Annotated in this window: 49 protein-coding genes and 1 tRNA gene (1 of these 50 only partly in view); 12 read left to right on the top strand and 38 right to left on the bottom strand. The window is 71.7% G+C overall.

The window, feature by feature from the left end; translation table 11 throughout:
- Window positions 1-353: 353 nt before the first annotated feature.
- Both OHT74_RS24230 and clpS read right to left on the bottom strand, forming a co-directional pair.
- Entirely contained in the window at window positions 354-971 is a 618-nt protein-coding gene (locus OHT74_RS24230; RefSeq protein WP_266666664.1) for a DUF2017 domain-containing protein, read from the bottom strand.
- Entirely contained in the window at window positions 971-1,285 is a 315-nt protein-coding gene (clpS, locus tag OHT74_RS24225; protein WP_030866534.1) for an ATP-dependent Clp protease adapter ClpS, read from the bottom strand. The genes OHT74_RS24230 and clpS overlap by 1 nt, the downstream gene beginning before the upstream one ends.
- A gap of 81 nt (window positions 1,286-1,366) precedes the next feature.
- Here clpS and OHT74_RS24220 point away from each other — a divergent pair, with 81 nt between their 5' ends.
- Together OHT74_RS24220 and OHT74_RS24215 are read left to right on the top strand one after the other, a co-directional pair.
- Window positions 1,367-2,695, top strand: a complete 1,329-nt coding sequence (locus tag OHT74_RS24220; protein ID WP_328621365.1) for a nicotinate phosphoribosyltransferase — start codon at window positions 1,367-1,369, stop codon at window positions 2,693-2,695.
- Window positions 2,696-2,803: 108 nt separating this feature from the next.
- Window positions 2,804-3,406 (top strand): nicotinamidase, encoded by a 603-nt coding sequence (locus OHT74_RS24215; protein ID WP_266666660.1) that lies wholly within the window; start codon window positions 2,804-2,806, stop codon window positions 3,404-3,406.
- A gap of 81 nt (window positions 3,407-3,487) precedes the next feature.
- Here OHT74_RS24215 and OHT74_RS24210 read toward each other — a convergent pair whose 3' ends face one another.
- Both OHT74_RS24210 and OHT74_RS24205 read right to left on the bottom strand, forming a co-directional pair.
- Window positions 3,488-3,790 (bottom strand): hypothetical protein, encoded by a 303-nt coding sequence (locus tag OHT74_RS24210; protein ID WP_030158646.1) that lies wholly within the window; start codon window positions 3,788-3,790, stop codon window positions 3,488-3,490.
- Between the two features lie 112 nt (window positions 3,791-3,902).
- Window positions 3,903-6,314, bottom strand: a complete 2,412-nt coding sequence (locus OHT74_RS24205; RefSeq protein WP_266666658.1) for an immune inhibitor A domain-containing protein — start codon at window positions 6,312-6,314, stop codon at window positions 3,903-3,905.
- 384 nt (window positions 6,315-6,698) lie between these two features.
- On the opposite strand from OHT74_RS24205, the gene OHT74_RS24200 reads away from it, so the two are divergent.
- A complete protein-coding gene (locus tag OHT74_RS24200) occupies window positions 6,699-7,046 on the top strand; it encodes a hypothetical protein (protein WP_328621364.1) in 348 nt (115 codons plus the stop codon).
- A gap of 43 nt (window positions 7,047-7,089) precedes the next feature.
- Here OHT74_RS24200 and OHT74_RS24195 read toward each other — a convergent pair whose 3' ends face one another.
- Both OHT74_RS24195 and OHT74_RS24190 read right to left on the bottom strand, forming a co-directional pair.
- Window positions 7,090-7,593: an RDD family protein gene (locus OHT74_RS24195; protein ID WP_328621363.1), complete on the bottom strand. Its 504-nt coding sequence runs from the start codon at window positions 7,591-7,593 to the stop codon at window positions 7,090-7,092.
- Between the two features lie 357 nt (window positions 7,594-7,950).
- Window positions 7,951-9,540 carry an RDD family protein gene (locus OHT74_RS24190; protein WP_328621362.1) on the bottom strand — a complete coding sequence of 530 codons (1,590 nt, stop codon included), beginning with the start codon at window positions 9,538-9,540 and terminating at the stop codon, window positions 7,951-7,953.
- A 268-nt stretch (window positions 9,541-9,808) separates the two neighbouring features.
- On the opposite strand from OHT74_RS24190, the gene OHT74_RS24185 reads away from it, so the two are divergent.
- The gene (locus tag OHT74_RS24185; RefSeq protein ID WP_266994735.1) at window positions 9,809-10,288 is read left to right on the top strand and encodes an SsgA family sporulation/cell division regulator; all 480 of its coding nucleotides are present in this window, start codon (window positions 9,809-9,811) and stop codon (window positions 10,286-10,288) included.
- A gap of 47 nt (window positions 10,289-10,335) precedes the next feature.
- On the opposite strand, the gene OHT74_RS24180 is transcribed toward OHT74_RS24185, so the two are convergent.
- Window positions 10,336-11,718: an FAD-binding oxidoreductase gene (locus tag OHT74_RS24180; RefSeq protein ID WP_328623381.1), complete on the bottom strand. Its 1,383-nt coding sequence runs from the start codon at window positions 11,716-11,718 to the stop codon at window positions 10,336-10,338.
- A 105-nt stretch (window positions 11,719-11,823) separates the two neighbouring features.
- On the opposite strand from OHT74_RS24180, the gene OHT74_RS24175 reads away from it, so the two are divergent.
- The gene (locus tag OHT74_RS24175) at window positions 11,824-13,383 is read left to right on the top strand and encodes a tetratricopeptide repeat protein (RefSeq protein ID WP_328621361.1); all 1,560 of its coding nucleotides are present in this window, start codon (window positions 11,824-11,826) and stop codon (window positions 13,381-13,383) included.
- Window positions 13,384-13,518: 135 nt separating this feature from the next.
- On the opposite strand, the gene hppD is transcribed toward OHT74_RS24175, so the two are convergent.
- Window positions 13,519-14,664, bottom strand: coding sequence for a 4-hydroxyphenylpyruvate dioxygenase (gene hppD / locus OHT74_RS24170; protein WP_328621360.1), 1,146 nt, complete (start codon window positions 14,662-14,664; stop codon window positions 13,519-13,521).
- Between the two features lie 134 nt (window positions 14,665-14,798).
- Between hppD and OHT74_RS24165 the strand changes: the two genes are divergently transcribed.
- The 4 genes from OHT74_RS24165 (at window position 14,799) to OHT74_RS24150 (ending at window position 17,546) form a co-directional block, all read left to right on the top strand.
- Entirely contained in the window at window positions 14,799-15,269 is a 471-nt protein-coding gene (locus tag OHT74_RS24165) for an Lrp/AsnC family transcriptional regulator (RefSeq protein ID WP_030299924.1), read from the top strand.
- Between the two features lie 79 nt (window positions 15,270-15,348).
- The gene (locus OHT74_RS24160) at window positions 15,349-15,954 is read left to right on the top strand and encodes an ArsR/SmtB family transcription factor (RefSeq protein WP_266666644.1); all 606 of its coding nucleotides are present in this window, start codon (window positions 15,349-15,351) and stop codon (window positions 15,952-15,954) included.
- A 57-nt stretch (window positions 15,955-16,011) separates the two neighbouring features.
- Entirely contained in the window at window positions 16,012-16,221 is a 210-nt protein-coding gene (locus OHT74_RS24155) for a hypothetical protein (protein ID WP_328621359.1), read from the top strand.
- A complete protein-coding gene (locus OHT74_RS24150) occupies window positions 16,218-17,546 on the top strand; it encodes an MFS transporter (protein WP_328621358.1) in 1,329 nt (442 codons plus the stop codon). The genes OHT74_RS24155 and OHT74_RS24150 overlap by 4 nt, the downstream gene beginning before the upstream one ends.
- Here the strand turns inward: OHT74_RS24150 and OHT74_RS24145 are convergent.
- The 6 genes from OHT74_RS24145 to OHT74_RS24120 all read right to left on the bottom strand — a co-directional run bounded on the left by OHT74_RS24145 (window position 17,476) and on the right by OHT74_RS24120 (window position 23,654).
- Complete coding sequence (locus OHT74_RS24145) at window positions 17,476-18,273, bottom strand: YlbL family protein (RefSeq protein WP_266994747.1); 798 nt, start codon at window positions 18,271-18,273, stop codon at window positions 17,476-17,478. The genes OHT74_RS24150 and OHT74_RS24145 overlap by 71 nt on opposite strands.
- 81 nt (window positions 18,274-18,354) lie before the next feature.
- Window positions 18,355-18,996 carry an IclR family transcriptional regulator gene (locus OHT74_RS24140; protein WP_053784856.1) on the bottom strand — a complete coding sequence of 214 codons (642 nt, stop codon included), beginning with the start codon at window positions 18,994-18,996 and terminating at the stop codon, window positions 18,355-18,357.
- Between the two features lie 499 nt (window positions 18,997-19,495).
- Entirely contained in the window at window positions 19,496-21,280 is a 1,785-nt protein-coding gene (locus OHT74_RS24135) for a DEAD/DEAH box helicase (RefSeq protein ID WP_266666635.1), read from the bottom strand.
- A gap of 132 nt (window positions 21,281-21,412) precedes the next feature.
- Window positions 21,413-21,811: a type II toxin-antitoxin system death-on-curing family toxin gene (locus tag OHT74_RS24130; protein WP_328621357.1), complete on the bottom strand. Its 399-nt coding sequence runs from the start codon at window positions 21,809-21,811 to the stop codon at window positions 21,413-21,415.
- Complete coding sequence (locus OHT74_RS24125) at window positions 21,808-22,008, bottom strand: hypothetical protein (RefSeq protein WP_328621356.1); 201 nt, start codon at window positions 22,006-22,008, stop codon at window positions 21,808-21,810. Before OHT74_RS24125 ends, OHT74_RS24130 begins: the two co-directional genes overlap by 4 nt.
- Window positions 22,009-22,163: 155 nt before the next feature.
- Window positions 22,164-23,654 (bottom strand): MFS transporter, encoded by a 1,491-nt coding sequence (locus OHT74_RS24120; RefSeq protein ID WP_328621355.1) that lies wholly within the window; start codon window positions 23,652-23,654, stop codon window positions 22,164-22,166.
- Window positions 23,655-23,836: 182 nt separating this feature from the next.
- Here OHT74_RS24120 and OHT74_RS24115 point away from each other — a divergent pair.
- Window positions 23,837-23,908 (top strand) — tRNA-Cys (locus OHT74_RS24115).
- 60 nt (window positions 23,909-23,968) lie between these two features.
- Here OHT74_RS24115 and OHT74_RS24110 read toward each other — a convergent pair.
- The 16 genes from OHT74_RS24110 to OHT74_RS24035 all read right to left on the bottom strand — a co-directional run bounded on the left by OHT74_RS24110 (window position 23,969) and on the right by OHT74_RS24035 (window position 43,910).
- Window positions 23,969-24,517, bottom strand: coding sequence for a hypothetical protein (locus tag OHT74_RS24110; RefSeq protein WP_328621354.1), 549 nt, complete (start codon window positions 24,515-24,517; stop codon window positions 23,969-23,971).
- Window positions 24,517-26,829, bottom strand: a complete 2,313-nt coding sequence (locus OHT74_RS24105; protein WP_328621353.1) for a hypothetical protein — start codon at window positions 26,827-26,829, stop codon at window positions 24,517-24,519. Before OHT74_RS24105 ends, OHT74_RS24110 begins: the two co-directional genes overlap by 1 nt.
- Before the next feature lie 11 nt (window positions 26,830-26,840).
- Entirely contained in the window at window positions 26,841-27,272 is a 432-nt protein-coding gene (locus OHT74_RS24100; RefSeq protein ID WP_328621352.1) for a hypothetical protein, read from the bottom strand.
- A 188-nt stretch (window positions 27,273-27,460) separates the two neighbouring features.
- Window positions 27,461-28,156, bottom strand: a complete 696-nt coding sequence (locus tag OHT74_RS24095; protein ID WP_328621351.1) for a hypothetical protein — start codon at window positions 28,154-28,156, stop codon at window positions 27,461-27,463.
- Between the two features lie 18 nt (window positions 28,157-28,174).
- On the bottom strand, window positions 28,175-30,535 hold the full coding sequence (locus OHT74_RS24090) for a hypothetical protein (RefSeq protein ID WP_328621350.1): 2,361 nt from the start codon (window positions 30,533-30,535) through the stop codon (window positions 28,175-28,177).
- Between the two features lie 7 nt (window positions 30,536-30,542).
- Complete coding sequence (locus OHT74_RS24085; protein WP_266666613.1) at window positions 30,543-30,971, bottom strand: hypothetical protein; 429 nt, start codon at window positions 30,969-30,971, stop codon at window positions 30,543-30,545.
- 594 nt (window positions 30,972-31,565) lie between these two features.
- Entirely contained in the window at window positions 31,566-31,754 is a 189-nt protein-coding gene (locus OHT74_RS24080; protein ID WP_328621349.1) for a hypothetical protein, read from the bottom strand.
- A gap of 116 nt (window positions 31,755-31,870) precedes the next feature.
- Window positions 31,871-33,028 (bottom strand): type VII secretion-associated serine protease mycosin, encoded by a 1,158-nt coding sequence (gene mycP / locus OHT74_RS24075; RefSeq protein WP_328621348.1) that lies wholly within the window; start codon window positions 33,026-33,028, stop codon window positions 31,871-31,873.
- Window positions 33,029-33,056: 28 nt separating this feature from the next.
- A complete protein-coding gene (locus OHT74_RS24070; RefSeq protein ID WP_328621347.1) occupies window positions 33,057-34,505 on the bottom strand; it encodes a WXG100 family type VII secretion target in 1,449 nt (482 codons plus the stop codon).
- Entirely contained in the window at window positions 34,505-35,011 is a 507-nt protein-coding gene (locus tag OHT74_RS24065) for a hypothetical protein (RefSeq protein WP_266666600.1), read from the bottom strand. The genes OHT74_RS24070 and OHT74_RS24065 overlap by 1 nt, the downstream gene beginning before the upstream one ends.
- 168 nt (window positions 35,012-35,179) lie before the next feature.
- A complete protein-coding gene (locus OHT74_RS24060; RefSeq protein WP_443047497.1) occupies window positions 35,180-37,531 on the bottom strand; it encodes a xanthine dehydrogenase family protein molybdopterin-binding subunit in 2,352 nt (783 codons plus the stop codon).
- Window positions 37,528-39,786: a (2Fe-2S)-binding protein gene (locus OHT74_RS24055; protein WP_328621346.1), complete on the bottom strand. Its 2,259-nt coding sequence runs from the start codon at window positions 39,784-39,786 to the stop codon at window positions 37,528-37,530. The genes OHT74_RS24060 and OHT74_RS24055 overlap by 4 nt, the downstream gene beginning before the upstream one ends.
- Complete coding sequence (locus tag OHT74_RS24050; RefSeq protein WP_443047496.1) at window positions 39,783-40,694, bottom strand: FAD binding domain-containing protein; 912 nt, start codon at window positions 40,692-40,694, stop codon at window positions 39,783-39,785. Before OHT74_RS24050 ends, OHT74_RS24055 begins: the two co-directional genes overlap by 4 nt.
- A 479-nt stretch (window positions 40,695-41,173) precedes the next feature.
- Window positions 41,174-42,826 carry a beta-N-acetylhexosaminidase gene (locus OHT74_RS24045; protein WP_328621345.1) on the bottom strand — a complete coding sequence of 551 codons (1,653 nt, stop codon included), beginning with the start codon at window positions 42,824-42,826 and terminating at the stop codon, window positions 41,174-41,176.
- A 206-nt stretch (window positions 42,827-43,032) separates the two neighbouring features.
- Window positions 43,033-43,320 (bottom strand): DUF3039 domain-containing protein, encoded by a 288-nt coding sequence (locus OHT74_RS24040; protein ID WP_266666594.1) that lies wholly within the window; start codon window positions 43,318-43,320, stop codon window positions 43,033-43,035.
- A gap of 29 nt (window positions 43,321-43,349) precedes the next feature.
- Window positions 43,350-43,910 (bottom strand): YqgE/AlgH family protein, encoded by a 561-nt coding sequence (locus tag OHT74_RS24035; protein WP_053784881.1) that lies wholly within the window; start codon window positions 43,908-43,910, stop codon window positions 43,350-43,352.
- 288 nt (window positions 43,911-44,198) lie between these two features.
- Here OHT74_RS24035 and murA point away from each other — a divergent pair, with 288 nt between their 5' ends.
- A complete protein-coding gene (gene murA / locus OHT74_RS24030) occupies window positions 44,199-45,545 on the top strand; it encodes a UDP-N-acetylglucosamine 1-carboxyvinyltransferase (protein ID WP_053691036.1) in 1,347 nt (448 codons plus the stop codon).
- 206 nt (window positions 45,546-45,751) lie between these two features.
- On the opposite strand, the gene OHT74_RS24025 is transcribed toward murA, so the two are convergent.
- The 8 genes from OHT74_RS24025 to OHT74_RS23990 form a co-directional block, all read right to left on the bottom strand.
- A complete protein-coding gene (locus tag OHT74_RS24025) occupies window positions 45,752-46,033 on the bottom strand; it encodes an HU family DNA-binding protein (RefSeq protein ID WP_030161324.1) in 282 nt (93 codons plus the stop codon).
- Window positions 46,034-46,388: 355 nt separating this feature from the next.
- On the bottom strand, window positions 46,389-47,792 hold the full coding sequence (locus tag OHT74_RS24020; RefSeq protein ID WP_266666590.1) for an NAD-dependent malic enzyme: 1,404 nt from the start codon (window positions 47,790-47,792) through the stop codon (window positions 46,389-46,391).
- A 450-nt stretch (window positions 47,793-48,242) separates the two neighbouring features.
- Entirely contained in the window at window positions 48,243-50,549 is a 2,307-nt protein-coding gene (locus OHT74_RS24015; protein ID WP_328621344.1) for a HelD family protein, read from the bottom strand.
- A gap of 104 nt (window positions 50,550-50,653) precedes the next feature.
- Window positions 50,654-51,223, bottom strand: coding sequence for a CGNR zinc finger domain-containing protein (locus OHT74_RS24010; protein WP_266666586.1), 570 nt, complete (start codon window positions 51,221-51,223; stop codon window positions 50,654-50,656).
- 182 nt (window positions 51,224-51,405) lie between these two features.
- Window positions 51,406-51,930 (bottom strand): GNAT family N-acetyltransferase, encoded by a 525-nt coding sequence (locus tag OHT74_RS24005; RefSeq protein WP_328623379.1) that lies wholly within the window; start codon window positions 51,928-51,930, stop codon window positions 51,406-51,408.
- A 152-nt stretch (window positions 51,931-52,082) separates the two neighbouring features.
- A complete protein-coding gene (locus tag OHT74_RS24000) occupies window positions 52,083-53,240 on the bottom strand; it encodes a uroporphyrinogen-III synthase (protein ID WP_266666584.1) in 1,158 nt (385 codons plus the stop codon).
- Window positions 53,241-53,365: 125 nt separating this feature from the next.
- Complete coding sequence (locus tag OHT74_RS23995) at window positions 53,366-54,736, bottom strand: nitrate/nitrite transporter (protein WP_266994781.1); 1,371 nt, start codon at window positions 54,734-54,736, stop codon at window positions 53,366-53,368.
- A 97-nt stretch (window positions 54,737-54,833) separates the two neighbouring features.
- Window positions 54,834-55,805 carry a LysR family transcriptional regulator gene (locus OHT74_RS23990; protein WP_328621343.1) on the bottom strand — a complete coding sequence of 324 codons (972 nt, stop codon included), beginning with the start codon at window positions 55,803-55,805 and terminating at the stop codon, window positions 54,834-54,836.
- Between the two features lie 84 nt (window positions 55,806-55,889).
- On the opposite strand from OHT74_RS23990, the gene OHT74_RS23985 reads away from it, so the two are divergent.
- Window positions 55,890-56,976, top strand: the 5' portion of a protein-coding gene (locus OHT74_RS23985) for an MFS transporter (RefSeq protein WP_328621342.1). The gene runs 170 nt beyond the window's last position; the window shows 1,087 of its 1,257 coding nt (coding positions 1-1,087); the start codon lies at window positions 55,890-55,892; its stop codon lies beyond the right edge, outside the window.

The raw sequence follows: 56,976 nt of genomic DNA, 5'->3' as shown, positions 1-56,976 counted from the left end.
GTGCGCCTTTCTCCACGCCGACCCGCGCCTTCAAGGCAGCGGATCGGGTCCTCGATCCCCCCGGATACGGATGGAGTTGCACCCGGCGGTCAGCCGGTTCAAGCAGGCCGGGGGACATGGGTGGCGCCCCGTCGGCGGTCGTGAAGATTTATCACGGGCTTACGGGTGGCCGCGGCGCGGAGAAGTGACCTGGGGCACATGAAATTCAGGACAAAGATCATGAAAAGAATCAGATCACCGCATCGCGGTGATCTGATCGTTATCCGGATTTGAGCGTCCGCTGAGCGAACGCGGCACGAACGCGGCGCGAACAGTGTTCGGACTTGAGGCTTTCCTGAGGGTTCCGAGGGGTCTCAGAGGGTTTCGATGAGTGTTTCCTGGAGGCCGCCGAGCCACAGGTAGGCCATCACCATCGGCTTGCGCGGGTCGTCGTCCGGCAGCCGGAAGAGCATCGCGCTCTCGTCGTCCTCGGTGATGTCGAGGCGGGCCGCGATGGTCAGGCGCAGGTCGTTGAGCGCCCCCAGCCAGCGCAGCGGGAGTTCCCCGGTGAGCTCGAGCACGGCCGCCCCGTCCCCGCCGGGGGTGAGCGCGTCCAGGCTGCGTACGACGGCCAGCGCGTCCTCCCGCTTGCGGCTGCGCAGGTCGTTCTCGGTGAACCGGCGGAATTCCGCCGACCGGGCGGCGAGCTCCTCCGGGTCCACCTTCTGATCCTCGGGGCCGGGGCCGCCGTAGGCGTCGGGGAAGAGCCGGATCAGCGCGGGGTCGGAGGGGCGCTCGGTGGGTCCCTCGTTGCCCTCGGCGAACAGCACGGCGAGCGGGTCGGCGTCCTCGTCGGGCTCGGGCGCGCCCGGGCCGATGAGCTCCAGCAGCTGGGCGGCGAGGGAGCGCAGGATGGAGATCTCGATCTCGTCCAGCGTGACGGTGGCGCCGCCGCCCTTGAGGGCTTCGAACATTCCGGCGGTCCGCCCCATCAGATGCGGTCCTGGGAGAGGGTCGCCCACAGGCCGTAGCCGTGCATGGCCTGCACGTCGCGCTCCATTTCCTCGCGGGTGCCGCTGGACACGATCGCCCGCCCCTTGTGGTGGACGTCGAGCATCAGCTTGTGCGCCTTGTCCTTGGAGTAGCCGAAGTACGCCTGGAACACGTACGTCACGTAGCTCATGAGGTTGACCGGGTCGTTGTGCACCAGGGTCACCCAGGGAACGTCGGGTTCGGGGACCGCGAAGGTCTCTTCGGCCGACTCGGTGCGTTCGATCTCAATGGGAGCAACACTCACTTGTCCCATGCTGCCACTGCGACCGGCCGGTCGCACAAACGGGTCCCGAGATCTCGTCACTCTGACGAAATGTGCGCTAGCATCCGTGCCATGAACCCTGCGGACCTGGGCCTGCCGGTGGACGTGCCGTCGACAGCGCTCTTCACTGATCACTACGAGCTCACGATGCTGCAGGCCGCCCTGGCGAACGGCACCGCCGATCGCCGCTCGGTCTTCGAGGTCTTCACCCGGCGGCTGCCCGAGGGGCGCCGCTACGGCGTGGTGGCCGGCACCGGCCGCGTCCTGGACGCGGTGGAGAACTTCCGCTTCGACAGCGCGGTGCTGGAGTTCCTGCGCGAGCGGGCCGTCGTCGACATGCGGACCCTGGACTGGCTGTCCTCGTACCGCTTCTCGGGAGACATCTGGGGCTACCCGGAGGGCGAGGTCTACTTCCCCGGGTCGCCGATCCTGCGCGTCGAGGGCAGCTTCGCCGAGTGCGTGCTGCTCGAGACGGTCATCCTGTCGATCCTCAACCACGACTCGGCGATCGCGGCCGCGGCCTCGCGGATGGCCTCGGCGGCCGGTGACCGGCCGCTGATCGAGATGGGTGCACGGCGCACCCACGAGCTGGGGGCGGTGGCGGCCTCGCGCGCCGCGTACGTCGGCGGCTTCACCTCCACCTCGGACCTGGCGGCCGGCTTCCGGTACGGGATCCCGACGGTCGGGACCTCGGCGCACGCCTTCACGCTGGTGCACGACACCGAGCGGGACGCCTTCCAGGCCCAGGTGGCCTCGCTGGGCAGCGGGACGACCCTGCTGGTGGACACGTACGACGTGGCGGAGGCCGTGCGGACGGCCGTCGAGCTCGCCGGTACGGGGCTGGGGGCGGTCCGGATCGACTCCGGCGACCTGCTGCTGGTCGCGCACCGGGTGCGGCAGCAGCTGGACGAGCTGGGCGCGACGGCGACGAAGATCGTGGTCACCTCCGACCTGGACGAGTACGCCATCGCCTCGCTGGCAGCGGCTCCGGTGGACGCGTACGGGGTCGGCACGCAGCTGGTGACGGGCAGCGGGCACCCGACGTGCTCGATGGTCTACAAGCTGGTGGCGCGGGCCGCGTCGGCGGACCCCAAGGCTCCGCTGGTGCCGGTGGCGAAGAAGTCCACGGGCGGGAAGACCTCGATCGGCGGCCGCAAGTGGGCTGCGCGGCGGGTGGACACGGAGGGCGTCGCCGAGGCGGAGGTGGTCGGCACGGGGCCCGTCCCGTCCGCGCTCGTGGACCGGCAGCTGCTGGTCGAGCTGGTCAAGGCCGGCGAGGTGGTCGCCCGGGAGTCCCTGGAGGCGCCGCGTGAGCGCCACCGGCAGGCCCGCGCCGGCCTCCCGCTCTCCGCGACGCAGCTCTCGCGCGGCGAGCCGGTGCTCCCGACCGAGTACGCGTAGCCCGGTGCGGGGACCCGGCGCCGGGGGTGGCGCCCCCGGTTTCGGGGAGGGGCGGGGTGGGGGAAGAGCCCGCGCAGCGTCACATACGACAACCGAAGGACACGCGACATGCACCGCGCACTGATCGTCGTCGACGTACAGAACGACTTCTGCGAAGGCGGCAGCCTCGCGGTCACCGGAGGGGCCGACGTCGCCGCCGCGATCACCGAGCTGATCGGCCAGGCCACGGCCGGCTACCGGCACGTCGTCGCCACCCGCGACCACCACGTCGACCCCGGGTCGCACTTCGCGCACCCCCCGGCCGAGCCGGACTTCGAGACCTCCTGGCCGGTGCACTGCGTCGCCGGTACCGAGGGCGTCGGGTTCCACCCGAACTTCGCGCCCGCGGTCGCCTCCGGGGCCGTCGCCGCCGTCTTCGACAAGGGGGCGTACGAGGCCGCGTACAGCGGGTTCGAGGGCGCCGACGAGAACGGCACCCCGCTCGCCCGGTGGCTGCGCGACCGGCAGGTCACCGAGGTGGACGTCGTCGGGATCGCCACCGACCACTGCGTGCGCGCCACGGCCCTCGACGCGGCCCGTGCCGGCTTCGCCACCCGCGTGCTGCTCGACCTGACGGCCGCCGTGGCCCCCCACACCGCCGCGCGGGCGGTCGAGGAGCTCCGGTCGGCCGGGGTCGGGCTCGTCGGCGAGAGCCCCCGCCAGAGCCCGTGACGGGCGAGGCGGGCCGCGGCGGCGGCTGGCGGCTGGCGGCTGGCGGCTGGCGGCTGGCGGCTGGCGGCTGGTGGCTAGTGGCTAGTGGCCCAGCAGGGCGCGGATCGGGTGCCAGAGCTCCTGGGCCCGGTCCGGGGCTCCGCGCCACAGCAGCCCGTCCGGGTGGTGCAGGACGGCCGTGACCTCGTCCGGGGTCGGCGGCTGCGCGTTGCCGCGCAGGTACACCGCCCGCATCCCGAGGTTCCGCAGCCTGGTCAGGGCGCGGGCCCGGTTCGCGGCATGTACCAGCACACGGACGTTTCCGCCCTCGCCGCACGGCCTCGGCAGCGTGAGCGCGACCACCACGCTGCCGCCTGGCAATCTGACGAAACCTCCACCGGGCATGATCTTCAGCTCCCCCGTCAATAAGAAAACTCGCACCCGCATCTAAACGCGATCGGCCGCCGCCCGCTAGAGGGCGACGGCCGATCATGCTTTGACCTGTGGGTTTGCCGTTTTACTTGGCGGCGGGCCCGACCTCGATCGTCATCTGGAGACCGTCGTACGTCTCCTTCGCGATCTTGATCTTGGTGTTGGTGTCAGTGACCTTCACCGAACCGGTCGGGTTCTCGTCGTAGAAGTACTTGCCCTTGTGGTCGTCGAAGACCATGTTCGCGGGCTTCGGCTTCAGGAACAGCGACTCACCGTTCTTGTGCAGGGTGAACGCGTCCGTCGAGTACGCGCTGAACGTCGCGTCGTACGGCTGGATCTTGTTCCGCAGCAGGGTGCCGTCCGCCCACTTCATCGGCTTGGCGTTGGCGTCGATCGGAAGGATCAGACCCTGGCCCGCGTGCTGGCTGGTGTTGTTGTCCTTCTGGGACTTGTCCCACAGCCAGATCAGCAGGCCGTCCTGGTACGGGTAGTGCTCGACCCAGCCCGGCTTGGTGTTGGCGTAGCCGAAGTTGTACGGGCCCACCTTGAGGGTGGAGTCGTACGACACGTAGCGGCGGTTCTCCGCGATGTAGTACTGCGGGTATTCCTTGGTGAAGCCGGCGCCGATGCGCGAGAAGCCCTTGCCGGTCCAGCCGTTGTCGCCGTTCTCGGCGCCGTCGGTGAACAGGTTCTGGCCGTCCGCGGTGATGGTGAAGGCGTCACCGGTGAAGCCCTTGCCGCCCGCGCCGCCGTCCGTGGCGTAGCGGAAGCGGAGGTCGATCTTCTTGCCGGCGTAGGCGTCGAGCGGGAACTTCAGGTCCTGCCAGCCGCCGGAGGCGTCGGTCAGACCGGCGTTGCCCGCGGCGTCGGCCGGGATGGCCTTGCCGTTGGCGGTGCCGTTCACGACGGTCCAGGTGGCGCCGCCGTCGGTGGACACCTCGGTGTAGAGGTAGTCGTAGTCCTTCTCGATGTCCCACCAGCCCTTGAGGGACACTGCGGCGGAGGACTTGCCGGTCAGGTCGACCGAGCGCGACAGGGTGTTCTTGAGGTCGTCACCCATGTTGCTCCACCACTGCGAGGAGCCCTCGGCGGGAGCGACGATGTCGGTCTTGACCTGCTTCTTCGGCAGCTCGACGACCAGCGCCTGCTTGTCCTTGGTGTTGTACTCCGAGACGCCCAGCTTGTGGGTGGACTTCGTCGCGGCCTTGGCCGTGTCGTAGTTCAGCCAGCCCAGCTGGAGCTTGTCCCAGGCGGTCATGTCGCCCGGGAGGTCGCCTATGGAGTCCTTGCCGTTGCCGAGCCAGGAGCCGGCGGACATCAGGGACCAGAAGCCGACCGAGTTCTCGCCGCCACCGGAGGTGTCGTAGAGGTCCGGGAGGCCGAGGTCGTGGCCGTACTCGTGCGCGAAGACGCCGAGGCCGCCGTTCTCCGGCTGCATCGTGTAGTCGCCGACCCAGATGCCGGTGTTGCCGATCTGGGTGCCGCCGGCCTTGTTGTCGGCCGGGCCGGTCTTGCCCGCGTCGGTGCCGTAGGCGTACCAGCGGTGCGCCCACAGCGCGTTGGTGCCCTGGACACCGCCGCCGGCCGACTCGTCCTCGCCCGCGTGGACGATCTGGAAGTGGTCGATGTAGCCGTCGGGCTCGTTGAAGTTGCCGTCGCCGTCGAAGTCGTTGCGGTCCCACTGGTCGTACTGGGCCAGCGTGGCCTTGATCTCGGCGTCGGTCTTGCCGGCCTTCTTCTGGGCGTCGACCCACGCGTTGACACCGTCGCGGACGGTGTCCCACACGTTGGCGCAGTTGGTCTGACCGCAGTAGTTCGAGCCGTAACGGGCCTCGTTGTACGGGATCTTGACCCAGTCGGCGACCTCGCCCTCGACCGAGTAGCGGCCCGAGGAGGTCTTCTCGTAGTAGGTCTTCAGCGAGTTCTTGCCCTGGCCGGTACCGAAGTACAGGTCCTGGAAGTACTCGCGGCTGAAGTCCTTGCGCCAGGCGGTGCTGTTGTTCGTGGCGCGGTCCGGCTGGGCGATCTGGTTGCGCGCCGGACCGGGGTTGCCCCCGTACTTCGGGGCGGCCGGCTTCGGGCCGTCCGGACCGTCCGGGTCGAACATGGTCGTGCTGTCGACCTGGTCCCCGAACTCGACGAGGATCGTGAAGATCTTGTCGGTCTTCTCGCGGCCGAGCTCGACGTACTTCTTGTCGTCGAGCTTGACGACCTTGGAGGCGCCCCGCTGTTCGACGGTCTTCTTGCCCGACAGCACCTGGTCGAGCGCGGCTTCCCGCGCCTGGGCCTGCTGGTCGCTGAACGGGCCCTTCAGGTTGTGCTGGACCTGCTCCTTCGCGGGAGCGGTCGGGTCCTGGCGGTCCGCGGCGGGCGCGGTCGACGGCGCCTCGGAAGCCTGGGCAGTGACGAGGAAGGCGCCGGAAGCCGCAGTCGCGGCCAGGGTCACACCGATGGCTGCGGTACGCAGTGCTCGTCGACGGCTGGAATTGCTGGTCACTTGATGTCGTTCCCCTCCCGCGGCCGCGACACAGGTCGGAACGTCTCCATAGGAGCGGGGGGTTCCGCGCGGCGCGCGTCTCAAGTGACGACATTTGACCGGAGAGTCTAAAGAAAAGACAGACCTTGACTTCTTCCTTACAACTGCACTATGCGGTCAGGGAGTTCCGGTATGCGGACGTTCCTCTGCCATATAGGACGAAGGGCGCGTCCTGACCACACCGTGGGACGGGTGGGTGAACCCGTGCGCCCCCCATGCTCCGGGCACCGTGGGTTAGGTCACGCTTACTGGCGGTTCCGCTCGGGAATCCCCCGACGTAGAGTCACTTGACGCGCGACCTTGTTGAGCAGACTCCCCCTCCCCGCCTTGAGGACGGATATCGCCATGCCGCGTCCGACTGCCGCCCAGCTGTTCTACGGGTCCGCCACCGTCGTCGTCTCGACGATCGCCATGCTGCTGCTCTCGCAGACGGGCACGGGGCGCGGGATCGCCGTCATCGCCACCGCCGCACTGGCCCTCGGACTGCTCGTCGCGCTCACCGCCGCGAGCCCCCGTCGCCGCGGCCGGCACGCCGCCCCCGCCGGAGCCCCCGCCCGTACCCCTGTCGCTTCCCCCGGTGTTGCCGAAATCACGCCCGAACCGGCCCTCGTGGACTCCGTCCCCGCAGACGCGGCGGCCGCCCGGGTGCCTGAGCCCCGGGCGGCCGCCGTCGAACAGCCGGTGCACCACTGAGCCGTACCGAGCCGTACGCCCCCACGGCTCGGCGGAACGTGAGCTACGTCGTTCTGACCACCACGGTCTTGGCGGCCTTGTCGTGCAGACCCTGCTGGTACGGCTTGTCGACAAGCACCGAGATGAACAGCACGATCGGCCAGAGGCAGCCACAGAGGCAGCAGACCAGCCACGGCAGCCAGAGAGCGGCGGCGCGCGCCAGAGAGGCATTGGACGTCGGAACGCTGCCGTCGTTGAGCATCGCGACACGCATGCGCATCCACTTCTTGCCGGGAGTCCGACCGCTGCTCTTGGTGAACCACCAGTCGTAGCCGACGTACGCAACGATCGAGATCAGCAGGAAGACCAGGCCGCTGCCGGCGTACCACCTGTTCACGACGTCGCTGGCGTCCTCACCCTTCTCCGTGTCCACACGGTAGAAATTCCAGTCGAACGCCCACCGGATGAGGGCGAGGGGCACGGACACGATGATCAAGTCGATGAGGCGTGCAACGAGCCTCCTGCCCGTGTCGGCGAGGGGGGGCATCCCGGCCAGCGGATCCGGCATGCCTCCGCCGCTGCCGTACGAGTCACCGCCTCCGCCGTAAGGGGGCGGCGGTGGCGGGTACCCACCGGCGCCGCCCCCTGCACCTCCGGCGCCGCCTGCACCGCCGCCGTACGGGCCGCCCGGCGGCGGAGGCGGGGTCGGGCCTCCCGGCGGCGGGCCGTACGGCGAGCCGCCCGACGGAGGCGTCGGTTCCTGGGGCTTCTTGAGGAACGGGTCGTCCTCGGGCGGCTGGCCCGGCGGCGGCTGATCGGTACTCATGGCCCGAGTCGAACCCGGCTCCGTGAACCCCGCAACGGGACGGCGTCCGTTCGGGGGAAGGCACCCCCCAAGGCCCTGTCCGGGCCCCGGACAGGAGCCCTAGCGGGCCACGTACGTCCTGGCCGCCCGGTCGTGCCAGCTCCGGCGGCGGGGCCGGTCCACCAGGCACCAGAGGCTGCCGGGGAGCCCGAGGAGCGCGTACACCAGCCAGCGGCGCAGGGCCGCGCCGAACGTGGGCGGGCGGAGCGTGGCGGCGGACAGCACCCGGATCCCGAGGAGCTTCTTGCCCGGGGTGCGGCCCCAGCGGGCGGTGGGCAGCGCCTCGTAGAACACCCCGAAGAGCAGTACGGCGCCCAGGACGAGGCCCAGGTATCCGGCCATGGTGGTGTCGAACAGCCACACGGTGGTGGTCCGGCCGCTGCCCTTCGCGGCGTCGACCTTGGCCTCGAGGTGGGCGGTGGCCGCGGGGACGAGGGGCCGGGCGGTGCCCACCGCGACCGCGCCGAGTACAAGGGTGTCCAGCACGCGGGCCAGGGCCCGGCGCACGAGCCCGGCGGGGCGGACGGCCCGCTCCGCCATCCGCTCGAAGACGGCCCGCTCGGTGGGCCGGGGGGCCGTACGGCCGGCCGCCGGTGCCGATCCCGCCGACGCCTCGAGGCCGTGGTCCGCCTCGGCGGGGGTGGCCACCCGGCGGGGGGCAGGGGCAGCAGCCGGGGCGGACCCTGCGGCGGGCCGGGACCCGGACGCGGGCCGGCGGGCCGCCGGGGACTGCGCAGCCGGCGACGACGGCGCATCTACGGGCCGGGCTGCCGAAGCGGCGGCAGCCGGTTCGCGCCACACCGGCGTCTCGGGCTCGGGGCCCGCCACCGGGTCGCGGCGCATCGGGGCCTCCGGCTCGGGCCGGGCAGCCGGGTCCCAGGCCGCCGGGGCCTCGGGCTCTGGCCGGGCCGCCACCGGATCGCGCCGCGGTGCCGGGTCGCGCCGTAGCGGGGTCTGGGGCCATGAGGAGGTGAGCCCGGACGACCCGGCACTGCCCCCGGGGGCGGCGGGCCACTCGGTCTCGACGGGAGCCGGAGCCGGAGCGGGCGCGGGCGCCGGGGCCTGGGCCTGGGCCTGGGCGGCCGGGGAGCGCGCGGACAGGATCCCCACGCCCTCGGCGGAGCCCCGCGCCGCGGCCTGCGCCGGGAACCGCTCCGCGGTCGCCGCCGCGGCGGCGGACGGCGTACGGGCGAAGGACACCCCCGGCCCACGCTCCGGCCGCTCGGCCGCGTCCAGCGGCTCCGGACGCGGCCCGCGCCCCAGCGAGACCCCCGCCGAACGGGCGGGCGCGTGCCCCGGGTCGGGCTCCGGCGGCGGCGGGCTGCCCCAGGACACCAGGTGGTCGCGGGGCCCGCCGAAGCCGGACTGGTGCAGCGGGTCGGCCTGCCAGGCGGGCGCCGCCGCGGGCGCCGGTACGGTCGGCCCGGCGACGGGTTCGGGCTCGGGCTCGGGCTCGGGCTCGGGCAGTGCCTCGGTCACGCCGGTCTCGTCCAGGAACACCGGGCCCGTCTCGTCGGACCGGGCGGCAGGGCGGCTCGTACCCGGAACCCAGTTGAGGCCGTTCCAGTACCGGACGAAGCCGGGGATGGACGGATCGGGGTAGTAGCCCTCGCGGGCCGCGTGCTCGCCGTCACCAGGGGAGGCCGTCAATGTCCCCAACTCCGATCGTGGCTTGAGGCTTGTGCAAGGGGAGGACCATAGCCAAGAACCGTGCCCCGACAGGTCCGGTAACGGGAGAATCCAAGCCTTTGAGCGAACGTCGCACCATACGGCTGTTTTCGGTCACCCGACAGGATCAAGCCAATCCCCGATTCGGTGCGCGAAGTCGCGTCATACCCGGGCACACCGGCGCTCTCTCCGGGTGTGGGGCGCGAACCGGCCCCGCATCGCGATCCGGAGATCCCGAAGTGAGGCCGTCATGCACCACCCCGTCATCGAGCGCGAGCTGGAACTCAAGCTGGTCCTGTCCCCCGAGCGCAGCGTCGCCGTCCCCGCCCGGCTGGTCTACCTGACGGACGACCCGTACGCCGTGCACGTCACCTTCCACACCGGCTCCAGCACCCCGGTCAACTGGACCTTCGCCCGTGAGCTGCTGGTCGAGGGGGTGTTCCGTCCGTGCGGCCACGGAGACGTCCGGATCTGGCCCACGAAGGTCGACAACAGGGCCGTCCTCTGCATGGCCCTGTCCTCCCCCGACGGCGACGCGCTGCTGGAGGCCCCGGCCGGCTCGGTATCGGCCTGGCTGGAGCGCACGCTGCGCGTGGTCCCGCCCGGCACCGAGGCCGAGCGGCTGGGCCTGGACGACGCGCTGGCGGAGCTGCTCGCGCCGACCCCGGCCGACGACCTGTGGATGCGGGACCCGTGGCCGTCGGACGAGTCGGCGGACGGCGACCTGTGATGCGGATCCGTCATCTCAGCCTCGTACGTTCCATACCCGCCGTGCGGTCAGAAGAGCTTGCCGGGGTTGAGCAGGCCGAGTGGATCGAAGGCGTGCTTGACCGCGCGCTGCATCTCCAGCCCCACCGGCCCCAGTTCCCTCGCGAGCCACTCCTTCTTCAGGACCCCGACCCCGTGCTCGCCGGTGATGGTCCCGCCGAGGGCCAGTCCCAGCGCCATGATCTCGTCGAAGGACTCGCGGGCCCGGCGCGTCTCGTCCTCGTCGGCCGGGTCGAAGCAGACCACCGGGTGGGTGTTGCCGTCGCCGGCGTGCGCGCAGACCCCGATGAGCAGGTCGTACGTGCGGGCGATGGCGGCCGTTCCGTCGAGCATCTCGGCGAGCCGCGAGCGCGGTACGCAGACGTCGTCGATCATCGTCGCCGGGCGCAGGGTGTCCAGGGCGGTCAGCGACATCCGGCGGGCCTGGAGCAGCAGTTCGGACTCGGCCTCGTCCTCGGCGGGGACGACGGCGGTGGCTCCGGCGGCCGTGCACAGCTTGCCCACGGCCGCGAGGTCGTCGGGCGCGTGCGGAGTGTCGAAGGCGGCGAGGAGGAGGGCCTCGGTGGTGTCCGGCAGGCCCATGCTGCCGAGTGCGTTGACGGCGCGAACGGTCGTACGGTCCATCAGTTCCAGCAGCGAGGGCGTGAGTCCGGCCTCCATGACGGCGCAGACGGCCGCGCAGGCGGCCGCGGCCGAGGGGAACTCGGCGGCCAGCGCGAGCTGCCGGGGCGGCGCCGGGCGCAGGGCGAGGACGGCCTGGACGACGACGCCGAGGCTGCCCTCGGAGCCGACGAAGAGCCGGGTGAGGTCGTACCCGGCGACGCCCTTGGCGGTACGCCGGCCCGTACGCAGGAGCCGCCCGTCGGCGAGGACCACGTCGAGGCCGAGCACGTACTCGGCGGTGACCCCGTACTTGACGCAGCACAGGCCGCCGGACGCGGTGCCGATGTTGCCGCCGATCGTGCACTGCTCCCAGCTGGAGGGGTCGGGCGGGTAGTACAGGCCCTGCGCGGCGACGGCCCGTGAGAGCACCGCGTTCACGACGCCGGGTTCGACGACGGCGATGCGGTCGACGGTGTTGATCTCGAGGATCCGGTCCATCTTGACGAGGGAGAGCAGGATGCAGCCGTCGGAGGCGTTGGCGGCGCCCGACAGACCCGTGCGGGCGCCCTGCGGGACGACCGGGACCCGTAGGGCGGTGGCGGTGCGCAGCACGTGCTGCACCTGTTCGACGGTGCGGGGCAGGACCACGGCCGCCGGGGTGCCGGCGGCGCAGAAGTTGGCCATGTCGGTGGCGTAGGAGGCGGTCACCTCGGGATCGGTGAGGAGGGCCTCGGCGGGGAGCCCCTCCAGGAGGCTCGCGCGCAGACGTACGGAGAGATCGTCGTCCATGACATCCATGAGCCCAGCGTGACACCGGGGGCCATCGGTGTGAACACGGCCGCGACGGGCTTCGGACACCTCAACTAACTCATCATATTGACGCACAGTGACCCCATGGACCGTATCGACCGAATCGCCCGAATCGACGAGGAAGCGCAGCAGCCCGCGCCACCCGTGACCTTCACCGGCCGCAAGACGCTCGTGGCGGCCGCGGTCGCGGTGGTCCTGATCGCCGGGGCCCTGCTGATCCGGCCGGCCCGCCAGGGCGACGACGCGCGCCCGCCGGGGCCCACCGAGCGGGCCGCCTCGGCGGTCGGCATGGGTGCGCCGGCGGCGGCGGTGGACCTGACGGCGCTGGTCGCGGACCGGGAGAAGTGGGTCGCGGGGCACGAGAAGGACGACGCGTCCTGGGCGGTGCTCGGGGCGGCGTACCTGGAGCAGGCGCGCCGGACGGCGGAGCCCGGCTGGTATCCGAAGGCGGAGAAGGCGCTGAAGCGGTCGCTGGAGATCCGCCCGGCCGAGAAGGGCAACTTCGACGCGATGACGGGCATGGGCACGCTGGCCAACGCCCGGGGCGACTTCGGGACCGGGAAGAAGTGGGGCGAGCTCGTACGGGCGCAGGCGCCGAAGCGGTGGACGGCGTACCCGGTGCTGGTGGACGCGTACACGGGCCTGGGCGACTACAAGGCCGCCGAGCGGTCGATGGAGCGGCTGGTCGACCTGCGGCCGGGGCTGGCGGCGTTCATCCGGGCCTCGCAGGTGTACCGGGACCGCGGCTGGCGCGAGGACGCGACGATGGCGATGGAGCACGCGGGGGGTGCGGCGAAGTCGCCGACGGAGAAGGCGTACGTACTGTTCCGGCTCGGGGAGCTGGCCTGGGAGCGGGGGGACGCGAAGGAGGCGCTGCGCCAGTACGAGGGCGCGCTGCGGGCGGACCCGGCGCAGGCGGAGGCGCTGGGCGGCCGGGGCCGGGCACTGGCCGGGCTGGGCCGGGGCGGGGAGGCCGTCCGGGACTACCGGCTGGCGCTGGGCCGGGCGCAGGAGCCGCGGCTGGCGCTGGAGCTGGGCGAGCTGCTGGATGCGCTGGGGCGCGGCGACGAGGCGAAGGCGCCGTACGAGATGCTGCGCGCGGCGGCTGCGCGGGGCGCGGCGGAGGGGGTGAACGAGGCGGTGGTCCTCGGCCTGTTCGAGGCGGACCACGGGGATCCGGCGGTGGCCGTGCGGCGGCTGACGCAGGAGTGGGCGCGGCACAAGAACATGCAGGTGGCGGATGCGCTGGGGTGGGCGCTGCACAAGACGGGCGACGACGCGGGGGCGCTGGAGTACGCGAAGAAGTCGACGGAGCGGGGGGCGCGGAGCGCGGACTTCGCGTACCACCGGGCGATGATCGAGCGGAGTCTGGGCGACGATGCGGGGGCCCGGCGGCACCTGCAGGAGGCGCTGCGGACGAACCCGCGGTTCTCCCCCGCCCGGGTCCCGCCGGCGAAGGAGGCCCTCGCCTCGATCGGCCAGCCGCCGGCGGGCGGCCCGGAGAACATGCAGCCGGTCAAACCGTGGGTGGCCCCGGACCTCCCCAAGGCGGCCAAACCCACGCCCCCGGCCTCGGCGGCGAAACCGAAGCCGAAGCCGAGCCCGTCACCCGGGCCCGGCAAACCCGGCCCCGCCCGCGTCTGAGGCGCGCGGGCCCGGGGGCGGCGGCCCGGGGCGGAGCCCCCGGCAACGGCGCCGCACCGGAACCAGGTGCCCCCGGCGGGCGACGGCAGGGCCCCCGGCGCCGACCGACAGCGCCAGGGGCCCGGGATCCGCGGCCTAGAGGTTGCCGCGCTTCTCCTGCTCCCGCTCGATCGCCTCGAACAGCGCCTTGAAGTTGCCCTTGCCGAAGCCCATCGAGCCGTGCCGCTCGATGATCTCGAAGAACACCGTCGGGCGGTCCTGCACCGGCTTGGTGAAGATCTGCAGCAGGTAGCCGTCCTCGTCCCGGTCGGCCAGGATCTTCAGCTCGCGCAGCTCGTCGATCGGCACCCGCGTGTCACCGACCCACTCGCCGAGCGTGTCGTAGTACGAGTCCGGGACCGAAAGGAACTGCACGCCCGCCGCGCGCATCGTGCGCACGGTGGCCACGATGTCGTTCGAGGCCAGCGCGATGTGCTGGACGCCGGGGCCGCCGTAGAACTCCAGGTACTCGTCGATCTGCGACTTCTTCTTCGCGATCGCCGGCTCGTTGATCGGGAACTTGACCTTCTTCGTCCCGTCAGCGACCACCTTCGACATCAGCGCCGAGTACTCGGTCGCGATGTCGTCGCCCACGAACTCCTTCATGTTCGTGAAGCCCATGACCTTGTTGTAGAACGCGACCCACTCGTTCATCCGGCCGAGCTCGACGTTGCCCACGCAGTGGTCGATCGCCTGGAAGGTCCGCTTGGCCGGCGCTGCCACCATCGGCTCGACGGCGACGTAACCCGGCAGGTACGGCCCGGTGTAGTCGACGCGCTCGACCAGCGTGTGGCGGGTCTGCCCGTACGTCGCGATGGCGGCCAGCACGACCGTGCCGTGCTCGTCCTTCATCTCGTACGGCTCGTCGAGCCCGCGCGCGCCCTGCTCGACGGCGTACGCGTACGCCGCCCGCGCGTCCGGGACCTCGATCGCGAGGTCGATGACACCGTCGCCGTGCTCGGTGACGTGCTCGGCGAGGAAACGGCCGTGGTCCGTCGTCGGCTTGATCACCGAGGTCAGGACGAAGCGCGCGGAGCCGTTGGTCAGGACGTAGCTGGCCGTCTCGCGGACGCCGTTCTCCGGTCCGGAGTAGGCGACGAGCTTCATGCCGAAGGCGGTGGAGTAGTAGTGCGCGGCCTGCTTGGCGTTGCCTACGGCGAAGACGACCGCGTCCATGCCCTTCACCGGGAAGGGGTCTGCCTCACGCGCGGTGTGCGGGGTGGTTTCGAGGGTCTCAGTCATGAGCGCAGAGTCCCGCCGATCCACAAGCTGCGCAATAGTTTCCTATTTGGCTGTACAGACTGACCAGCTGGGACGGAGGATTGTTGAATGATCTGTGCAGTATGACCACCCATCGCACCCACCCCGGAGGAATCATGGGCATCGATGAACTCGACGGGCGACTCATCGTCCTGCTCGCCCGCGAGCCCCGGATCGGCGTCCTGGAGGCATCGCGCCGGCTCGGTGTGGCCCGCGGCACCGTGCAGGCCCGGCTCGACCGGCTCCAGTCGAACGGGGTCATCCGCGGCTTCGGGCCGCAGGTGGATCCGGCGGCCCTCGGGTACCCGGTGACCGCGTTCGCGACGCTGGAGATCAAGCAGGGCCAAGGGGCCGACGTGCGGGCGCACTTGAACGGCGTGCCGGAGGTGCTGGAGCTGCACACCACGACCGGGCACGGGGACATGCTGTGCCGGCTCGTGGCCCGGTCCAACGCCGATCTGCAGCGGGTGATCGACCGGGTCGTCGGGTTCGAGGGGATCGTGCGGGCCTCGACGGCGATCGTCATGGAGAACCCGGTACCACTACGGGTCATCCCCCTGGTGGAGCAGGCGGCACACGAAGGCTGAGAGTCGACGCCCGACGCTCCAAAGAAAGGCTTGCAAAGAAACCCTTGCACAGAAGTCTTTGCAACCCTAGAGTTGAGGCATGCCCGAAAAGCCGGAAGCCCCGGACACCCCAGCGGACGAGGAACCCCTGGTCCGCACGCTCGATGCCCGCTCCCTGCGCGGCCTCGCCCACCCGCTGCGCATCCGCATGCTTGCCGCCCTGCGCCATGACGGCCCGGCCACCGCTTCGCAGCTGGCGGAGAAGTTCGGGGAGTCCAGCGGGGCCACCAGCTACCACCTGCGCCAGCTCGCCGCGCACGGGTTCGTCGAGGACGCGCCCGGGCACGGCAAGGGACGCGAGCGGTGGTGGAAGGCCGCCCACGACGGCACGCAGTTCGACGAGTCCCTGATGTACGCCACCGACCCGGAGACGCGCAGCGCCGCCGAGACCTTCCTGCACTCGATCACGGCGATCCACGCGCAGGAGATGAGCACCTGGCTCGGCAGCGCCCACACCTGGCCCCAGGAGTGGCGGGCCGCGTCGGACCTCAGCGACTTCACGCTGCGCCTGTCGCCCGCCCAGAGCCATGAACTCGTCCACAAGATGCACGAGTTGGTCAACAGCTACCGCGACCTGCCGGCGGCCGACGACGCGGAGACGGTCCGCATCCACACGCACGCCTTCCCGCGCCACAACGGCGACTAGCGGCCAGCCGCCCCGCCGATTTCCCTTTTCCCGCTCGCCAGAAGGAGTCGCCCTGCCATGAACACCTTCACCCACGCCGAGATGCACGCCGAGACCCATACCGCCCGCACCGCCGAACTGGCCCTCGAAGCCGCCGCCCGGCACCTGGCCCGGTCGGCGGACACCACCCCCGCCCTGCGCGACCGACTCGGCGAGGCCCTCGTCAGCGCTGGGATACGGCTGATGCAGCCCTCCCACGTCCAGGCCCGCTTCCAGCACGCCGCATGAGCCGGCGCCGGCCCTTCGCGGCCGTGCTGGCCGCCAACACCATTTCCATCGCGGGCAGTTCGCTCACCCTGATCGGCGTCCCGTGGTTCGTGCTCCAGACGACGGGCAGCGCCGGCCGGGCCGGGGTCGTCGCCTTCTGCGCCACCCTGCCCGTCGTCGTCGCCGCGCTCGTCGGCGGCCCCGTCATCGACCGGATCGGCCGCCGCCGGGTCTCGGCGGCCTCCGACCTCATCTGCGCCGTCTCGGTCGGCGCGATCCCGCTGCTGCACTACGCGGGCGCGCTGGAGTTCTGGATGCTGTGCGCGCTGATGGCCGTCGGGGGCCTCGTCCACACGCCCGGCCTGACCGCCCGCGGCGTCCTGCTGCCGGACCTCGCCGAGCACGCCGGAACCACCGTGACCCGGGCGGCGAGCCTGTATGACGCGGTCTCCCGCGGAGCCCGGATGATCGGGGCCGCGCTGGCCGGCGTACTGATCGCGGTGTTCGGGGCCGAGTCCGCCCTGCTGCTGGACTCGGCCACCTTCGCCGTGTCGGCGCTGCTGGTCACCGCGTTCCTGCGCGGGGTCCCGGCCGCCGAGCCGCAGCGGTCCGCCGGGAAGATCTCCTTCGCCGGCTACCGGGCCGAACTGGCCGAGGGCTGGACCTTCCTCAGCCGCTCGCGGCTGCTGGCCGGCATCACCGTGATGGTGATGATGACCAACGGCCTGGACCAGGGCTGGTCCGCGGTCCTGCTTCCCGTGCACGGCCGCGAGGCCCTCGGCGGCGCCACCGCCGTCGGCCTGCTCGTCTCCCTCTTCGGCGGCTTCGCGCTGCTGGGCGCCCTGCTCTACGGGGCGTGGGGCGAGCGGTTCTCCCGCAGGACCGTGTACACGACGGCCTTCCTGCTGTGCGGTGCACCCCGGTACGCGGTGGCCGCCTTCACCGACACCCCGCTGCCGCTGGCGGTGACGATGGCGCTGTCCGGGCTGGGCGCGGGCATGCTGAACCCGATCCTGACCACCGTGCTCTACGAGAGGGTCCCGGACGAGCTGCGCAGCCGCGTCTCGGGCGTGACCACCGCGGGCTGCGAGCTGACCATGCCGCTGGGCGGGCTAGCGGCGGGCCTGCTCGTCGACGGGTTCGGGGCGACCCCGGCACTGCTGCTGTTCGGCGGCGTGTACCTGCTGACCACGCTCGCGCCGCTGCTCTTCCCGGCCTGGCGCACGATGGAGCGCGCACCGGAGCCGGCCGGCTCCGCCGGCATCGCCGCCGAGGTCAGCAGGACGGAACCGGCTCTCCCCGGGTCAGCGCACGAAGCGACTGCACCGCGTCCTTCAGCGAACTGACGGGGACCAGCCGGAGCCCCTCGGGGAGTTCGGACTGCGCGTCGGCGCACTCGGCCTCCGGTACGAGGAACACGCTCGCCCCGTCGCGCTGTGCGGCCTGGGTCTTCAGGGCCACGCCGCCGACCGCGCCGACCTTGCCGTCCGCGCTGATGGTGCCCGTACCGGCGATGGTGCGGCCGCCGGTGAGATCGCCGCCGCTGCCGTCGCCGTCGAGCTTGTCGACGATGCCGAGGGAGAAGAGCAGGCCGGCGCTCGGGCCGCCCACATCGGCGAGGTTGAGCTGGACCTTCACGTCCTTCGGGTCCTTGTGGAGGTAGCCGAGGGCGGCCTGGGTGGCCGTCGACTGCGACGTGGCCATTTCCTCCAGGTTGTGCGCCTCGATCTCCTTGTCGCTTCCGCCCGAGGGGTAGACCGCCTCCTTGGGCAGGACCGCCCGGCTGCTGTCGAACCAGTCGTCGACGAGCTCGGGCAGGGTCACGGTGGTGGAGGGACCGGTGGCCTGGATGGTCGTCATCCGGAGCTGGCCCGTGGTCTGCCGGGTCGGGGCGCCCGTCACGGTGATCACGGGCTTGCCGTCGCGGGCGCCGAGCACGTCGGCCGTGAGCCCCGGCTGGGCGATCACGAAGGGCAGCGGCGCGAAGGCCACGGCGGCGAACAGCCCGAGCACGGGCACGGCGCAGACGGCCAGGGCGGCGGGACGCGGCAGACGTGTGAGGCGAGAGAGCACCCGCCCAATCTATCGGGCGCCCCCGACGCCCCCACGCCCCGCCATCCCACCACCCTCGGCGCAGGGTGTCAGGGCCGTGCGTCAGCGCAGGGCGTCGGCGACCTCGCGGGCTGCATCCACGACGCGCGGGCCGACCCGCTCGGGCACGGCGTCGGACAGCATCACGACGCCCACGCTGCCCTCCAGTCCCGTGATGCCCACGAGGGGCGCTGCCGCGCCGCTGGCGCCCGCTTCGAGCTCCCCGTGGGTCAGCGTGTAGCCGGGCTCGGTGAGCGTGCCCTGACGGGCCGCCAGAATGGCCCGCCCGGCTGCCCCGCGGTCCAGCGGGTGGCGGAAGCCGGGCCGGTAGGCCACGTGGTAGTCGGTCCAGGTCGGCTCGACGACGGCCACGGCGAGTGCCTCGGTGCCGTCCACGAGGGTCAGGTGCGCGGTGGCGCCTATGTCCTCGGCGAGGGACCGCAGCGCCGGCAGGGCCGCCTCGCGCACGAGCGGATGCACCTGCCGCCCGAGCCGCAGCACCCCGAGCCCGACGCGGGCCCGGCCGCCGAGGTCACGGCGGACCAGGGCGTGCTGCTCGAGGGTGGCCAGCAGGCGGTAGACCACGGTGCGGTTCACACCGAGGCGGTTGGAGAGCTCGGTGACGGTCAGACCGTGGTCGGTGTCGGCGAGCAGTTTGAGGACTCTGAGCCCTCGGTCCAGAGTCTGGGAGGTTTCCGCGGTCACGACGCCTCTCCCTCTCTCGGTGAGCGGCGGTGACTCTCGGGATGGAACGACGCCGGTCCCACGGCGACGCACGGAGAGGCCGCCGGTAGCGGCCATGGCACCGGCTGCGCTCCCGCGGCGGCGCTGCCACGGGGCGTTCGATGCGGGGACAGTAGCGAGCGGGTCCGCTCAGCGGAAGGCCTCGTCCAGAATCCGGGCGCCAACTGCCCCTTTGTGCCGGTTCAGGATCGCCCGCGGAGCCGATTCGTGACCTCGGCCCGCCGGCGGTACCTGTGCGATCCCCCGACGCCGGTCCCGGGTCCGCGACCCCCGCAGCGTCGTACGCGGACCCGCGGACGGACACGGAACGTGACCGGGGCCCGTACGAATCTCCGCACGAACCCCGGGTCACAGTCCGTAGAAACGGAGTGCGGAAGAACAGAAGGACAGAAGGACGGAAGGACGGAAGGACGGGACGACCGCAGGACGGACGGGAGGACCGGGGAAAGGGACGGCGGGCTCACCGCATCCGCGTGGCCCACTCCTGCACCTTCTTGATCCGCTCCCGCAGCTGCCCCGCAGTCGCCTCCGCGCTCGGCGGCCCGCCGCACACCCGGCGCAGCTCGGTGTGGATCACCCCGTGCGGCTTGCCGCTCTGGTGGACGTACGCCCCCACCATCGTGTTCAGCGACTTCCGCAGCTCCAGCAGCTCCTTGTGCGAGACCACCGGCCGCCGGTCCGCCGGCAGCTCCAGCAGGTCCGCCTCCGCGTCCGGCTTGCGCCGGCTGTGCGCGATCTGCCGCGACTGCCGCTTCTGCAGCAGCATCTGCACCTGGTCCGGCTCCAGCAGGCCCGGGATGCCGAGGTAGTCCTGCTCCTCCTCGCTGCCCGGGTGCGCCTGCATGCCGAACTCGGCGCCGTCGTACAGCACCCGGTCGAAGACGGCGTCGGACTCCAGCGCCTCGAAGGACATCTGCTCGTCCTCGCCGGTGTCCTCGTCCTCCTGCCGGTTCGCCTCGTCCATCTCCTTCTCGGATTCGGCGTACGGGTCGTCCTCGCCCTGCTTCTTCGGCTTGTCGAGGACGTGGTCGCGTTCGACCTCCATCTCGTTGGCGAAGCCCAGAAGATAAGGAATGGTCGGCAGGAACACGGAAGCCGTCTCGCCGCGCCGTCTCGAGCGCACGAAGCGCCCGACGGCCTGTGCGAAGAACAGCGGCGTCGAGATCGTCGTCGCGTACACGCCCACCGCGAGGCGCGGTACGTCGACGCCTTCGGACACCATCCGGACCGCGACCATCCAGCGGTCGTCGTTCCCGCTGAAGGTGTCGATGTTCTTCGAGGCACCGGTGTCGTCGGAGAGCACCAGGGTGGCCTTCGTCCCGGTGATCTCGCGGATCAGCTTGGCGTACGCACGCGCCGAGTCCTGGTCGGAGGCGATGACGAGCCCGCCCGCGTCCGGGATGCCCTTGCGGACCTCGGTCAGCCGCTGGTCGGCGGCGCGCAGCACGTTCGGCATCCAGTCGCCGCGCGCGTCCAGCGCGGTGCGCCAGGCCTGCGAGATGGCGTCCTTGGTCATCGGCTCGCCGAGGCGGGCGGCGATCTCGTCGCCGGCCTTGGTGCGCCAGCGCATGTTGCCGCTGTAGGAAAGGAAGATCACGGGCCGCACGACACCATCGCCGAGGGCGTTCCCGTACCCATAGGTGTAGTCGGCGGAAGACCGCCGGATCCCGTCGTTCCCTTCCTCGTACGTGACGAAGGGAATGGGGTTGGTGTCGGACCGGAAGGGCGTACCGGTCAGCGCGAGGCGCCGGGTCGCCGGGTCGAAGGCCTCGAGGCAGGCCTCGCCCCAGGACTTCGAGTCACCGGCGTGGTGGATCTCGTCGAGGATGACGAGGGTCTTGCGCTGCTCGCAGCGGTTGCGGTGCAGCATCGGCCGCACGCCCACACCCGCGTACGTGACGGCGACCCCGTGGTAGTCCTTGCTCAGCGGCCCGGCGGAGTACTCCGGGTCCAGCCGGATGCCTATCCGGGCGGCGGCCTCGGCCCACTGCTTCTTCAGGTGCTCGGTCGGCGCGACGACGGTCACCTGCTGCACGACATGGTGGTGCAGCAGCCAGGACGCGAGCGTCAGCGCGAAGGTCGTCTTGCCTGCGCCGGGCGTCGCGACCGCGAGGAAGTCGCGGGGCTGGGTCTGGACGTACCGGTCCAGCGCACCCTGCTGCCAGGCGCGCAGCTTGCTGGCGGTACCCCAGGGGGCACGGCCGGGGAAGGCGGGTGAGAGGTGGTGGGAGGCGGTAGTAGTCACGGTCTCCGGTTCGGGCTCTCGGTGGCGGTGGCGGTGGCGGCGGTCGTACGTAGGACAACCGGGCCACCTTACCGGGGCCGGCCGGCCCCTCGCGGAGGGACAGGCCCGTGACCTCGGCGGGTGCGGTGAGCGTCACATCCGGCGCAACCGCTCGGCGATACGCGCCACATCGGGCTCGTCGCCGGCCGCGACATCGATGACCAGGTCGTACGCGGCGTCCTGGTCGGCGTCGGCGAGGTTGATGCCGTTCACGGCCAGGAAGGTCGCGGCGGCGAGCCAGGCCGTCCGCTTGTTCCCGTCCACGAGGGGGTGATTGATCGCGATCCCGTGCAGCAGCGCGGCGGCCTGCTCGTACGGGTCCTCGTACGCCGGCGTCCCGAACATCCGGGCCCGCGGCCGATGCACGGCGGACTCCAGCAGCCCGGGCGCGCGCAGCCCGACGCTCTGCTCGTTGGCGAGGCAGGCGACCCGGGCCACGTCCAGCACCTCGGCGAGGGTCAGATGCCGCACGCCGATCCCGGGCCCGGTCACTGGCTGAGCCTCTTCAACAGCACTTGATGCCGCTGCGCCAACCGCGCGGCCTCGCTCCCGACCCGCGCCCGCTCCTGCTGCAGGTACTGGCGCACGGCCTCCTGCGCCACTTCCTCGGGGGTCCGCCCACTCGCATCGGCAAGATCGGCAAGCCCTGCCCGGTCAGCGCCCTCAAGCCGAATGATCAAGTTGTCCATCCCCGCAGGCTACGCACAGACCCCCCAAGCCTCACCCGCTTTTCGGGAGCACCGGCGGGCCGGGGCAAATCCAGCCCCGCCTGCGATGGAGGGGGACGCGAGGGTCTGGGGGCGGAGCCCCCGGCGGCCCGCGGCGCAAACCGCCTACGCGTGCCCTACGCGTGCGCCTGCGCCTGCGCAGCCACCGGCCCCGGCGGCCGATCGGCGTACAGCCGGGTCGCAACCCAGGCCCCCACCAACGCCACCGCGGCCATCGGCAGGAACACCACGACGAACGCCCCCGGGTGCGAACCCGACGCCGCATCCCCGGTCACGGCATGCGCGGCCCCCACCGCTCCCCCGCCCAGCGCGGCAAACGCCGCGCCCCCCGCCGCCAGCAGCACCACATTGGCCAGCGCGTCCGAGATCTGCAGCGCAGCGGAATTGGCCCCCGCCTCCTCCGGCGCCGAAAGCTCCAGCAGCAGCACGCTCGTAGAGCCGATCACCAGCCCCATCCCCAGGCACCCCACCGCCCACGCAGCGGCCAGCGTCCACACCGGCACGGACTCGATCAGCACGGCCGGGGCCGTGGCGATGGCGAAGGCCACGAGCACCATCCCGGCGACCATCAGCCGTTCCCGGTACGGCGCCATCCGCCCCTTCGACTGCAGCCACGAGCCGCCCGCCCAGGTCACCCCGCCCGCGGCCAGCGAGAACCCGGCCAGCGTCGGGCTCAGCCCCCGCTGGGTGACCAGCATCAGCGGCACGAAGGTCTCCGCGGCGATGAACGACCCCGCGGCCACCCCGCGCAGCAGCACCACCGACGGCAGCCCCCGCCGCGCCAGGTAGGTCCCGCGCGGCAGCAGCCCCCGTACGGCGGGCACCAGCAGCGCCGTACCGGCCGCGGCCGGGAGCAGCGACAGCCACCTAAGGTCCTGGGCGGCGTACTGCAACAGCCCCGCCCCGACGGAGATCCCGAGCGCCAGCCGGATCCGCCGCCGGTCGAGGGCGGCGGGCGCCGCGTCCGGATCCACCGGCCCGGACGCGGTCCGCCGTATCGCCGGCAGGGCCACCACCAGCGGGACGACGACCAGCGCCGGTATGCCGAGGAACACCCAGCGCCAGCCGAGGTGCTCGGTCACGGTCCCCGCGGCCAGTGGCCCGACGATCGACGGCACCACCCAGCTCGCGGCGAAGGCAGCCATGATCGCGGGCCGCAGCCGCTCCTCGTACGCCCGGCTCACCACGACGTACAGGGCGACGATGACGAGCCCGCCGCCGAACCCCTGCACGGCCCGCCCGAGGACGAACACCCACATGTCCCCGGCGGTGCCCGCGAGCACCAGCCCGGCGGCGAAGGCCCCGATCCCGACGGTCAGCGGCCGCAGCGGCCCCTGCCGGTCGGCCCACTGCCCGGACAGCACCATCCCGAAGAGGCTGGTGGTGAAGTAGGCGGAGAAGGCGAAGGCGTACAGCCCGATCCCCTCCAGCTCCCGCGCGGCGACGGGCATGGCCGTCCCCACGGCGGTCGCCTCGAAGGCGATCAGAAAAATGACGGAGATGATCCCGATACTGAGCGTCCGGTACGCGGACCCCAGAATCCCGCCCTGGGGCTCGGGCGGGACCGGCACACTGCGCTGTGGCACGCGGGGTTCAAGGGCACTCATCGCCCCAGAGTAAGCGCCTCTGCTGGGCTACGCCCCTGTCAATTCGGCGGATTCGACGGTAGGCCGCGGGACCTAGGACCACGCAGCCCATGAACGCAGCATGGCAGTCGCATTGCAGCCCCGCGCCTCCCCCTTCCCGCCCCTCGGGACCCCCCGTACGGTCGTACCCGTAACCACCCCACAGCCGTGTGCCCGAGTGGCCTAGGGACTCGCCTGCAAAGCGAGGCACGCGGGTTCAATTCCCGCCACGGCTTCTCCGAAGGCCGCTCAGGAGTGTTCTGAGCGGCCTTCTCTCTTCCGTCCCGCGGTGTCGGCTAGCTCGCGCACCGGGTCTGCTGCTTGCCCGCCTCGACGAACTTCGTCATGAGCCGGGTGAACAACGGGCGGGATCCGTCCTTGTCGACTTGGTCGGTGGATCCGCTGAGCGACAGCTCGACCTGGAACGGCTCGTCGCTCCCCTTGCAGACGAGCAGTACCCGGGCCCCCGTGTTGTACACGATGCCCTTGTCGCCCAACGGCAGCGGGTCCGCTGGCGGCTGGATCAGCTCGGCGTTCCAGAAGAAGCTCTGCTCCAGCGGCTGGCGCGTTGCCGAGGCCTGGAACCGATCTTTGCCGTCCACGTCGACACTGCACGTGGCGCCCCGGCGCACTGCGGTCAGCTGCATGTCGGCCGGTCCCGACTCCTTCACCTGCTCGCCGTTGCCCACCAAGGGCCCCAGGTCGGCTCGGGAGAACACTCCGAAGCAGGTGCGCTCGGGCAGCTTCGAGGCAGCCGTTTGGGTCCCCTCGGAACAGCCGGTCAGTGCGGCCAGTGCTACGGGGGCGGCAGCCGCCAGCACAAGGGCGGACCGATGGATAGGCATCAGGAACCTCCATTGGACGTCGCGACCTGGCCTCGGCCGACGGCATGGGCGTTCGCGGTCTCGGTCGACGCGACTCCGGCGAGGGCGTCGATGGTCCGCTGGGTCATGCCGGTTCCCTCGGCGGCCTTCCGGACCGACTGCGCTGCCGACAACCCGGCCTCCGTCTGGGCGTCCGTGTAGTCGATCACCGCCTTGTGGTCGATCTCGCCGATCTTCTCGGCCTTGTCCTTCGTCGCCCGCTCGACCAGGCCTTCCGTGATGTCCTCCTGGAGCCACTCCACGACGTCCCCGGCCAGGGGGACCATCTCCAAATACTTGCCGCCTGCCGCACTGATTGCGCGGTTGACCCACTTGGCGTTGTCCTCGACGCCCTTTACGTACTCTTCCTTCGTATGGGCGTTCTCGCCGAACGTGCCCTCGGCCCTGGCCTCGGACAGGATGCCCGCGATCTGACCGCCCGGGTGCACGGCACTCTTGATCGCCGCGTCGACATCGTCGTATTCACTGCGATGCGCGATGACGTCGTTGATGAGCGTGGTCGTGAAGGCCCGCTGGGAGGCGGTCATGGCGCCGTACGCGTCCGGGTCCTGGCCCACCGCGCCGATGAAGGCCGCCATGTCGGCCTTGTGGAACTTGGCCATCTCCCCATTGGCCTTGATCATCTCGCTGCCGTTCTCCGCCGACGCCTGGATGTCGGGCATGTACTCGGCGGCCATCTGGCCGAAGTGGCCCGACAGCCCCTTCAACGGGTCGCTGCCGTCCTCGCCGGGCTTCCCGGTGACGAGCTCGGGCTTGTCCCCGATCTTCTCGACGACCCGTTCCATCACGGCCGCCATCTCCTTGGTGTGCGGCACCGGCTTCGCATCCTCGTCGCCCGGCACGCGGCCCGAGACGGCCGCCTCGAGGGCGTTGCCGAGTGCGTCCTGGGCCGGGCCCGCTTCGCCGTAGGGGTGGCTGGGCGTCCGGTCGAAGGCATCGGCCCACGACTCCTTGTCGAGCATGTAGTCGACCACCCCACGGGCCTTGCCGTGCTGGCCGTCCACGACCTTGTCGGCCGTGGTGACGATGCCGTCGCCGTTGCTGTCCTGACGGACCGGCTCGTTGAAGAACGCCGTCGCCGCGTCCGGGTTGTGGGACATCGCGTCCATCAGACCCGTCAGCGGGTAGAAGCCCCGGCTGCCGTCCTTGCCCTGGCTGAGCAGCGTCTTCGGGTCGTACGGAGAGCCGTGCTCCCAGGCCTTCGGGTTCTCGCGGTCGAACGCGACCATGTCCCGGCCGACCGAGGTCAGGAAGTCCTTGTCGTACTTGCCCTCGTGGAGCAGCGCGCCCAGCGCCTGGTAACCGTAGATCTTGCTGGTCAGATCGCCGGTGACCTGCATCTCCTTGCGGCCGGCCTTCATCAGGTCGGTCGTCCACGCCGCATCCAGCTGGTTCGGCGAGCTCTTCTGCGTGGCGAGCCCCAGCATCGCGCCCATGTCGTTCTGGATGTTGCCGACCATCGCCAGGCGGTCCTTGCCGGCCTCGCCCAGGGTCGACGCGTCGATGGACAGCTTCGCGTACGCCTCGAGCGTGCCTTCGGGGCCGAGCTTGCGGTAGAAGTCCGGCGCGAACTCGGCGTCGTTGCGGTTGTCGTCGAGCAGGTCCTCCAGCTCACGCAGCGCCTCGGGGTTGCGGGCCACCCCGCCCGGCTCCTTGCTGAGCTTCTTCATCAGCTCGGCCGCCCGGTCGGCCTGTTCGCCGTCCAGGCTGGTGTACTTCGGCGCGGTGAAGTCGTGGTCGTCCGAGACGTTGGCGCGCAGTGCGCGGGCCAGGGAATCGTCCGCGTCCGCGCAGTCCTCGACGAGCCGGTCCACCCTCGCCTGCCAGGCTTTGCGGTTCTCTTCCTGCTTGCGCTTGAACTCGGGGTAGTCCGGGTCGTGCCGGGCCGCGAACTCGGTCTTCGGGTCCATCGGGACGGCCGAGACCTTGCCGGCCGCATCCACGCGGAAGCCGGCGGCCGGGGCCTCCTCGTCGGCGGCCTTCTTGAGCGCGTCCCGGGCCGTCTTGATGGTGGTGTGGCCGTCGCTGAGGAGCTGGTGGACGCCCTTGGCCTCCTTGGCCGCGTCCTCGAACTCCTTGGCCGTCTTGTCGACGAACGCCCGCCCGACGCCCGCGGCGACCCCGCTCCACTCGGCCTTGTCGGCCTTGGCCTTCATGCCGTTGCGAGCGGCCTCGGCCATCTCGTCCAGCTTGTCGGCCATGGCCTTCCAGTCCGTGACCGCAGTCTGGAGCTTGTCCAGGGGCGCATTCATCACGTTCTCGTACGTCAGCATGGGGGCGCCGCCTACTTCAGGTACTTGTCGATCGCGGACGTGGTGAAGTCGGCGTGCAACTGCTCCTCGTCCTTGGCGTGGGAGGAGAGCGAGTAGTTGAGCCCGTTGGAGATGTTCGCGCAGGCGGCCACGAGGGTCTTCACCTGGCTCTCCCACATGGTGTTGACCTTCAGCAGCGCCGCCCCGCTGACGAAGGCCTCCTTCGTCAGCGCCCCGGCGGCCTCGCTGGTGGCGGTGGCGGCGTGCTTGCCGTCCGTCTGGAGCCGCGAGTGCAGCTTGTACGCCTCGGTGCCGATGGCGCCGATGTGGTCCTGGTTGAGCTCCAGGTCGCCACCACCGCCACCACCGCTGCCGCCGGGTTCGACGGGTACGTGGTTGAGCCGCATGGAGACGTTGGCAGCGGCCGTGGCACGCGCGGCGGACCATTCCTCGTCGAACGACATCGCGTGCTGTCTCCATCCTGTTCCGGCTCGTGAGCGCGCCGTCGGCCCGGGGTGCGGGGCGAGCGGACGACACCGTAGCCGACGCGTTCCGGCCACTCGACCCCCGCAGCGTGGCCGACACTCCGCCGCACGGCCTCACGGCCTGGACTTGGCGACCGTGAGTGCACCGGCGGCTCCGGCGTGTGCGGCTATCCGTTCATCGGCGGCAGCGCATCGGCCCGGTCGGGGAGGCCACCGTTGTTTGCACAGCCGAGCTCCTCGGCCATTGAGAGGGCGGCCGTGTGTACGAGCAGGAAGTAGTCCTTGTCCAGCACCGCTTCGTCGCCGTTGCCCTTGTCGAACTTGTTGAAGAAGGTGGCGGTGATCCGTAGCGGTACCTCGGCAGTGGAGCCGACGCGCGGGCTGACACAGTCGAATGCGACGCTCCGCTGACGGATGCGGCCTCCCACGTTGACGCCGCTGTCGGTGGCGCCGGGAACGTAGTCGGGGATTCCGGCGTTCTTGCTGAACGCCTTGAACCTCACCTGAGCCGACGGGTAGTGGCCGAAACCGTCGATCTCCTTGGGCTTTCCGGAGATATCGCAGTCTGGCATGGGCATGTTTCGAACCTCCTTCCCCGACCGGTAGGCCTCTTCCAGTTTTTTGGCCATGGCCGCTGTACTCAGGTCCACCTTGTCCTCACGGATGACGAATTCCGTGGACTGCAGGACCCGCTCCAGGGCTTTGCCCGCCTCGGGTGTGAACAGCGTTCCCCCGCAGACCTGCGTCGCGGACACCACTTTCGGCTCCTGCAACTGCGGATCGTCCGCCTCGGACGCGGTGCATCCTGCCGCCAGGACACCCAGACTCACCAGGCCGACGACCGCGGCCGACAACGGCCGCACCCCACCCTCCCTGTGCATCTACTTGCCCGGTTCCGAGGCATGCCCCTGCTGAACGGCACGGGAGTTCCCGACCTGGTATCCGTCGCGCATCGACTCGATGAAGTCATTGCCGAAGTTGCTCCGCGGATCGATGTGATGGCGTTCCATGAACTCCTTCATCGGTGCCTCGGCGCTGTGCTCACCTGCCTGGAACATCTGCTTGGTGGTGGCATGCGTCTGCTCTTCGGCCTTGTCCTTGTGCTTCTCCACGGCGTTGTCCGACCACTCTCCGACCACCTGCGAAGCCGCTTGTTCCACCGCGCCACTGCCCAGGTCCACAGCCAGCGGAACGACGACCGCCGCTACGCCGGCCGCGACGGCGGTGGCCGGGAGGAAGGCGACACCGGCCGCCACGGCCGCGGTGGTGCCGAATTCGACCCACGCAGCCCGCTTCTCATGGGCCTTCTCGTACTCCTCGTGCTTCTTCTCCCCCTCTGCCTTGACCTGATCGGCTCGGGACTCGTCGAGCATGCCCTGGACCTCGGCGGTGGTCCGGATCGTCGACCGGGCGCGGCCTTCGTCGACCTGCCCGTCGTGCACGCCTTGAGTCTCCAGCACGCTGGCCGAGTAGATGCGTTCGGCCGTCGAGACGGTCGCGTAGGCGTCAGGATGCTGCCCCAGCGCGCTGAGCAGGTCGCGTGCGCTCTCGCGGTCGAACCTCGCGTGTGCCTGCTTGTCACCGGCCCCTGGGGCGAAGACGCTCTTGCCGCCGTTCTCCGCCATGTCGGTCTCGTCGTCGAGAGCGTGGTTGACGTCGTCGATGTATCCAGCGGTCATGTTGCCGAGGCTGTCCGCGAGCGACTCCTGCGCCTTGAGCAGGCCCGCGTCGCCTCCGTACTTCGCGACGGCCGCGTCCATGACCCGCGCCCCCGCTTCGGTCCGGTCGAGAGTGGGCCTCGGGTCGTCCCAGGCGTGGCCCAGGGTTGCCGCCTCCAGGGCATGGCCGAGGGCGTCCGGCATGTACTGCTGGACCTTCTTCAGGTCGTCCGGGTTCGTGCCCTCCATGTCGATGGTGAAGTCGTACTTCGCGTTGCCGAAGAAGTCGAGGTAGCTCTTGACCGGCTTCTTGTCCGCTCCCTTGCCCAGGTCGGCCGGGCCGGACTTCTCCGTGCCGTCCTGGTTGTACGCGTGCGGGGGCCGATCGGGGTCGAAGAACTGGGCCGACGCCTCCGGGCTGTGCCCCAGCGCCTCCAGGAAGCTGACCACCGGGTCGTAGCCGGCGCCGTTGACCCCGGACGGGTTGAAGAGGTTCTTGCCGTAGCCGTTCAGCTGCCGGGTCTGGTTGAAGAAATCCGGATCCTTGGCATGGATCTGCGTGGCGTGCTCGGCGATCGGGACCAGGAACCTGGGGTCGTAGTTCCCGTACCGCATGATGCCGCCGAGCAGCTGATACCCGTACGGCGGGTGCTGGTCGTACTTCGCGAGCGGGATGTGCTGGGTGCCCAGCTTGCGCAGGTCCTGCGCGAAGCTGTCGGGGAGGTGGGGCTCGCTCTTGGAGTTGGTGGCCGTGGCGAGGTTCAGTCCCAGGTTCTTCTGGAGCTCCTGGACGTCCTTGAGCCGCTGCTCGTCGAGCTTCGAGTAGTCGTACGTGTCCGTGGACATGTACCCGAAGAACTGGAGCGCGCCCTTCGGGCCGAGTGCCTCGTAGAAGTCCTTGGAGAACTCCGGGACCTTGGTGTTGTCCGCCAGCAGTTCGTTGAGCTCGACGAGCTCGGCGTGCGTCAGGTCCCGGCCCTTCTTGGCCAGGTCTGCGGCATGGCCGGCCTGCTCGGCGTCGAGGCCGGCGTACTTGGGTCCGCTGAAGTCGTGGCCGTCGGTGACGTTGGCGGCGAGCAGGCGGGCCAGCGACCGGTCGACGTCGTCACAGTTGTCGATGATGCCGTCGATCTTCTTCTGCCACAGCCCGCGGTTCTCCCGGATGGACTGCTGGTAGTCGGGATCGTGGCGCGCCGCGTTCCGCTCCCCCTCGGTGGCGAGCGGGGCGGGCGAGACCTTGCCGTCAGCGCTCACCTGGAAGCCGGCCGCGGGCGCCTCCTCGGTCGCGATCTTCGTTAACTGCTCCCTGGACGATTTGAAGACCCCGAGGCCCTCGGTCAGGGCGTTGTGGATGCCCCTGGCCTCCTTGGCCGCGTCCTCGAACTCCTTGGCCGTCTTGTCGACGAACCCTCGCGCCACGCCGGCGGTGACACCGCTCCACTGAGCCTTGTCCGACTTGGCCTTCATCCCGTTGCGGGCCGACTCGGCCAGTTCGTCGAGCTTGTCGGCCATCGCCTTCCAGTCGGTGACGGCCGTCTGGAGCTTGTCCACGGGTGCGTTGAGCACGTTCTCGTACGTCAGCATCGCGGGCCTACTTGAGGTACTTGTCGATGGCGGAGGCCGTGAAGTCGGCTTGGAGCTGCTGCTCGTCCTTGGCATGGGAGGAGAGCGAGTAGTTGAGCCCGTTGGAGACGTTCGCACAGGCGGCCACCAGGGTCTTCACCTGGCTCTCCCATGCGGTGTTGGCCTTGGCCAGAGCGGCACCGCTGGCGAAGCTCTCCTTGGAGAGCGCACCGGCCGCCTCGGCCGAGGATGCTGAGGCGTGCTTGCCGTCGGTCAGGAGCCGGGAGTGCAGCTTGTAGGCCTCGGTCCCGATGCCGCCGATGTGGTCCTGGTTGATCTCGAGATCACCGCTGCCGGCCCCGCCACCGCCGGGGTCGGTGGGGACGTGGTTGAGCCGCATCGAGACGTTGGCCGCGGCGGTGGCGCGCGCGGTGGACCATTCCTCGTCGAACGACATCGCGTGCTTTTCTCCTTGTGTCACATCAGCGTCTAACACGTTGAACTGTGCTTGTGGTTACGGCTCCGTCAGTGAGCAGGCAGGCTCCCATCCCGGGGACGGCCCGGGGAAGGAAGCTGCGGGTGTCTGTCTGGTTCTGTACGCGGGGTGCGGATGCGGGGCCGGTTTGCGCCGGGCCGAGGACGGCGGGGCGGATGACGTGGCTGTCGGCTCGGCCGCCGCGAGGTCGGGGCGCGGGAAGGCGTCCGGGGGGCTGGGGCGCCGGGGGGGCTGGCAGCGCGATGGGCGGGGCGTACGACTCCGCAGCCGGCTTGGTCACTTGGTGGTTGGTCCAGCCGGGGTGCGCGGACCGGAGCAGGGCGGCGGGCGGGCCCTCCCCGTCGCCGACCGCGGGGAAGATGAGCTTGCCCTTGTGCAGGGCGTACCGGACGGCGGCGTCGAGTTTCTCGCTCTGACCCGGCCCGCCTATGGAGTCCACCGCGAAGCGGATCGCCTCGGTGATCGGCTGATGGAGGCGTGTGGTTTCCGCCGTCTTCGGGGACGCGGGGGGATGGATTTGGCCCCTGGGGCCCGGTCGCTTGCCGGTGCCCGCGCTCAGGGCTGCGATATCAGGGCTGCGATACCGGTGTCGTGATCGTTGTAGTCGGCGCGCTCGTCGTCCTCGTACCCGTCTGAGACGTCCCGGCCCAGGACCACCTGGCCCTCGAGTTCGGGGGTCCGGCCGAGGCCGGTGTCCATGGCGCCCTTGCCGGTGCTGGCCTTCCAGGTGTCGATCGCCTTCATGGCAACGAGGTGCCACGGCTGGGCCGAACCGTCTCAGCACGGGCCGTCGAGGCGACCCCGGCCGGTAGGAGACCTACCGAGGCCGAGGTCGTCCCGCGCCTCTGCATCGGGCGTCGTCAGGCGTTCCTGCGCCGGACCACGACCGCCGTGACGGCTCCTCCGATGAGGACGCAGGCCCCCAGGCCGAGCCCGATCCAGAGGAGGCTGCTGCCTCCGTCCTTCTTGGCCTCTGCCTGGGGCGCACTGGACTCGGGCTTCTTGCCGTCGGCCGACGGGGCCGGCGAATTCTTCCCGTCCGCCGCCGCCAGGTCGGGAAGCGGGAAAACATCCGCCGGACCGGGGTCGCCGGGCGTGGGCAGCGCGAGTCGAGGGCGAACCAAGCCGTAGCCCACGTAGTCGTTCCGCGGCCCGTCGTCGGGCTTGCCGGCCGTGTTCAGCAGAACGCGGAGCACCTGGTTGTTCGTCCAGTCAGGGTGAGCCGACCAGAGCAAAGCGGCGGACGCTGACGCAAGGGCGGTGGCGTCACTGGTCCCGTGGCTATTGCACAGGCCCGTGCCTCCGCTGCAGCCGGTGACAATATTGACCCCTGGAGCGGACATGTCCACGTAGGCGTTGTGCTGCGACTCCTTGGTCGCAGCACCGTCCGGGTCGACAGCAGCAACACCCACTACTCCAGGCGTTGCGGCAGGGTAGTAGACGTCACTGCCCCCATCGTTACCTGCACCCGCGAAGATCAATTTCCCCTTGCTCAGCGCATAGCTCACCGCATTCGAAAGCTCGTCACTCTTACCTCCGCCAACCATGGAGATATTGATGACCTTTGCATCCGAATCTGCTGCGTAACGGATGGCTTGGATCATAGATCTGAAGAGTGGACCACCATCGCCGCCGACATCGACTCGCAGTGGCAAGATCTTCGCCCCCGGCGCCAGACCAAACGCGCTGTCCACGCCGCCAGGGCCCTTGCCATTGCCCGCAATGATTGCGGCCATGCCGGTTCCGTGATTGTCATAGTCGGTGCGTTCGTCGCCCTTGTACGACTCCGACGCGAAGTTCTTGCCCGGGAGAACCTGACCCTCGAGTTCCGGAATACGGGCGACACCGGTGTCGATCACCGCAACGGTGACGCCCTTGCCCGTGCTGATCTTCCAGATGTCGTCGGCCTTCATGGCGTCGAGATGCCATTGCTTGGAACGAACCGTCTCCGCGTGGGCCGGGGTCGCGGCGACCCCGGCCAGCAAGAGGCCAACCAGGGCCGAGGTCGCTTTACGCATGCGCATCTCGTCGAAATATCCGTTCTGCTCAGTCGACCACAGGCGGAACAACGCGACCGTTGCTCTGCCAGGTCTCTTCGTCTTCGGCCAGGTAGTCGGGACGCTCGCCGCCCTGCTGGTCGCGCCGATTGCCCGGAGTGTGCATTCCTGCACCCCCGTGCCCCATCGCGCCGCGGGCCGAACCGGCGCCGGAACCGTTGCGCACGAGGCCCGAGCCGCCCTGCGTGAACGGCTGGGCTCCCGTGGTCGGACGACCGATCGCGCCGGCCTGACGCCCACCGACGACACCGCCGGGCTCCATGGCCAACCGTCGACCCATCGCCGAACCGCCCTGGCCAGGGCCGTGGGGGCCGCCCGCACCGGGGTGCATGCCGCCGCCCATGCCACGGCCGGCGGCCTGCTGGCCGCCATCATGGCCGATGACCGTGCCGCGCGGGATGGCCGACGTGGGGCCGTTGGTGGTAACCGGCCGACCGCCCATGATCCCGGTGTCACGCGGGAGCAGGCCGCCAGGCCCGCCAACCTTGCTGGAGGGAGGCAGCGTCACCGGGAACTTGCTGCCGGGTCCGCCACCACCCTGAGTCGGCGTACCGATGGGCGGGAGTGCAATCGGCGGAATAGGTCCGGGAGGAGTGCCGCCACCCTGGCCAGGGACGGGTCCCGGACCACCGGGCAGGCCCGTGACCGGAGGAAGCGTCTTGTCGGGAAGCGTCGCGACGTGGTCGAGGTCCACATCCACGTCCTGATCCGGGAGTCCCGGTACCGGCGTGTGCCCCGTCATCGGAGGCAAGGTGGCGTCGGGTTGCGGCTGGTGACCAGTCGCCCGCCCCTGACCATTCGAACCGTCTGGTGTCGAAGGCGCGTACGAAGAACCACCGGTCGCGGGACCTCCACCAGAGCCCCCGCTCTCCCTCCCCATGCTCTCCATTGCACCGACTCGGCCCTGAGGTTCAAAGACCTTCGGCGGCTGCGGGAACGTCGGGATCTCGACCTTGCCCATCTGCGTCGTCGACTGGTCGTACGATCCGGCCAGCTTCGTCAGCGCATCAACGGCCTTTTGGTGGTCGCCGTTCAGCTTGGCGTTCGCCTCTTGCCTGATCTGCTGCGAATCCGGGTCGTTGTGGAATTGCTGGGCAGCCTTGAGGTTGTCAGCAGCCGACGTGTCGTACGCCGGCATGTTGATCTTGACCTCGTGCATGGTCTGGGCGGCCTCGGCCATCCACTTGCCGCCCGCGGCGCTGTAGTCGCCAAGGAGCAACGTCGCACTGCCCGCCCGGCTCACCCAGTCCGCGAAGGCGTGGGCAGCCTCGCCCTCCCACCCCTTGACCTGGTGCTTCTTGAGACTTTCCCCGATCTCCTTGATCGTTGAGGCGGCTTCGTTCAGCTGCGCGCTCCGCGTCTCCACAGTCTTGGGGTCGATCGAAGCGATCATGGCAAGCAGCTGCTGGTGCGTGAACCCCTCAAAGTCCGTTGCCATCAGTACTTGACCTTCCCCTTGTTGCCCTCGTCCGGCGTCGCGTGCTGAGTGTTCTTCTCCTTGGCCAGCGGATCCCGCTCCGGGACGTAGTCCTTCTTCGCCTGAGCCACGATGGAACGCATACGCGCCTGCGTGTCCTCGTCCACGCCCCCGTACCCCTTGCCCGCCGTCATGATCGCGATGCCCAGGGCCTCGATCTGCCCGGCCAGGCCCTTCGACAGATTCTGGAGCTGGCTGTGCACCGTCGTGTACGTCTTGAAGAGGGCGTCCGCCTCCGCGAAGCCCTTGCCCAGCGCTCCGTCCGGGAGCGTGACGTGGGCCAGTTTCTTCTCGTCCGCCCCGGATCCGTCGAGCTTCTTCAGGAGGTCGTCGACGAGCTTCTTGTAGTTCGTCATCGACTCGAACTCGACTTCAAGCGCCTTCGCCTGCGCCCGGATCGCATCCGCCAGACCCGCATTCATGCCGGTCAGCCCCGCCAGCCCGCCCGGCGCCTTCTCCTCTGCCACGATGGCCTCCCCGACTCCCCGAAATCCCCGTGGTTGCAGCGTTTCCGCCGCTCCCCGTCCCCGTTCGCACCCGTTCGCACGCGCACGTACTACGTCTTACCGATCACTCTAGCGACCGGTTCCGACAGTCCCAAGCTCGGGGTTGCACGTGCAATGGGAGTCACACGGTCATGAGTTGGGCGCCGCGACCGCCGCCGAGGGGCGGATCGGGAGCCTGTTGACCGGGCGGCCCGTGGCCGACCTTACCGCCGAGGCTACCGCCGCCGGGGTCGTCACCACAGGGATCGCGCTGGCCGCTTTCGCCCCGAACGGGGCCACCACGTCCCGCTCTTCGACCAGTTTGACGATGCGGACCACCGGGGCGTCCAGCGACGTCGGCAGCGCATAGCCCGTCAGGTCGGGGTGGCGGATCAGGCCCGAGGCCGAGCGGAGGTTCTCCGTCAGCGCCGCGCCCACGCCCTGCGTGACGCCCGCTTCGATACGGGCTTCCAGCTGACGGGGGTTGAGGATGCGGCCCACGTCCTGGGCCACCGCCAGCTCCACCACCCGTACCGAGCCCAGCTCGATGTCCACGTCCACCACCGCGCGGATCGCGCAGAAGGCCAGGCCCACGAAGGCGTCGCCCTGGCCGTCGCCGTCCAGGGGCTCCGTCGGGTGGGGGCGGCACTGGGCCGTGGCCCAGAGTTCCTTGCCCGCCATGGCTTCCGCGACCGACATAGAGAACGCGCCGTCGTACGAGGTGATCCGGCCGTCCTGGATCTGGAGGAGTTCCGTCGACATGCCGAGCTTGTGGGCCATCGGCTGGAGGAGTTGGGTGCGGACCATTTTGGCCGCCCGCTCGACCGCGCCTCCGCTCACCCACGTGTGGCGGCCGTGCGCAGCCGGGCCCGCCGGCGGCTGGTCGGTGTCGACCGGGGCCGTCACCACCTCGTCGACGCCCAGCGTCTCCTGGACGATCTGGCGGGCGAGGGTGGAGAAACCCTGGCCTGTGTCCACCGCCGCGCAGATGACCGTCGCCGCCCCGTTGACGACCTTGACCGTCGCCGTCGAGACCTCGTCCGTTCCCTCCGCGCCGAGCATGTGGACCATGCCCACGCCGTACCCCACGCCGCGGCGCACCGCGCCCGGCTCGCCCGCGCCCTCCGGGCCGCCCGGCAGCAGCCACTCGTCCTCCGGGGTGTCCTTCGGGAGGGAGGGGAGTTCGAAATCGCGTACGGCGCGCAGGAGCTCGGCCACGGGGGCCGGGCAGGTGACCGTCTGGCCCGTGGGGAGCAGGTCGCCCGTCGCCAGGACGTTGCGCAGGCGCAGTTCCGCGCCGTCGATGCCGAGCGCCGCGGCCAGTTTGTCCATCTGGCCCTCGTACGCGGCGCAGACCTGCATGGCGCCCTCGCCGCGTACGTGGCCCGACGGCGGGTTGTTCGTGCGGACCGCCCAGCCTTCCACGAAGGCGTGCGGGACCACGTACGGGCCGCACGCGAAGGCCACCGCCGCGGCCAGTGATTCGGAGGACGAGTCCGCGTACGCGCCCGCGTCCATCAGGATCTGGGCCTCGACCTTGACCAGGCGGCCGTCCGCGTCCGCGTGGTGGCGGTAGCGCAGCAGCGTCGGGTGGCGGTGGGTGTGGCCGAGGAAGGACTCCTCGCGGGTGGCGGCCAGCTTCACCGGGTGGCCGGTACGGAGGGCCAGCAGGCCCAGCGGCAGCTGGAAGGCCGCGTCCTCGCGGTCGGCCGTGGCGCCCGGGACTCCGGTGACGACGACGCGGACGCGGTCGGGTTCGAGGCCGAAGCACGCCGCCGCCAGGTCGCGGTCCAGGTGCGGGTCGGTGGAGGCGGTGTAGATCTCCACGCCGCCGTCGGGCCGCGGCACGGCCAGCCCGGCCTCGGCGCCGATGGGCGCGGGGTCCTGGCGGCCGATCCGGTACAGGCCCTCGACGACGACCTCGCCGGTGGCCTCCGGGTCGCCGTAGCGGAGCGGGATGTGCCGGATCAGGTTGCCGTCGGGGTGCAGCGCGGGCGCCCCGAAGGCCTGCTCGGGGTCCGTCACCGCGTCGAGCAGCTCGTACTCGACGGCGATTGCGGCGGCCGCGAGGCGCGCGGTGTCCGGGTGGTCGGCGGCGACGGCGGCGATGGGCTCGCCGTGGTGGCGTACGACGTCGTGCGCGAAGACGGGCCGGTCGGCGATCCGGCGGCCGTGCGTGGTCGCGCCGGGGACGTCGGCGTGGGTGACGACGGCGCGTACGCCGGGCATGGCGGCGGCAGCGGAGGTGTCGACGGAGAGGATGCGGGCGTGGGCGTGCGGGGAGCGCAGCACGGCGGCCCAGAGCAGGCCCTCGGCCCACAGGTCGGCGGCGTACGGGAAGGTGCCCTCGCTCTTGGCGCGCGTGTCGGCGGCCGGTACGGAGGCGCCGATTCCGCGCGGTACCTCCTGCTCGCCCGCCTCGGGCGGCGCGGCGGCCGAAGCGCTCGTGGAGACCGTTACCGTTGCCGTCGCCGTTGCCGTGGCCGCGTCGTGCCCGCTCACGCCATGCCTCCGTGGTGGTGGATCCCGCCCTCGCCGGGCGGCGCCTGGTGCGGGATGCGCGCCTCCGGGCCGTTCCCGGCACCGTTCCCGGGCCCGGACCCGTTGACCGGCGCAGGCCCGGCCGCCGGGGCGTCGGCCGCGGCCGTCGCCCCGCGCTCCGCGACGACCTCGCGGACGGCCTCGATGACGCCCTTGTAGCCGGAGCAGCGGCAGAGGTTCCCGCACAGGGCCTGCCGGGTCTCCAGCTCGCTGGGGGCGTGGTTGCCCTCCAGCAGGTCGTGGATGGTCATGGCCATGCCCGGCACGCAGAACCCGCACTGCACCGCACCCGACCTGCACAACGCCTGCTGCACGTCCGAAAGTTCCCCGCCGCTGGCGAGCCCCTCCACGGTGCGGACCTCGCTGCTCGCCGCCGTCGCGGCCGGGACCAGGCAGGAGGCCACGAGCCGGCCGTCGACCTGCACCGCGCACGCACCGCATTCGCCCTGTGAGCAGCCGTCCTTGGCGCCGGCGAGGCCGAGACGCTCGCGCAGCACGTAGAGCAGGGACTCGCCGATCCACGCACCGGTGACGGGCCGGTCGGCGCCGTTGACGCGCAGGACGTAGGAAGCCAGCGGGTGCTCGTGATGGGCGACGGCCCCGGCAGTCGCTTCTTCTTCGTACGTCGGCCCCTCGATCGGGAAACCTCCGGCCGTGCCCGCATCCGGCGCTGCCACAGCGTTGTCGGCGGTGTCCGCACCCGGCGCGTCCGCAGCCCCGGCTTCGCCCGAGCCCGAGCCCGGACCCCCGACCGCCCCGGCCTGCGAAACCACCCCGGCGGCTTCGCCGAGTCCGAGTCCGAGTCCGAGTCCGAGTCCAGGCTCGGCTCCGGCACCGAAGCCGCGTCCGTCCGTGCCGGCGGGCTCCGCCGTGAACCCGTGCTCACCGGACTCACCGGGCTCACCGGCCGGCCCGGGCTCCGCCCCGGCGGGGCCGTGGCCGGATGCCGTGAAACCGTGCCCGTTCGTGTCGCCGGGCTCCGCGAAGCCTCCGGTACCGCCGACGCCGCTGATGCCGCCGATGCCGTCTGCGCCCGGACCACCCGCGAGGGCGTACTCCGCCGCCGCGACGGCGCTCACCTCGCGCTCCCGCTCCGCGACCCGCTCCGCAGCGCCGGCTGCGCCCGCAGCCACCGCCGGCAGCTCGGGGGCCTCCGCCCCCGGATGCGGCCGCTCCGCCGTGACCGGCGTCGCCGCCGGGCCGTGGGCGGCCTCGATGTCATGCGGAGCCCGATGCGCCGGCTCCCCCTCCGGGAGCGTGCCCACACCGGGCCCGCCCAGCACCCTCGGGCCGCGCCCGGGGCCGCCGACGCCGGGGCCGCCGAGCCGCCGCAGGCCCGCGCCCGAGGTGCCCGCGTCCGGCCGCGCCTCGGGCAGCACGCCCGAGCTCATCACGGCACCCGGAACGGCACCCGCAGCGGCATCCGCAGCGGCTCCCGGACGCGCGGCCGCCAGGGCCTCGAAGTCGGGGTGGGTGGCCCAGGGGGCCGCAGCGCCGCCCGGCAGCGTCGCCGGAGCCTGGCTCCAGTCGGCCTCCAGCCCGCTCCGCCGGAACTCGCCTGTCTCCTCGGGGAGATCCGGGAGGGTCCACTGGCCGGTGGTCACGGGCTCGGAGTCCTGCACGGCCTCCGGGAACCGCCACTCGGCGGTCGCACCGGGATCGTGCCCGGCCTCGGCCGAAGCCGGACCGTGCCCCGCAGCCTGGCCCTGGGCGTGGCCGTGAGCCCGGCCCTGCGCGAGGTCCTGTGCGTGGCCCGAAACCTGCCCCTGCCGCTGATCCGCGAACGCCGCCGCCACCGACGCCGGGATCGGGATCGAGGCCGGGATCGGCCCGCCGACCGGCGCGGCCGCAGCCGCGCCCACGGCACCGGCACCGCCGGCCCCCGTACCGGCCTGAGGCGTCGTCCCCGCCTCCGGCCACTGCACCGGGATCGTCCACGTCCCCGTCGCCGACGGATCCGCACTGGCGGAGCCCAGCGGCACGATCATCGGCGGCGGCACGTAGCCGTGCCCGGGCGCCGCGAGCGGCTCACCGGTGCCGAGCGCGTCCAGCATGTCCTGCGGCAGCTTCACGAAGGCCGTCGCGTCGGAGTCGTACTCGCCGCCCTGCGGCACCGGCTCCCAGCCCCAGCCGGCGCCGGTCCGGCCCTCAGGCCCTGCGGATCCCGCGGGACCCGCCTCCCCCGTCGTTCCGCTCACGTTCTCGTTCTCACTCATGAGGTCAGCGCCCTCCCCAGGGCCCTCCGTGCCAGCACGGCCACCGTCCGCCGCAGATGCAGTACACCGGGAGCCACCGGTTCCCCCTGGTCGGGCACGCAGGCGGCCGCGACGTACTCGCCGAAGGCCTCCAGTGCCTCGGGGGCCAGCGTCCGCCCGCCGTCCCAGTCGATCAGCGAGGCCACCCACTGCTCGGCCTCCAGCGGCCGCAGCGGCATCGGGGCGACCGCGCCGATCGCGCAGCGCACACCCCGGCGCGCCGGGTCCAGTACGAGCCCCACGGACGCCACGGCGCGCCCCGGCCCCGTACGGCCCGTGGCCTTCAGGAAGACCTGCGGCGCGTGCAGCAGCGGCACCCGTACGAAGCCGATCAGCTCGCCGGGCCGCAGCATCTCGCGGCCGGCCAGCAGGTGCGAGACCGGGATCTCCCGGCGCGAGCCGCCCGGGCCGTGGATGACGAGGATCGCCTCCAGCGCGGCCAGTACGGGCAGTGCGTCGCCCGTCGGCGCGGCGGTGGCGATGTTGCCGCCGAGGGTGCCGGCGTTGCGGATCTGCGGGGGCCCGGCGGCGCGTGCGGCAGCGGCCAGCGCGGGGATCAGAGCGGCGAAATCCGGCCGTCCCATCCGCGCGTGGGTGAGCCCGGCGCCGAGCAGGGCGTGCCCGTCCTGGTACTGCCAGCCGCGGATCTCGTTGATCCGGCCCAGGCCCACCAGCGCGGCGGGCCGCAGCAGCCCGGCGTTGACGGCGGCCATGAGGTCGGTGCCGCCGGCGACGGGCACGGCAGCGGGCATGGCGGCGAGCGCCGCCACGGCCTCGTCGAGCGAGGCCGGCAGCGTCACGGACTGCGGCGACTGCGGCGCCTGCGGCCCCTGAGATGAATGCAGTGCATGCGGTGCGTGCGTGGTCAACCCAGCTGCCCCTTCCCGATGTCCCGGTCCCGGCGCTCACGCCTGTCCGCCGTACGGTACGTCCTCACCGCCGGGACGTGGCAACTCTGGCACATCTTCCCCACCGCCCGGCGCGAGGGTCCGGCGGGCGCCCCCTGAAGCTTCCGGCCGTCCGGTTTCCCCCGTATCAACCGAATCAACCGAATCGGAAGTATTCGCCGAATACACCGAAATCGAGCAAGAGTTCCCGACAACCCCCAAGAACGAAGGACGTCCCGGAAGCCTCCGGAGTTCCGCGGAAGTCCGAAGGATTGCGAACAGTGCCGAACCGTCCGGAACCCGAGCCGCGGTGGCACTGGTCGACGAGCGGGTGCACCAGCACCGCACGCGGCCCCCGCGACGCCGCGCAAGGGGCGTGCGAGGGCACGGGAGGTGCGCGGAAGGGCACGCAAGGGCGCGGAAAGCTTCCGGCCACCGGCCGCCGCCCGCTCCCACCCGCGTCACACGTTCGGGGGCTCCCCTTCGATCGGACGCCCGAGCACCCCGGGCCGCCGCTGCCAGGGCAACGGCCCGCCCGGCGGCCGGTAGTCCACGCCCAGCGCGTCCAGCCGCCGGTAGTGCCCGCCCATCCTGGCCTCGAAGCCCGCGTAGTCCCGCTCCCCCGGCTCCGGCAGCCGCGACCACACCACTTCCGCGAAGGCCGCCAGCCGCGGGAACACCTGGTAGTCGACCCGGCCCTGGTTCTCCATCACCTCGGTCCACACGTTGGCCTGCGCGCCCAGCACGCGGGACGCGGCCTGCGGCGACAGCTTCGGCGGCACCGGCTCGAAGCGGTACACGTCCTCCAGCGAGCGCACGTACCCGATCGGCACCGGCTCGCCGGGGCCGCCCGCCTGACGGTGGTCCAGGTACACCTGCTGCTCCGGGCACATCACCACGTCGTGCCCGGCCTCGGCGGCGGCGATCCCGCCCGCGTACCCGCGCCACGAGGACACCGCGGCCCCCGGCGCGAGCCCGCCCTCCAGGATCTCGTCCCATCCGATCAGCCGCCGCCCGCGCTCCGCGAGCCAGCCGTCGAAGTGCCGGATGAACCAGGACTGCAGCCCGTCCTCCCCGTCCACCCCCAACTCCCGGATCCGCTCCTGCGCGACCGCCGACGCCCGCCACTGCCCCTTGGGGCACTCGTCGCCGCCCACGTGCACGAACGGGGAGACGTCCGCCGGGAACAGTTCCAGCAGCTCCTCGAACACGCCCTCGTAGAAGCGCAGTACGGCCTCGGTCGGCGCGAGCACGTTCTCGTTGATCCCCCAGTCGTCCCACACCTCCAGCGCGGCGGTGTCCACGACGTCGGTGTTCCCCAGCTCCGGGTACGCGGCGATCGCGGCCTGCGAATGCCCCGGCACGTCGATCTCCGGGACCACCCGGACGTGCCGCTCGGCGGCGTACGCGACGATCTCGCGGATGTCGTCCTGCGTGTAGAAGCCGCCGTGCGGGGTCTCGTTCCACAGCGGCGAGGCCCGGTGCCCCCAGCGGCTGCGCGGCCGCCACGCGCCGACCTCGGTGAGCCGCGGGTGGCGCTTGATCTCGACCCGCCAGCCCTGGTCGTCCGTCAGGTGCAGGTGCAGCACGTTGAGCTTGTGCGCGGCGAGCAGGTCGATGTACCGCAGCACGCCGTCCTTCGGCATGAAGTGCCGGGCCACGTCGAGCATCATTCCGCGCCACCCGAACCGGGGCCCGTCCTGGACGCCTCCCACCGGCAGCCGCCAGTCGCGGCCCGGCGCGGTGGGCGCGCGCCGGTGGGCCTCGGGCCCGAGCAGCTGACGCAGCGTCTGCGCGGCGTAGAAGAGGCCCGCCGGGTCGGCGCCTTCGAGCAGCACCGACCGCTGCGTGACGTGCAGCTCGTACGACTCCGCGCCGACGCTCCGGGCGAGCTCGGGGCGGAGCACCAGCCGGATCACCGCGCGCTCGCCGTACGTCTCCCCCGCCGTCGGTGCGGGCAGCTCCCAGCCGGTGGCGGCGCCGAGCTCGCGGCGCAGCCAGCGGGCGGTGCCCTCGGCGCCGGGGCCGGCATCGAGCAGCGGATCGTCCAGCACGCACGTGCCGGCGTCGCGGGCGAATCGCGCGTACCGCGGTTCCGGAATCAATTCGGGCATGGCCTCGGCCCCTCCACCGTCCGGGCGTTGCAGGATGCGCAACGCTCGTTTCGCATGGCGCGCCTGGCGCCTGCGCTGCGGCAGACCCTAGCCCTCCCCCCGGGCACGGCAAAGGCCCCCTGAAGCGCACCAGCGCATCCGGGGGCCTTTGGTCCTGGCGAAGTCCTGCCGGGAACGGACCGAAGGTCCGGGCCGAACGGTCCGGACTACTTGCCGTCCTTGCCGCCCTTGTCCTTGTCCCCGCCGGGGCCCATCGACTCGTAGATCTCCTTGCACATGGGGCAGACCGGGTACTTCTTCGGGTCCCGGCCCGGCACCCAGACCTTGCCGCAGAGCGCGACGACGGGGGTCCCGTCGAGGGCGCTCGCCATGATCTTGTCCTTCTGGACGTAGTGGGCGAAGCGCTCGTGGTCGCCGTCGCCGTGGGACACCTGCGGCGTCGGCTCTACGAGGGTCCCCGTACCAGTCCCGCGCTCGGGCTCAAGAGTGCTCATAAAAGCCAGGGTACCGACCCCCGCGCGGGTCAGTTGAGCGACGGGTCGTCCGGATAGGTGGCGACCATCGCGAGCTCGCTGCGCTGGCGGCGCAGCACCGCGCGCCACAGCCTTTCCGGGTCCGGGAAGGACACGTCCCCGGGCTCGGACTCCACGACGTACCAGGCTCCGTCGCCGAGCTCGACCTCCAGCTGGCCCGGGCCCCAGCCCGAGTATCCGGCGAAGATCCGCAGCGAGCCCAGGGCCGCGGCGAGCAGCTCCGGCGGGGCCTCCAGGTCGACCAGGCCGATCGCCCCGTACACGCGGCGCCATCCGAGTGGTCCTTCCTCGCCCGGGATGACCGCCACCCCGAGGGCCGAGTCCAGGCCCACCGGGCCGCCCTGGAAGACGACCCCCGGATCGCCGGCCAGCGTCGCCCAGGGCAGCAGGATGTCGCCGACGCCCACGGGGGTGGGCCGGTTGAGGACCACGCCGAGCGAGCCCTGCTCGTCGTGGTCGAGCAGGAGCACCACCGCGCGGTCGAAGTTCGGATCCGCGAGGGCGGGGGTGGCCACGAGCAGCCGCCCTGTGAGGGAGGACACCTCGGTCATGCCGACATGATCTCGCACAATCGCCTTTCAGGGGGAGCGGGCGAAGGGATCGGATCGCACGCAGCTCAGGGCGCACGGCAGCAGGAAGGAGCGCGCGGCGCCGGTACGGGCGGAATGCGACACTCCGCCATGGGGCGGGCACTGAGGGTGTTGTGGCTAATTCATGACAGTCCTACGGCCGCGTCGGCCTTACGAACAAGGGGGTCCTGCCCCTTACCCTTTTCCCTGGCCCCCTGCCCACCCTCCTCTGGCTTCGCCGGGGGAGCCCCTCTCCGGAACGCGAGATTCATGACCGGCACAGACAGAGACGACGTACTACTTGTCCATGGCGGTACCCCGCTCGAGGGCGAGATCCGTGTCCGCGGTGCGAAGAACCTCGTGCCCAAGGCCATGGTCGCCGCTCTGCTCGGCAGCGGACCCAGCCGGCTCCGCAACGTTCCCGACATCCGCGACGTCCGGGTCGTGCGCGGGCTGCTCCAGCTGCACGGGGTGACCGTGCGCCCCGGCGAGGAGCCGGGCGAGCTGGTGCTCGACCCGACGCACGTCGAGAGCGCGAACGTTGCGGACATCGACGCGCACGCGGGCTCGTCGCGCATCCCGATCCTGTTCTGCGGCCCGCTGCTGCACCGCCTCGGCCACGCGTTCATCCCGGGCCTCGGCGGCTGCGACATCGGCGGCCGGCCGATCGACTTCCACTTCGACGTGCTCCGCCAGTTCGGCGCGACCATCGAGAAGCGCGAGGGCGGCCAGTACCTGGAGGCCCCGCAGCGCCTTCGCGGCTGCAAGATCCGCCTGCCCTACCCCTCGGTCGGCTCGACCGAACAGGTGCTGCTGACGGCCGTCCTGGCCGAGGGCGTCACCGAGCTCAGCAACGCCGCGGTGGAACCGGAGATCGAGGACCTCATCTGCGTCCTGCAGAAGATGGGCGCCATCATCTCCATGGACACCGACCGGACCATCCGGATCACCGGTGTGGACCGTCTCGGCGGCTACAACCACAAGGCGCTCCCGGACCGTCTGGAGGCCGCGTCCTGGGCTTCCGCGGCGCTCGCGACCGGCGGCAACATCTACGTGCGCGGCGCGCAGCAGCGCTCGATGATGACCTTCCTGAACACGTACCGCCGCGTCGGCGGCGCGTTCGAGATCGACGACGAGGGCATCCGCTTCTGGCACCCGGGCGGCCCGCTCAACGCGATCGCGCTCGAGACGGACGTGCACCCCGGCTTCCAGACCGACTGGCAGCAGCCGCTGGTGGTGGCCCTGACCCAGGCCGCGGGCCTCTCGATCGTCCACGAGACGGTCTACGAGTCCCGGCTGGGATTCACCTCGGCCCTCAACCAGATGGGTGCACACATCCAGCTGTACCGGGAGTGCCTGGGCGGCAGCGCCTGCCGCTTCGGCCAGCGCAACTTCCTGCACTCGGCGGTCGTCTCCGGCCCGACGAAGCTACAGGGCGCCGACCTGGTCATCCCCGACCTGCGCGGCGGTTTCTCGTACCTGATCGCGGCGCTGGCGGCCGAGGGCACCTCGCGGGTCCACGGCATCGACCTCATCAACCGCGGCTACGAGAACTTCATGGAGAAGCTCGTGGAGCTGGGAGCCAAGGTCGAGCTTCCGGGCGGCGACCTCGTCTGAGGCGCTTGCCGAGGCGTGTTCGAGGCGGGCGCCCCCGAGGGAGGCGCCCGCACCTCGCGCCGCCGGCCCCCAAGGGCCCGCCAAGGCCCTGCAAGGGCCCCTGGACAGGCCGAAGGGCGGCCACCCACCCGGGTGGCCGCCCTTCGGCGTTCTCTGCGTACTGCTGCCGTCCCGAGGGCCTTTGCGGCCCTCGGCACAAGGGCGGACTACTTGCCCTTGGCGGCTTCCTTGAGCTTGGAGCCCGCGGAGACCTTCACGCTGAAGCCGGCCGGGATCTGGATGGGGTCGCCGGTCTGCGGGTTGCGCGCGGTGCGAGCGGCACGGTGGGTGCGCTCGAAGGTCAGGAAGCCGGGGATGGTGACCTTCTCGTCGCCCTTGGCGACAATCTCGCCGACGGTCTCGGCGAGCGCGGCCAGAACGGCGTCGGCGTCCTTGCGGGTCACCTCGGCGCGCTCGGACAGAGCGGCCACCAGCTCACTGCGGTTCATGTTGTACTCCCGTGTTCAACTTGCCTTAGAGGCGTGAGATCGAAGCCGATGCTGCCAGGGCCCTCGGACAGTCCCCGGACCCGGGTCTGAACGTCAGACCCTCTCGCCCGGTTACGCATCCTGCCCCCACCAGCGGCGGGAAAGCCAATCCGGCACCCGCCAGGGTCACACGAAAAGCGCCACAGTCACGCCGCGGTGACGCTCCGTCCGCACTTGGTGGATGCGGACCGCGGACCTCGCGGGCATCCCCGCAACCCTAGAGGCGGCCCGGCGGGCCCGCATCTCGCGACGCGCCGGGATCGGCAAGCCGTGAGGGCCGTCACAGCGGCCCTCACGCCCCGTGCCGGACCCGGCGTCAGGTCGCCGAGGCGGCCTTGCGGACGGCTCCGGCGACCGCGCCGGCCACCTTGTCGTTGAAGACCGACGGGATGATGTAGTTCGCGTTCAGCTCGTCCTCGCCGACGACGTCCGCCAGCGCGCTCGCCGCGGCCAGCATCATGTCCGTGTTCACCGTGCGGGACTGGGCGTCCAGCAGGCCGCGGAAGACACCCGGGAAGACCAGCACGTTGTTGATCTGGTTCGGGAAGTCGGAGCGGCCGGTGGCCACGACGGCGGCGGTCTGGCGGGCGATGGCCGGGTCCACCTCGGGGTCCGGGTTCGCGAGCGCGAACACGATCGCGCCTTCCGCCATGGCGGCCACGTCCTCGCCGGACAGCACGTTGGGGGCCGAGACGCCGACGAACACGTCCGCGCCGACCACGGCCTCCTTCAGAGTGCCCGTGTAGCCCTCGGGGTTGGTGTTGTCGGCGATCCAGCGCAGCGGGGAGTCGAGGTCCGCGTCGACCAGGTCGGGGCGGTCCGCGTGCACGACACCGTGGATGTCGGCGCTGACGACGTTCTTGACGCCGGCCGCGAGGAGCAGCTTGAGGATGGCCGTACCGGCCGCGCCGGCGCCCGACATGACGACCTTGACGTCGCCAACTGCCTTGCCCACCACGCGAAGTGCGTTGGTGAGGGCGGCGAGGACGACGATGGCGGTGCCGTGCTGGTCGTCGTGGAAGACGGGGATGTCCAGGGCCTCGCGCAGGCGGGCCTCGATCTCGAAGCAGCGCGGCGCGGAGATGTCCTCGAGGTTGATGCCGGCGAAGCCCGGGGCGATCGCCTTGACGACGGCGACGATCTCGTCGGTGTCCTGGGTGTCCAGGCAGATCGGCCACGCGTCGATGCCGGCGAAGCGCTTGAAGAGGGCCGCCTTGCCCTCCATGACGGGCAGTGCGGCCATGGGGCCGATGTTGCCGAGGCCCAGGACGGCGGAGCCGTCCGTCACGACTGCGACGGAGTTGCGCTTGATGGTGAGGCGGCGCGCGTCCTCGGGGTTCTCGGCGATGGCCATGCACACGCGGGCGACGCCGGGGGTGTAGATCATCGAGAGGTCGTCGCGGTTGCGGATGGGGTGCTTGGACGCCATCTCGATCTTGCCGCCGAGGTGCATCAGGAAGGTTCGGTCGGAGACCTTGCCGAGGCTGACGCCCTCGATCCCCCGGAGCTTGCCGACGATCTCGTCGGCGTGCGCGGTGGAGGTCGCGGCGATGGTGACGTCGATACGGAGCTTCTCGTGACCGGAGGCGGTCACGTCGAGGCCGGTGACCGACCCACCGGAAGACTCCACGGCGGTGGTGAGCTGGGAGACCGCGGTTCCGCTCGCGGGCACTTCCAGGCGGACCGTCATCGAGTACGAGACGCTGGGCGCCGTTGCCATGGCCGTGTTCCTCTGTTCTGTCCCTGGTTCTTCTGTACACACAGGGTCCCGCTGCACGCCGGGTGCGGCAGGACCTGTTGTCCGATCGTCCCACCTACCAGCCAGTACAAGGTAACCAGCTACAAATTTCGGAAAGACACTTCCACCATACGAGATAGACGGGGGTGCGGGGAAGCGTAGCCGCGTACGAAAAAGGTCCGCGCCCCTCGGTGACCGAGGGGCGCGGACCTGTATGAACGTCTATGACACCGACCCGCCATGCTCGCCTCGCGGCAAGTGGTCGCTCTAAGCGACGAAGGTTGGGCCCGGGGGCTTGGATCGAGTCGGTGCCAGACCCAGGCTAACAAAGGATCGCCGGAAGCGATCCCCCTCCAGGGGCTTGACCTCGCCCCACCACGCCGTTGGCTGCGAGCCATCCGGTCGTACGGGGCGAGTTCGGCAGGACACCCCCTACGGCTTCAGCAGCGCGGGGACGCCCGCCGCGTCGGGCTCGTCGCGGCCCGTCGAGACCACCGTCAGCTGCTGCGTCGCGCGGGTGAGGGCCACGTACAGGACGCGCAGTCCCGCCGGGGACTCGTCCCCGATCTCGGCCGGGGAGACGACCACCGTGGCGTCGTACTCCAGACCCTTCGCCTCGAGGCTGCCGAGCGCCACCGCCCGCTCCCCCAGGTCCGCCAGCCAGCCCGCGGCCTCCGCGCGCCGGTCCATGGCCACGACCACGCCGACCGTGCCGTCCACCTGCTCCAGCAGCCGCCGGGTCTCCTCCCGGACCGCCGCGCGCAGATCGGCCCCGGCAGCCGTGAAGCGGGGCTCCAGGCCGGTGGAGCGGACCGCCGTCGGCGGCTCCATGCCCGGCATCGCCAGCCGCAGCACCCGCGCCGCGACCTCCGCGACCTCCGCCGGGTTGCGGTAGTTCACCGTCAGGGTGAACCGACGGCGGGGCCGGGACCCCAGGGCCTCGTCCCGCGCCGCGGCGGCCTCGTCCGGGTCCGTCCACGAGGACTGCGCCGGGTCGCCGACCACCGTCCACGTGCCGTGCCGGCCGCGGCGGCCCACCATCCGCCACTGCATCGGCGTCAGGTCCTGCGCCTCGTCCACGATCACGTGCGCGTACTCGGTGCGCTCCGCCGCGATCCGCTCCGCCCGCTCCCACTGGGTCTCCTCGCGGGTCGGCATCAGCTCCTCCAGCCCGCTGAGCTGGTCCAGCGGGTCGAGCTGCCGCTTGCGCTTGGGCCGCGCCGGCGCGCCGAGCAGCAGCTGGAGCTCGTCCAGCAGCGCCACGTCGTGCACCGACAGCGGACCCTTGCCGTCCGGGCCCACCCGGCGCAGCGAGCGCGCCAGCTGGCGGGTCTCGCGCGGGTTCAGGACCCGCCGCGACCAGCGCCCGAGCCTGCGCTCGTCGGCCATCGCGGCCAGCACCCCGCGCGGGGTCAGCTCGGGCCACCAGGCGTTCAGGAAGTCGATGAACGCGTCCTCGGTGGAGATGTCCTCGTCGAACGCGGAGCGCAGCTCGGCGGCGAGCTCCGGATCGCTGTGCCGGCCGGCCCCGCCGGAGCGCGCGTACAGGGCGTCGAGGAGCAGCTTGCGGGCACGCGGGCGCAGCAGGTTCACCGGCGCGGTGCCGCTGAGGACGTTCTGCCGGATCCGGTTCAGCTCGTCGGCCTCCAGCTCCTGGCGCCGCCCGAAGGCGACGACCCGCAGCCGCTCCGGGGCGCCTGCGAGCTCCAGTGCGCCCCGTACGGCCTTGTGGAGCACCTTGCGCATGCGGGAGGAGCCCTTGATCCGGGCCACGGCCGGTTCGTCGTACGTCGTCGCCTCCGCGCCGTCGACCAGCGAGCCGAGTGCCCGGATGGCGACCTGCCCCTCCTCGCCGAGGGAGGGCAGCACGCCCTCGGTGTACGCGACGAGCAGCGGGGTCGGCGAGACGATCAGGATGCCGCCGGAGTAGCGGCGCCGGTCCTGGTAGAGCAGGTAGGCGGCGCGGTGCAGGGCGACGGCGGTCTTGCCGGTGCCCGGCCCGCCGGCGACCTCGGCGACCGAGGCGGCGGGGGCCCGGATCACCATGTCCTGCTCGGCCTGGATGGAGGAGACGATGTCCCGCATCGAGTGCGTACGGGCCCGCCCGAGCGCGGCCATCAGGGCGCCGTCGCCGATGGCGGGCAGCTCCCGGCCGTCGAGGGACGCCGTGATCTCGGGGCGCATCAGGTCGTCCTCGACGCCGAGCACCTTGCGGCCCTTGGAGCGGATGACGCGGCGCCGCACGACCCGGCCGGGGTCCTTGGGCGTGGACCGGTAGAACGGCGCGGCGGCCGGCGCGCGCCAGTCGATGACCAGCGGCGCGTAGTCGGAGTCGAGCACGCCGATGCGCCCGATGTGGAGCGTCTCCGCGATGTCGGCGGTGAGATCCTCGCGGATCGCGTCGTCGGCCGGCTGGACGGAGGTGTACGCGCCGTCCGGGCCGCGCTCCCCGTCCTTGCCGAGGACCAGGTCGATCCGGCCGAAGAGGAAGTCCTCGAACTCGTTGTTCAACCGGTTCAGGTGGATGCCTGCCCGGAAGACCTGCGCGTCGCGCTCGGCGAGCGCGCCGGGCGTGCCGACCTGACCGCGTTTGGCGGCGTCGTTCATCAGGAACTCGGCCTCGTCGATCTTCTCCTCTAGGCGGCGGTACACCTGGTCCAGATGCGTCTGCTCGACCGCGATCTCCCGATCGCGGACGGAATCCGCCGTGCTGTCGACAGCGGCATTCTGCGCGGCCACCAAGGCCCCCTTCTGACGTGCATGGGCGACCGTCAACCGTACGCGAATCCGCACCCGGTCCGCACGCCCGTTCCGGTGACCGGGCGAAGATCACTTCCCGGCAGCTACCCGGGACGTGCCGCGAGGACCCTGCGGCGGTGCCGGGCGACCCGCTCGCGGTTGCCGCACAGCTCGCTGGAGCACCAGCGCCGCCGGTGCCCGCGCGAAGTGTCCAGGTAGACCCGGGTGCAGCCGTCCCCCTCGCAGGACCGCAGCAGGGCCCGCTCGCCGGGGTCGGTGAGCAGTTCCACCGCGTCCCGGGCGACGGCGGCGAGCAGCGCACCGCACTCCACCCCGCCGCACAACTCCCGCACGAGGTGACCCTCTTGGTCCTGTACGGCACACAGTCCCGGGGGTGGACCGGCGGCCAGCGCGTTGACCCGGGCCAGCGCGCCCTCGTCGGGACCGGCCCCGGCGAGCTCGGCCCGTACGAGGCTCCCCACGTCGCAGCGCAGCGCCCGGAAGGCCTCCACCCAGTCGGGGCCCACCCGCGCGATCGGCGTCCGGCCGGGCACGAGCCCGGCTCCGGCGAGCCACAGTCGCAGCTCGTCGCCGTCCTGGATCTCCTCGGCGCCCGCGGGGGCGGCGAAGGTGGCCACCAGGTCCAGGCAGACCCGCCCGGAGTCGAACCACATGCCCGTCACCGCCTCTTGCGCCGGACACCCCGTGGGGGCGTGCCTCTCAGAGTGCCGCGCGCGGCCTCGATGCGGAACCCCTCGTACGGGGGCCAGGGAGTCCCCTGGGCCCTGTCGTCAAAGTGGCGCCTGGCCCGCGACGCCCGGCACCGGCCTGACCGGCGCCACTTTGACGACACGACCTAGCGCGGCGGGTCGTCGTGCAGGAGCCGCTGGAAGAGGCGGTGGTCGCGCCAGGCGCCGTCGATGTGCAGGTAGCGGGGCGCGAGCCCGTACTGCGCGAACCCGGCCTTGGCCAGGACGCGCTGCGAGGCCACGTTGTCGACCAGGGTCCCGGCCTCGACGCGGTGCAGCCCGAGCTCGTCGCGGGCGATCCGGCAGACCTCCTCCAGGGCGGCGGTGGCCAGCCCCTTGCCGGTCCAGGCCTGGTCGACCCAGTAGCCGACGCCGCCGCTGCGGAAGGGCCCGAGGGAGATGCTGCCGAGGTTGATCGTCCCGACGGGCGCGCCGGTGGCGGCCTCGACGAGCACGTACGGCGCGAGGCGCCCGTCATGGCGCTCGGCGAGCAGCGCCTCGATACGGGCGACCTGGCCCTCCTTGGTGAAGAACACCTCGGACCGCCACGGCTCGAAGGGCGCCATGTACGCCCGGTTCCGCGTCAGCACGTCGGCCAGCCCCCCGGCATCCCCGACCTCGACGCCCCGCATCTCCACCCCGTCAATGATCACCAGAACAAGCTAGCGAACCCCGCCCGCCAATCCCAGCCCCGCCGGCGTTCGAGGCGCCGGGGGCACCTCCCGGCGGTAGCCGGGGGAGGTCCGGGGCGGAGCCCCGGCAGCGGCGCCGCACCCCACCCCGGTCAACCGGCGGAGCCAGTGGCACACTCACCCGCATCCAGCGCCAGCCGGTACCCCCTCTTCACCACCGTCTGGATGAGGTTCGGCACGCCCAGCGCCCCCCGCAACCGCGCCATCGCCGTCTCCACGGCATGCTCGTCCCGCCCCGCCCCCGGCAGCACCCGCAGCAGCTCCGGCCGCGCCACCACCCACCCCGGCCTGCGCGCCAGCGCCCGCAGCAGGGCCATCCCCGCCGGCGGCACCGGCCGCAGCTCCGCGTCCACGAGCACCCCGTGCCCCCGGATCTCCACCCGGTGCCCGGCCACCGGCAGCACCCGGGCCCGCCCCGGCAGCTCCTGGCACAGCAGCTGCACGAGCGGGCCCAGCCGGAACCGCTCCGGCTGCACGGTGTCCACCCCGCGCGCCTGCAGCGGCAGCGCGGTCACCGGCCCGACGCACGCCGACAGCACGTCCCCCCGCAGCCCCGCGAGCACCGCGTCCGCCATCCCCCGCTGCCCCGCCCGGGACAGCAGCGAGGCGGCCGCCGGAGCCGAGGTGAAGCTCACCGCGTCGACCCCGCCGCAGGCCACCGCGTCCAGCAGCCGGTCCAGGGGGCCGAGGTCCTCCGGGGCCATCCACCGGTACACCGGGACCACGACCACGTCGGCCCCGCCGGCCCGCAGCGCCTCGACGAATCCGGGCAGCGGTTCCCCGTGCAGCTGGAGCGCGATGCGCCGCCCGGCGACCCCGGCGGTGAGCATCCGGTCGAGCACCTCGGCGAGGGACTCCGACTCCGGGGACCAGGTCTCCACCAGCCCGGCGGCCCGGACGGCGCCCTTCACCTTCGGTCCGCGCGCCAGCAGTTCGGCGGCCCGCAGCCGTACGAGCAGCTCCTCGCCGATGCCCCACCCGTCGGCGGCCTCGATCCACCCGCGGAATCCGATCGCGGTGGTGGCGACCACCGTGTCCGGCGCGCAGTGGATCAGCTCCTTGGTGGCGGCGAGCAGTTCGCTGTCGTCGGCCAGCGGCACGATCCGCAGGGCCGGGGCGTGCAGAACGGTGGCGCCCCGCCGGCGCAGCAGGGCGATGAGTTCGTCCGCCCGCCGGGCTGCGGTGACTCCCACGGTGAATCCCGCCAGCGGGCCCGCCGTCGGGGCGGTGCCGGTGTGCGTGTCGTCCATGGTGACCTGCCTTGCCCAGTGGGTCGGTATCACATCCGCGATCACGTGTCGCGTGAACGGGACCGAGCCTGTCAAGTCGGCATGTCAGGCTCGGTTCCGTCGTATTTCGTGTCCGTAAACCGCCGTTACACCGAAGTGAGCTGCGGCTTCGCCTCCGCCCCGGCCGCCGGGAGCGCCGCGGGGGCGGGCCGGCGAAGGTATACCGCCCACGTCACCGCGCAGCAGGCCGCGTAGAAGCCGAGGAAGGTGACGAAGGCGGCCGTCCCGGACCCGGAGGTCGAGAACGCCTCCCGGAACACCAGGTTGATGCCGAGTCCGCCGAGTGCGCCCACCGCGCCGATGAGCCCCATGGCGGCCCCGGACAGCCGGCGCCCGTATGCGGCCGCGGCTTCGGCGTCCATGCCCCGCGCCAGCCCCTTGGCCTGGAAGATGCCGGGGATCATCTTGTACGTGGAGCCGTTGCCCAGCCCGCTCAGCACGAACAGCGCCACGAATCCGACGAGGAAGACGGACAGCGACTTCTGGCCGGAGGCGTAGACGACGACCCCGGTCGCGGCGGCCATCGCCACGAACGTCGCGAGGGTGATCCGCGCCCCGCCGAACCGGTCGGCGAGGGCGCCGCCGACGGGCCGGATCAGCGAGCCGAGCAGCGGCCCGATGAAGGTGAGCGAGGCGGCCTGCAGCGGGGTGCGGCCGAACTGCGTCTGGAGCACGAGCCCGAAGGCGAAGCTGTAGCCGATGAAGGACCCGAAGGTGCCGATGTAGAGGAAGGCCATGATCCAGGTGTGGGCGTCCCGGGCCGCCTCGCGGACGGCGCCCGCGTCGTTGCGTACGGGAGCCAGGTTGTCCATGCGCAGCAGGGCCAGCGCGGCCGCGGCCACGATCAGCGGCAGGTAGACCGCCAGCAGCAGCCTCGGGTGGCCGGCCCCGGCGGTGCCGATGACCAGCAGGGCGATGAGCTGCACCACGGGCACGCCGATGTTGCCGCCGCCCGCGTTCAGGCCGAGCGCCCAGCCCTTCTTGCGCAGCGGGAAGAAGGCGTTGATGTTGGTCATGGAGGAGGCGAAGTTCCCGCCGCCCACGCCCGTCAGGGCGGCCACCGCCAGGAAGGTCCCGTACGAGGTCCCGGGCTCCATGACGACCAGTGCGGCCACCGTCGGCGCGAGCAGCAGCAGGGCGCTGACGACGGTCCAGTTCCGGCCGCCGAACCGGGCGACGGCGAAGGTGTACGGCACCCGCACGAGGGCGCCCACGAAGGTCGCGGTCGCGATGAGGAAGAACTTCCCGGCCGGGTCGATCCCGTACGCGGGTCCCATGAACAGGACCATCACCGACCACAGGGACCAGATGGAGAAACCGATGTGCTCGGAGAGCACGGAGTAGAGCAGGTTCCGGCGGGCGATGCGCTCCCCGGACTCCTTCCAGAACGTCTCGTCCTCGGGTTCCCACCGCTCGATCCAGCGGCCCCCCTTGCGCGGTGCGGTCGTACTGGTCATCACACGCCTCCACAGCTGTCGCGTCCGTGGTGACGACCGTAGGAACGGCGCGTTTCGGCCCCGGTCCCCGGCGGATGACCGGTGGGAAACCTTGCACTCACCCGCCGCCGGGGGCGCCTGTGAGCGCGGCGGGGCGCCAGCTCGCCGGGGGCACGTCCAGCCAGCCGCGCTCGGCGGCGATCCCGGCCGCGGCCTGGTGCAGCGCGTCGAGCCCGGGGTGGCTGAAGCCCTTGCGCCAGACCATCGACAGCGGGGACAGCGGCAGCGGCTCGACCAGCGGCCGTTTCACGCACCCCGGCAGGTCGAGGAAGTCCACGGTGACCAGCACCGGATTGCGGGTCTTGGCCATGACCCGGCGGAACTCCTCCTTCCCCATCGCCACGGGTGCGGGCGGCGCCAGGGCGATCCCGCGCCCGGCGAACAGTTCGCGGGCGAGCCCGGTCCACTCCAGGGTCCGCGGATTGCCGGCCCCCGCGTACACGGTCTCCCCGGCCAGCGCATCGAGCGGTACCTCGGCCCGCGCGGCCAGCGGATGCCCGTCGGGCAGCAGCACCGCGAGCGGCTCGTACCGTACGGGCCGGTGCGCGAGGCGGGCCCGCAGCGCCGGGTCCAGCCCGTGGGCGTACCCGAAGGACACGTCGAGGCGCCCGGCGGCGACCTCGGCGGCGGCGTACGTAAGCCCGCTCTCGAAGCGGGCCATCAGCTCGCAGTCCGGGGCGATTTCCCGGGCCCGCTCGAGCACCGTACGGGCGGTGCTCGGCCCGTCGGTGTTCAGATCCACGAGCAGCGGCCGGGGGCCTGCGGAGGCGAAGGCGGCGGCGAGCGCCTCGTGCGCGGCCAGCACCCGCCGGGCCAGGGGCAGCAGCCGCTCCCCGTCGGCGGTCAGCTCGACGGCGCGGGTCGTCCGTACGAACAGCACTGCGCCCAGGGCGGCTTCGAGCCGCCGTACGTCCCGGCTGAGCGCCTGCTGGGCGACGTACAGGCGGGCTGCGGCGCGGGTGAAGTGCAGCTCCTCGGCCACGGCGACGAACCCGCGCAGCAGCCGGGGTTCCACATCACGGGGATTCACCCGAGGAGACTAACAACGGAAGCGGGTGAATGGCCCCGGAACAGGTGTTGGACGCCCGGGCACTCCGCGCCGGAGCCTTGGATCATGCCGCAGACCACCTCCGCCCCACTGATGACCGTGACCGGTTCGACCCTCGTCATTGCCCCCGCCCCGCGCCGGCGGGCGGCCCGCGCGCCGGGCCCGTACGGGCGCCTGTTCACCCTCCCCGGGACCCGCGCCTTCACCGCCGGGAACCTCATCGCCCGCCTGCCGATGGGCATGTTCGGCATCAGCGCGGTCATGATGATCGCCGGCCAGCGCGGCTCGTACGCCCTCGCCGGCGCGGTCACCGCCACCGGGCTGGCCGCCACCGCGCTAGTCGCGCCGTGGACCGCCCGCCTGGTCGACCGGTACGGCCAGGCCCGGATCGCCGTCCCGGCGACGCTGATCGCGGTGCTCGGCTCGGTGGCGCTGATGCTCTGCGTCCGTACGCAGGCCCCCGCCTGGACGCTGTTCGCCTCCTACGCCGCCACCGCGACCACCCCCAACATCGGCGGCATGTCCCGGGCCCGCTGGACCCACCTGCTGCGCGACTCCCCCGCCGCACACCACACGGCGATGTCCTTCGAGCAGGCCGCGGACGAGCTCTGCTTCATGTTCGGCCCGGTGGTGGCGGCATTCCTCTGCTCGGCCGTCTTCCCGGAGGCGGGCACCCTCACGGCGGCCGCCCTCCTGCTCACGGGCATGCTGCTGTTCACGTCCCAACGCGCCACGGAGCCCCCGGTGTCGGCGCCCGGCCACGGCGCCTCCCCGCTCCGCGCGGTCCGCCCCCTCCTGGTGCTCTTCGTTCCGCTGGGCGTGGTGTTCGGCTCGATGGAGGTCACGTCGATCGCCCACCTCGATGCCCACGGCCTGGGCGCCGCCACCGGCCTGGTCCTGGCCCTCCAGGCGGCGGGCTCCTGCGCGGCCGGCCTGCTCTACGGAGCCTTCCGCCCGCGCAGCCTGCGGACCTGCCTGATCACCCTGTGCGCCGCGATGGCCCTCCCCTGGGCGGCCGCCGCGAGCGGCTCGCTCGCCCTCCTGGCCCTCGCCCTGCTCCTGGCGGGCATGGCCACGGCTCCGACGATGGTCACGGCGATGTCCCGCATTCACGCGGTCACCCCGGAGGGCCGCCTCAACGAGGGCATGACCC

The sequence above is a fragment of the Streptomyces sp. NBC_00354 genome (genome assembly GCF_036106915.1).
Lineage (GTDB): Bacteria > Actinomycetota > Actinomycetes > Streptomycetales > Streptomycetaceae > Streptomyces.
The sequence above is the reverse complement of the archived record's forward strand: the minus strand, read 5'-3'. Positions and strand labels throughout refer to the sequence as shown.

Bases quoted from the DNA above. Each gene is read 5' to 3' on its own strand.
- OHT74_RS24165 (WP_030299924.1), top strand. From the start codon at position 14,799: ATGGGCATCGATGAACTCGACGGGCGACTCATCGTCCTGCTCGCCCGC.
- OHT74_RS24175 (WP_328621361.1), top strand. From the start codon at position 11,824: ATGGACCGTATCGACCGAATCGCCCGAATCGACGAGGAAGCGCAGCAG.
- OHT74_RS24025 (WP_030161324.1), bottom strand. From the start codon at position 46,033: ATGAACCGCAGTGAGCTGGTGGCCGCTCTGTCCGAGCGCGCCGAGGTG.
- OHT74_RS24070 (WP_328621347.1), bottom strand. From the start codon at position 34,505: ATGGCAACGGACTTTGAGGGGTTCACGCACCAGCAGCTGCTTGCCATG.
- OHT74_RS24090 (WP_328621350.1), bottom strand. From the start codon at position 30,535: ATGCTGACGTACGAGAACGTGCTCAACGCACCCGTGGACAAGCTCCAG.
- OHT74_RS24000 (WP_266666584.1), bottom strand. From the start codon at position 53,240: ATGGACGACACGCACACCGGCACCGCCCCGACGGCGGGCCCGCTGGCG.
- OHT74_RS24020 (WP_266666590.1), bottom strand. From the start codon at position 47,792: ATGGCAACGGCGCCCAGCGTCTCGTACTCGATGACGGTCCGCCTGGAA.
- OHT74_RS24005 (WP_328623379.1), bottom strand. From the start codon at position 51,930: ATGCGGGGCGTCGAGGTCGGGGATGCCGGGGGGCTGGCCGACGTGCTG.
- OHT74_RS24010 (WP_266666586.1), bottom strand. From the start codon at position 51,223: ATGTGGTTCGACTCCGGGCGGGTCTGCCTGGACCTGGTGGCCACCTTC.
- OHT74_RS24040 (WP_266666594.1), bottom strand. From the start codon at position 43,320: ATGAGCACTCTTGAGCCCGAGCGCGGGACTGGTACGGGGACCCTCGTA.
- OHT74_RS24160 (WP_266666644.1), top strand. From the start codon at position 15,349: ATGCCCGAAAAGCCGGAAGCCCCGGACACCCCAGCGGACGAGGAACCC.
- clpS (WP_030866534.1), bottom strand. From the start codon at position 1,285: ATGGGACAAGTGAGTGTTGCTCCCATTGAGATCGAACGCACCGAGTCG.
- OHT74_RS24150 (WP_328621358.1), top strand. From the start codon at position 16,218: ATGAGCCGGCGCCGGCCCTTCGCGGCCGTGCTGGCCGCCAACACCATT.
- OHT74_RS24220 (WP_328621365.1), top strand. From the start codon at position 1,367: ATGAACCCTGCGGACCTGGGCCTGCCGGTGGACGTGCCGTCGACAGCG.
- OHT74_RS23995 (WP_266994781.1), bottom strand. From the start codon at position 54,736: ATGACCAGTACGACCGCACCGCGCAAGGGGGGCCGCTGGATCGAGCGG.
- OHT74_RS24200 (WP_328621364.1), top strand. From the start codon at position 6,699: ATGCCGCGTCCGACTGCCGCCCAGCTGTTCTACGGGTCCGCCACCGTC.
- OHT74_RS24210 (WP_030158646.1), bottom strand. From the start codon at position 3,790: ATGCCCGGTGGAGGTTTCGTCAGATTGCCAGGCGGCAGCGTGGTGGTC.
- OHT74_RS24105 (WP_328621353.1), bottom strand. From the start codon at position 26,829: ATGCTGACGTACGAGAACGTGATGAATGCGCCCCTGGACAAGCTCCAG.
- mycP (WP_328621348.1), bottom strand. From the start codon at position 33,028: ATGCGTAAAGCGACCTCGGCCCTGGTTGGCCTCTTGCTGGCCGGGGTC.
- OHT74_RS24100 (WP_328621352.1), bottom strand. From the start codon at position 27,272: ATGTCGTTCGACGAGGAATGGTCCGCCGCGCGTGCCACGGCCGCTGCC.
- OHT74_RS24035 (WP_053784881.1), bottom strand. From the start codon at position 43,910: ATGACCGAGGTGTCCTCCCTCACAGGGCGGCTGCTCGTGGCCACCCCC.
- OHT74_RS24080 (WP_328621349.1), bottom strand. From the start codon at position 31,754: ATGAAGGCGATCGACACCTGGAAGGCCAGCACCGGCAAGGGCGCCATG.
- OHT74_RS24110 (WP_328621354.1), bottom strand. From the start codon at position 24,517: ATGCCTATCCATCGGTCCGCCCTTGTGCTGGCGGCTGCCGCCCCCGTA.
- OHT74_RS24045 (WP_328621345.1), bottom strand. From the start codon at position 42,826: ATGCCCGAATTGATTCCGGAACCGCGGTACGCGCGATTCGCCCGCGAC.
- OHT74_RS24215 (WP_266666660.1), top strand. From the start codon at position 2,804: ATGCACCGCGCACTGATCGTCGTCGACGTACAGAACGACTTCTGCGAA.
- murA (WP_053691036.1), top strand. From the start codon at position 44,199: ATGACCGGCACAGACAGAGACGACGTACTACTTGTCCATGGCGGTACC.
- OHT74_RS24085 (WP_266666613.1), bottom strand. From the start codon at position 30,971: ATGTCGTTCGACGAGGAATGGTCCACCGCGCGCGCCACCGCCGCGGCC.
- OHT74_RS24180 (WP_328623381.1), bottom strand. From the start codon at position 11,718: ATGGACGACGATCTCTCCGTACGTCTGCGCGCGAGCCTCCTGGAGGGG.
- OHT74_RS24155 (WP_328621359.1), top strand. From the start codon at position 16,012: ATGAACACCTTCACCCACGCCGAGATGCACGCCGAGACCCATACCGCC.
- OHT74_RS24185 (WP_266994735.1), top strand. From the start codon at position 9,809: ATGCACCACCCCGTCATCGAGCGCGAGCTGGAACTCAAGCTGGTCCTG.
- hppD (WP_328621360.1), bottom strand. From the start codon at position 14,664: ATGACTGAGACCCTCGAAACCACCCCGCACACCGCGCGTGAGGCAGAC.
- OHT74_RS24125 (WP_328621356.1), bottom strand. From the start codon at position 22,008: ATGGACAACTTGATCATTCGGCTTGAGGGCGCTGACCGGGCAGGGCTT.
- OHT74_RS24055 (WP_328621346.1), bottom strand. From the start codon at position 39,786: ATGAGTGAGAACGAGAACGTGAGCGGAACGACGGGGGAGGCGGGTCCC.
- OHT74_RS24120 (WP_328621355.1), bottom strand. From the start codon at position 23,654: ATGAGTGCCCTTGAACCCCGCGTGCCACAGCGCAGTGTGCCGGTCCCG.
- OHT74_RS24230 (WP_266666664.1), bottom strand. From the start codon at position 971: ATGGGGCGGACCGCCGGAATGTTCGAAGCCCTCAAGGGCGGCGGCGCC.
- OHT74_RS24195 (WP_328621363.1), bottom strand. From the start codon at position 7,593: ATGCCGGATCCGCTGGCCGGGATGCCCCCCCTCGCCGACACGGGCAGG.